This window comes from Caulobacter endophyticus (assembly GCF_029543245.1).
In the GTDB taxonomy this organism is placed as follows: Bacteria; Pseudomonadota; Alphaproteobacteria; order Caulobacterales; family Caulobacteraceae; genus Caulobacter; species Caulobacter endophyticus_A.
The window spans coordinates 1-57448 of sequence record NZ_JARQWV010000016.1; the positions used below are offsets into that span (position 1 = coordinate 1).

General features: G+C 68.7%; 43 protein-coding genes, 2 tRNA genes, 1 pseudogene and 1 other annotated feature (1 of these 47 cut by a window edge). Of the genes and pseudogenes, 21 read left to right on the forward strand and 25 right to left on the reverse strand.

Annotated features, from left to right (window positions below; translation table 11 throughout):
• The first annotated feature begins 780 nt into the window (after positions 1 to 780).
• Entirely contained in the window at positions 781 to 2736 is a 1956-nt protein-coding gene (rpoD, locus tag P7A99_RS15745) for an RNA polymerase sigma factor RpoD (protein WP_277794733.1), read from the forward strand.
• A gap of 44 nt (positions 2737 to 2780) precedes the next feature.
• Here the strand turns inward: rpoD and P7A99_RS15750 are convergent, their stop codons facing one another.
• From P7A99_RS15750 to P7A99_RS15760, 3 genes are all read right to left on the reverse strand, one after another.
• Positions 2781 to 2969: a hypothetical protein gene (locus P7A99_RS15750; protein WP_277794734.1), complete on the reverse strand. Its 189-nt coding sequence runs from the start codon at positions 2967 to 2969 to the stop codon at positions 2781 to 2783.
• 140 nt (positions 2970 to 3109) lie between these two features.
• Positions 3110 to 3949 (reverse strand): hypothetical protein, encoded by an 840-nt coding sequence (locus tag P7A99_RS15755; RefSeq protein WP_277794735.1) that lies wholly within the window; start codon positions 3947 to 3949, stop codon positions 3110 to 3112.
• Between the two features lie 101 nt (positions 3950 to 4050).
• Positions 4051 to 5319 (reverse strand): S8 family serine peptidase, encoded by a 1269-nt coding sequence (locus P7A99_RS15760; protein ID WP_277794736.1) that lies wholly within the window; start codon positions 5317 to 5319, stop codon positions 4051 to 4053.
• A 126-nt stretch (positions 5320 to 5445) separates the two neighbouring features.
• On the opposite strand from P7A99_RS15760, the gene P7A99_RS15765 reads away from it, so the two are divergent.
• Positions 5446 to 5946: a sigma-70 family RNA polymerase sigma factor gene (locus P7A99_RS15765; protein ID WP_277794737.1), complete on the forward strand. Its 501-nt coding sequence runs from the start codon at positions 5446 to 5448 to the stop codon at positions 5944 to 5946.
• Positions 5943 to 6713 (forward strand): anti-sigma factor family protein, encoded by a 771-nt coding sequence (locus tag P7A99_RS15770; protein WP_277794738.1) that lies wholly within the window; start codon positions 5943 to 5945, stop codon positions 6711 to 6713. The genes P7A99_RS15765 and P7A99_RS15770 overlap by 4 nt, the downstream gene beginning before the upstream one ends.
• Before the next feature lie 126 nt (positions 6714 to 6839).
• Here P7A99_RS15770 and P7A99_RS15775 read toward each other — a convergent pair whose 3' ends face one another.
• Complete coding sequence (locus P7A99_RS15775; RefSeq protein WP_277794739.1) at positions 6840 to 7061, reverse strand: flagellar hook protein FlgE; 222 nt, start codon at positions 7059 to 7061, stop codon at positions 6840 to 6842.
• Positions 7062 to 7302: 241 nt separating this feature from the next.
• On the opposite strand from P7A99_RS15775, the gene P7A99_RS15780 reads away from it, so the two are divergent.
• Positions 7303 to 8976: a M28 family peptidase gene (locus P7A99_RS15780; RefSeq protein ID WP_277794740.1), complete on the forward strand. Its 1674-nt coding sequence runs from the start codon at positions 7303 to 7305 to the stop codon at positions 8974 to 8976.
• 8 nt (positions 8977 to 8984) lie between these two features.
• A pseudogene (locus P7A99_RS15785) lies at positions 8985 to 9673 on the forward strand (DUF998 domain-containing protein).
• A 1077-nt stretch (positions 9674 to 10750) separates the two neighbouring features.
• On the opposite strand, the gene tuf reads toward P7A99_RS15785, so the two are convergent.
• The 3 genes from tuf to P7A99_RS15800 form a co-directional block, all read right to left on the reverse strand.
• Entirely contained in the window at positions 10751 to 11941 is a 1191-nt protein-coding gene (gene tuf, locus P7A99_RS15790) for an elongation factor Tu (protein WP_277794742.1), read from the reverse strand.
• Positions 11942 to 11995: 54 nt separating this feature from the next.
• Positions 11996 to 12069: transfer RNA gene (locus P7A99_RS15795), tRNA-Gly, on the reverse strand.
• A gap of 106 nt (positions 12070 to 12175) precedes the next feature.
• Positions 12176 to 12259 (reverse strand) — tRNA-Tyr (locus P7A99_RS15800).
• A 173-nt stretch (positions 12260 to 12432) separates the two neighbouring features.
• On the opposite strand from P7A99_RS15800, the gene rlmB reads away from it, so the two are divergent.
• The 5 genes from rlmB (at position 12433) to P7A99_RS15825 (ending at position 17392) form a co-directional block, all read left to right on the forward strand.
• The gene (gene rlmB, locus P7A99_RS15805; protein ID WP_277794743.1) at positions 12433 to 13269 is read left to right on the forward strand and encodes a 23S rRNA (guanosine(2251)-2'-O)-methyltransferase RlmB; all 837 of its coding nucleotides are present in this window, start codon (positions 12433 to 12435) and stop codon (positions 13267 to 13269) included.
• A gap of 91 nt (positions 13270 to 13360) precedes the next feature.
• Positions 13361 to 14920 (forward strand): hypothetical protein, encoded by a 1560-nt coding sequence (locus P7A99_RS15810; protein WP_277794744.1) that lies wholly within the window; start codon positions 13361 to 13363, stop codon positions 14918 to 14920.
• A 116-nt stretch (positions 14921 to 15036) separates the two neighbouring features.
• Positions 15037 to 15765, forward strand: coding sequence for a TerC family protein (locus P7A99_RS15815; protein WP_277794745.1), 729 nt, complete (start codon positions 15037 to 15039; stop codon positions 15763 to 15765).
• Positions 15766 to 15769: 4 nt separating this feature from the next.
• Positions 15770 to 16150 (forward strand): DUF423 domain-containing protein, encoded by a 381-nt coding sequence (locus P7A99_RS15820; protein WP_277794746.1) that lies wholly within the window; start codon positions 15770 to 15772, stop codon positions 16148 to 16150.
• A 78-nt stretch (positions 16151 to 16228) separates the two neighbouring features.
• Complete coding sequence (locus P7A99_RS15825; RefSeq protein ID WP_277794747.1) at positions 16229 to 17392, forward strand: hypothetical protein; 1164 nt, start codon at positions 16229 to 16231, stop codon at positions 17390 to 17392.
• Between the two features lie 193 nt (positions 17393 to 17585).
• Here the strand turns inward: P7A99_RS15825 and P7A99_RS15830 are convergent, their stop codons facing one another.
• Positions 17586 to 18806: a multidrug effflux MFS transporter gene (locus P7A99_RS15830; protein WP_277794748.1), complete on the reverse strand. Its 1221-nt coding sequence runs from the start codon at positions 18804 to 18806 to the stop codon at positions 17586 to 17588.
• Between the two features lie 105 nt (positions 18807 to 18911).
• Here P7A99_RS15830 and P7A99_RS15835 point away from each other — a divergent pair, with 105 nt between their 5' ends.
• The 3 genes from P7A99_RS15835 (at position 18912) to P7A99_RS15845 (ending at position 23996) form a co-directional block, all read left to right on the forward strand.
• Complete coding sequence (locus P7A99_RS15835) at positions 18912 to 19892, forward strand: alpha/beta fold hydrolase (protein WP_277794749.1); 981 nt, start codon at positions 18912 to 18914, stop codon at positions 19890 to 19892.
• A gap of 194 nt (positions 19893 to 20086) precedes the next feature.
• Positions 20087 to 22297 (forward strand): S9 family peptidase, encoded by a 2211-nt coding sequence (locus P7A99_RS15840; protein WP_277794750.1) that lies wholly within the window; start codon positions 20087 to 20089, stop codon positions 22295 to 22297.
• Positions 22298 to 22364: 67 nt separating this feature from the next.
• Positions 22365 to 23996: an amidase gene (locus P7A99_RS15845; protein WP_347276695.1), complete on the forward strand. Its 1632-nt coding sequence runs from the start codon at positions 22365 to 22367 to the stop codon at positions 23994 to 23996.
• A 385-nt stretch (positions 23997 to 24381) separates the two neighbouring features.
• Here P7A99_RS15845 and P7A99_RS15850 read toward each other — a convergent pair whose 3' ends face one another.
• The 4 genes from P7A99_RS15850 to P7A99_RS15865 are packed head-to-tail and all read right to left on the reverse strand — an operon-like array spanning position 24382 to position 27999.
• The gene (locus P7A99_RS15850) at positions 24382 to 24531 is read right to left on the reverse strand and encodes a hypothetical protein (RefSeq protein ID WP_277794751.1); all 150 of its coding nucleotides are present in this window, start codon (positions 24529 to 24531) and stop codon (positions 24382 to 24384) included.
• Positions 24525 to 25016 carry a hypothetical protein gene (locus tag P7A99_RS15855; RefSeq protein WP_277794752.1) on the reverse strand — a complete coding sequence of 164 codons (492 nt, stop codon included), beginning with the start codon at positions 25014 to 25016 and terminating at the stop codon, positions 24525 to 24527. Before P7A99_RS15855 ends, P7A99_RS15850 begins: the two co-directional genes overlap by 7 nt.
• The gene (locus P7A99_RS15860; RefSeq protein ID WP_277794753.1) at positions 25013 to 26422 is read right to left on the reverse strand and encodes a hypothetical protein; all 1410 of its coding nucleotides are present in this window, start codon (positions 26420 to 26422) and stop codon (positions 25013 to 25015) included. The genes P7A99_RS15855 and P7A99_RS15860 overlap by 4 nt, the downstream gene beginning before the upstream one ends.
• Complete coding sequence (locus tag P7A99_RS15865; protein ID WP_277794754.1) at positions 26419 to 27999, reverse strand: tetratricopeptide repeat protein; 1581 nt, start codon at positions 27997 to 27999, stop codon at positions 26419 to 26421. Before P7A99_RS15865 ends, P7A99_RS15860 begins: the two co-directional genes overlap by 4 nt.
• Before the next feature lie 383 nt (positions 28000 to 28382).
• On the opposite strand from P7A99_RS15865, the gene P7A99_RS15870 reads away from it, so the two are divergent.
• The gene (locus P7A99_RS15870; RefSeq protein ID WP_277794755.1) at positions 28383 to 29789 is read left to right on the forward strand and encodes a serine hydrolase domain-containing protein; all 1407 of its coding nucleotides are present in this window, start codon (positions 28383 to 28385) and stop codon (positions 29787 to 29789) included.
• Between the two features lie 38 nt (positions 29790 to 29827).
• Here the strand turns inward: P7A99_RS15870 and P7A99_RS15875 are convergent, their stop codons facing one another.
• The gene (locus P7A99_RS15875; protein WP_277794756.1) at positions 29828 to 31048 is read right to left on the reverse strand and encodes an acyl-CoA dehydrogenase family protein; all 1221 of its coding nucleotides are present in this window, start codon (positions 31046 to 31048) and stop codon (positions 29828 to 29830) included.
• 151 nt (positions 31049 to 31199) lie between these two features.
• Complete coding sequence (locus P7A99_RS15880) at positions 31200 to 32315, reverse strand: acyl-CoA dehydrogenase family protein (protein WP_277794757.1); 1116 nt, start codon at positions 32313 to 32315, stop codon at positions 31200 to 31202.
• A 142-nt stretch (positions 32316 to 32457) separates the two neighbouring features.
• Here P7A99_RS15880 and P7A99_RS15885 point away from each other — a divergent pair, with 142 nt between their 5' ends.
• Positions 32458 to 33012: a hypothetical protein gene (locus P7A99_RS15885; RefSeq protein ID WP_277794758.1), complete on the forward strand. Its 555-nt coding sequence runs from the start codon at positions 32458 to 32460 to the stop codon at positions 33010 to 33012.
• An 88-nt stretch (positions 33013 to 33100) separates the two neighbouring features.
• A complete protein-coding gene (locus tag P7A99_RS15890) occupies positions 33101 to 33790 on the forward strand; it encodes a hypothetical protein (protein WP_277794759.1) in 690 nt (229 codons plus the stop codon).
• Between the two features lie 68 nt (positions 33791 to 33858).
• Here P7A99_RS15890 and P7A99_RS15895 read toward each other — a convergent pair whose 3' ends face one another.
• Both P7A99_RS15895 and P7A99_RS15900 read right to left on the reverse strand, forming a co-directional pair.
• Positions 33859 to 34512 carry an OmpW/AlkL family protein gene (locus tag P7A99_RS15895; protein ID WP_277794760.1) on the reverse strand — a complete coding sequence of 218 codons (654 nt, stop codon included), beginning with the start codon at positions 34510 to 34512 and terminating at the stop codon, positions 33859 to 33861.
• Between the two features lie 81 nt (positions 34513 to 34593).
• Positions 34594 to 35457 carry a hypothetical protein gene (locus P7A99_RS15900; RefSeq protein WP_277794761.1) on the reverse strand — a complete coding sequence of 288 codons (864 nt, stop codon included), beginning with the start codon at positions 35455 to 35457 and terminating at the stop codon, positions 34594 to 34596.
• Positions 35458 to 35558: 101 nt separating this feature from the next.
• On the opposite strand from P7A99_RS15900, the gene pepN reads away from it, so the two are divergent.
• The 3 genes from pepN to P7A99_RS15915 all read left to right on the forward strand — a co-directional run bounded on the left by pepN (position 35559) and on the right by P7A99_RS15915 (position 42158).
• On the forward strand, positions 35559 to 38150 hold the full coding sequence (pepN, locus tag P7A99_RS15905) for an aminopeptidase N (protein ID WP_277794843.1): 2592 nt from the start codon (positions 35559 to 35561) through the stop codon (positions 38148 to 38150).
• A 448-nt stretch (positions 38151 to 38598) separates the two neighbouring features.
• A complete protein-coding gene (locus P7A99_RS15910; protein ID WP_431307680.1) occupies positions 38599 to 41067 on the forward strand; it encodes an ATP-binding protein in 2469 nt (822 codons plus the stop codon).
• 86 nt (positions 41068 to 41153) lie between these two features.
• A complete protein-coding gene (locus tag P7A99_RS15915) occupies positions 41154 to 42158 on the forward strand; it encodes a LysR family transcriptional regulator (RefSeq protein WP_277794763.1) in 1005 nt (334 codons plus the stop codon).
• Here P7A99_RS15915 and P7A99_RS15920 read toward each other — a convergent pair.
• Positions 42133 to 42588, reverse strand: a complete 456-nt coding sequence (locus P7A99_RS15920) for a Rid family hydrolase (RefSeq protein WP_277794764.1) — start codon at positions 42586 to 42588, stop codon at positions 42133 to 42135. The two genes, P7A99_RS15915 and P7A99_RS15920, sit on opposite strands and share 26 nt — an antisense overlap.
• 197 nt (positions 42589 to 42785) lie before the next feature.
• On the opposite strand from P7A99_RS15920, the gene P7A99_RS15925 reads away from it, so the two are divergent.
• Positions 42786 to 43400 (forward strand): helix-turn-helix transcriptional regulator, encoded by a 615-nt coding sequence (locus P7A99_RS15925; protein WP_277794765.1) that lies wholly within the window; start codon positions 42786 to 42788, stop codon positions 43398 to 43400.
• Positions 43401 to 43405: 5 nt separating this feature from the next.
• On the opposite strand, the gene P7A99_RS15930 is transcribed toward P7A99_RS15925, so the two are convergent.
• The gene (locus P7A99_RS15930) at positions 43406 to 44863 is read right to left on the reverse strand and encodes a SulP family inorganic anion transporter (protein ID WP_277794766.1); all 1458 of its coding nucleotides are present in this window, start codon (positions 44861 to 44863) and stop codon (positions 43406 to 43408) included.
• A 45-nt stretch (positions 44864 to 44908) separates the two neighbouring features.
• Positions 44909 to 44962, reverse strand: a sequence feature (sul1 is cis-regulatory element that is thought to sense ions involved in sulfur or methionine metabolism; They are found in Alphaproteobacteria).
• A 162-nt stretch (positions 44963 to 45124) separates the two neighbouring features.
• Between P7A99_RS15930 and P7A99_RS15935 the strand changes: the two genes are divergently transcribed.
• Positions 45125 to 47899 (forward strand): M14 family metallopeptidase, encoded by a 2775-nt coding sequence (locus tag P7A99_RS15935; RefSeq protein ID WP_431307681.1) that lies wholly within the window; start codon positions 45125 to 45127, stop codon positions 47897 to 47899.
• A gap of 182 nt (positions 47900 to 48081) precedes the next feature.
• Here P7A99_RS15935 and P7A99_RS15940 read toward each other — a convergent pair whose 3' ends face one another.
• The 7 genes from P7A99_RS15940 to P7A99_RS15970 all read right to left on the reverse strand — a co-directional run.
• Positions 48082 to 49188, reverse strand: coding sequence for a sugar kinase (locus P7A99_RS15940; protein ID WP_277794768.1), 1107 nt, complete (start codon positions 49186 to 49188; stop codon positions 48082 to 48084).
• On the reverse strand, positions 49188 to 49862 hold the full coding sequence (locus P7A99_RS15945; RefSeq protein ID WP_277794769.1) for a bifunctional 4-hydroxy-2-oxoglutarate aldolase/2-dehydro-3-deoxy-phosphogluconate aldolase: 675 nt from the start codon (positions 49860 to 49862) through the stop codon (positions 49188 to 49190). The genes P7A99_RS15940 and P7A99_RS15945 overlap by 1 nt, the downstream gene beginning before the upstream one ends.
• 532 nt (positions 49863 to 50394) lie before the next feature.
• A complete protein-coding gene (ppc, locus tag P7A99_RS15950; RefSeq protein ID WP_277794770.1) occupies positions 50395 to 53121 on the reverse strand; it encodes a phosphoenolpyruvate carboxylase in 2727 nt (908 codons plus the stop codon).
• Positions 53122 to 53404: 283 nt separating this feature from the next.
• Positions 53405 to 54160: a 2-dehydro-3-deoxy-D-gluconate 5-dehydrogenase KduD gene (gene kduD / locus P7A99_RS15955; protein WP_277794771.1), complete on the reverse strand. Its 756-nt coding sequence runs from the start codon at positions 54158 to 54160 to the stop codon at positions 53405 to 53407.
• 154 nt (positions 54161 to 54314) lie between these two features.
• Entirely contained in the window at positions 54315 to 55157 is an 843-nt protein-coding gene (kduI, locus tag P7A99_RS15960) for a 5-dehydro-4-deoxy-D-glucuronate isomerase (protein ID WP_277794772.1), read from the reverse strand.
• A 26-nt stretch (positions 55158 to 55183) separates the two neighbouring features.
• Positions 55184 to 56638: a glucuronate isomerase gene (gene uxaC / locus P7A99_RS15965; protein ID WP_277794773.1), complete on the reverse strand. Its 1455-nt coding sequence runs from the start codon at positions 56636 to 56638 to the stop codon at positions 55184 to 55186.
• A 105-nt stretch (positions 56639 to 56743) separates the two neighbouring features.
• On the reverse strand, positions 56744 to 57448 hold the 3' portion of the coding sequence (locus tag P7A99_RS15970; RefSeq protein ID WP_277794774.1) for a LacI family DNA-binding transcriptional regulator. 378 nt of this gene lie beyond the right edge of the window; only the last 705 of its 1083 coding nucleotides appear in the window; the start codon falls outside the window, past its right edge — the gene reads right to left on this strand; its stop codon occupies positions 56744 to 56746.

The following is a 57448-nucleotide window of genomic DNA, read 5'->3' on the forward strand; positions in this document are numbered from 1 at the left end:
CGAAGCCGAAACGCTAAACAAACACACGGTCTCCGGGCTCCGCCCGGCCGCTCCGCGCCTCCCCGACCTAACGCGTGCGAACGCGGGAGACTGCGAACCCGCGCCCAACCTCAAGGAACCTCCCCCTGTGGGGGAGGTTCGTCGCCTCAGATCCTCCCCCTGAAGGGGGAGGTGGCCCGAAGGGCCGGAGGGGGAAGTGTCTGATGAGGTCCGAGCATCCCCAACGCCAGCAACACCTTCCCCCTCAGTCGCTCCGCGACAGCTCCCCCTTCAGGGGGAGCGTCTGGAAGGACGCCCCCCGCACGCCCCCAAAAGCCAAAGAAACCGCCCTTCCCGGCTGTCGCCATCTTGACACAGGCGTCACCCACGGCCATTTGCCGACTCAAGGATTTGCCACGCAGCTGATTTGACATCGATCGGGCCGCCAACGCACAGCGCGCGCCCTCTTTGAAACAGGATGTCATCCTCGCCGCGCCAGGTCCCAGCGGTCGTCGATCAAAAGATCGACGTTCATGAACGCCGCGCTCGATGCCGCCACCCTCCGCCCTTTTTGTGCGGAGCGTTACCCCGTGGCCTTTCGTGCGTTAGTTCACAGAACGTCGAAAATTTTTTCGCCGATCCTGCTGGAAGCTTGGAGCGCCTGCGCAGCGGGGTCCTAACCCTTGAGGAAGCAGTCGACGGCCCGAACTCGCGAGGATCCGCGGAAGGCCGATGACATGTTGAGGCATTCTCGGCCCGTCCCCCGTCGCAAAGGGGCCGGCGCCGATTTCGGAGAGCTTGATGAGCAACAATTCCACGGCCGAGACCGAAGCGCCCGAAGCCACCGGTGGTGATGGTCCGCTGCTCGACCTGACCGATGCCGGCGTAAAGAAGTTCATCAAGCAGGCGAAGGCCCGCGGCTACGTCACGATGGACGAGCTGAACAAGGTGCTGCCCTCGGAAGAAGTCAGCCCCGACGCCATCGAAGACACGCTGGCCATGCTCAGCGAGATGGGCGTCAACGTCGTCGAGGCCGAGGAAGACGCCGAGAACGCCGAGGGCGGCGAAGTCGCCACGCGCGACGAGAACACCGCCGTCATCACCAGCGACAAGCCCGCCGCCTACGACCGCACCGACGACCCGGTGCGCATGTACCTGCGCGAGATGGGTTCGGTCGAGCTGCTGAGCCGCGAGGGCGAAATCGCCATCGCCAAGCGCATCGAAGCCGGCCGCGACACGATGATCCGGGGCCTGTGCGAAAGCGCCCTGACCTTCGAAGCCATCATGGTGTGGCGCGAGGAACTCTCCACCGGCCGCATCCTGCTGCGTGAAGTCATCGACCTGGAAGGCACCTACGCGGCCATCAACGGCGGCGCGGCCCAGCCCGCGGCCGATGACGACGAAGGCCCGGCCGAGCCCGTCGACGACGAAGCCGGCGAAGCCAAGCCCGAGGGCGAAGGCGAAGACGAAGACGACTTCGACGATGGCGCCGGCCCGACGGTCAGCGCCATGGAAGGCGAACTGCGCGAAGGCGTCATGGCCATTCTCGACGCCATCGCCAGCGAGTTCGAGACCTTCCGCAAGCTGCAGGACAAGCTCGTCGGCAGCCGCCTGAAGGGCGAGGACCTGTCGGACGCCGACCGCAAGGCCTATGAGGGCCTGTCGGCGACGATCATCCAGCACCTGAAGACCCTGAAGCTGAACAACAACCGCATCGAGGCTCTGGTCGAGCAGCTCTATGCGATCAACAAGCGCCTGATCGGCCTGGAAGGCCGCCTGCTGCGTCTGGCCGACAGCTACGGCATCAGCCGCGCCGAGTTCCTCAAGGCCTATTTCGGCTCGGAACTGAACCCCACCTGGGTCGACCAGGTGAAGGGCATGGGCGTGCGCTGGACCAAGTTCGTCGAGAACGACACCAGCTCGGTCAGCGATATCCGTCAGGAAATCGCCGCCCTGGCCACCGAGACCGGCGTGCCGATCGACGACTATCGCCGCATCGTCCAGACCGTGCAGAAGGGCGAGCGCGAGGCCCGTCAGGCCAAGAAGGAAATGGTCGAGGCCAATCTGCGCCTCGTGATCTCGATCGCCAAGAAGTACACCAACCGCGGCCTGCAGTTCCTGGACCTGATCCAGGAAGGCAACATCGGCCTGATGAAGGCGGTCGACAAGTTCGAGTACCGCCGTGGCTACAAGTTCTCGACCTACGCCACCTGGTGGATCCGTCAGGCCATCACCCGCTCGATCGCCGACCAGGCGCGGACCATCCGCATCCCGGTCCACATGATCGAGACGATCAACAAGATCGTCCGCACCAGCCGCCAGATGCTGCACGAGATCGGCCGCGAGCCGACTCCGGAAGAGCTGGCCGAAAAGCTGGCCATGCCGCTGGAAAAGGTGCGCAAGGTCCTGAAGATCGCCAAGGAGCCGATCTCGCTCGAAACGCCGATCGGCGACGAGGAAGACAGCCACCTGGGCGACTTCATCGAGGACAAGAACGCGGTCCTGCCGATCGACGCGGCCATCCAGTCGAACCTGCGGGAAACCACGACCCGCGTGCTCGCCTCGCTGACCCCGCGTGAAGAGCGCGTGCTGCGCATGCGCTTCGGCATCGGCATGAACACCGACCACACGCTGGAAGAAGTCGGCCAGCAGTTCTCGGTCACCCGCGAACGCATCCGTCAGATCGAGGCCAAGGCCCTGCGCAAGCTCAAGCACCCGAGCCGCTCGCGCAAGCTGCGCAGCTTCCTCGACAGCTGATCCAACGACAAACGCCCCGATCCATGATCGGGGCGTTTTCCTTGTTAGCTGTTCTTGGTGTCGCGGCCGTCCGGCTCTCGAGCCACGCCCTTGAACGGACCCTCGCTCGACTTGCGCTCCATGAACTGACCGGAACGCTCGTCGCGCTTCTGCCAGTCGCCGTTCGAATGTTGAAACTGGGTGCGAGCCGTCACCGCGCCGCGCCGAAATCCGTTACCCGTATTCGTGGCCATGGGCCCCTCCGATGCAGGAACATACTAGCAACATTCTCGAAGAATCGCAGGTTCGTCAAGGGGCTCGCTCGATGGCTCTTCTTGAGCACGGAAAGGGGCGGCCGAAGCCGCCCCTCCCAGTTCGAGGGGAGCAAGCCGGCTCAGTTGTTGCCGGTCTTGATGTCGGCCGAGCCGGCGCCATTGGCCGAACCCGAGACGCCGCTGCGCGAGGCCGAGCCCGAGAGGCCCAGAGAGCCCGACTGGCCGGCGCCGCCCTTGCTGGTCGAGGCGCTGGACGAGCCCGAACCACCGGCCGAGCCCGAGGCGCCGTCGCGGCTGACCGAACCGCCGCCGGTCAGGGCGCCGCCTCCGGTCGCATTGGTCGAGGCGGCCGCGTCGCGGGCCGAGCCGGCGGCGTTGCGAGCGACGCCCGTGGCGCGACCGGCCGCTTCCGCAGCCCGGTCACGCGCCGAACCGGCGGCGCCCTGGGCGCGGGTGGCGGTCCCCGAGACGGTCGAGGTCAGGCCGCTCGTATCGGGCGTCCCGACCGAACCCGCGCTGGAACCCGAACCGGCCAGAGCGCCGGTCAACTGGCCGGCGGTCGCAGAGGCCGAGCCCGAGCCGGAACCTTCGGCCGAACCGCTGGCGCTCGAGGCGGTGTTGCGGGCTGTCGAGGCCGCCCCTTCGGCGGCGCCGCGGGTGCGGCCGGCGGCGTCGCGGGCCTTACCGCGGACAGTCGAGGTCGTCTCGCCGGCTCGGTCGCGGATCCGGCTGGTGGTCCCGCGGACGCCCGAGCCCAGGCCGCTGGTGTCGGGTGCGGTCAGGCCGCCGCCCAGGCCGCCGGCGCCGCCGAGCTGGCCGCCGAGGCCGCCCATGCCGCCGGTGAGGCCGCCGGTCAGACCGCCGCCGCCCGAGCCGCCCAGCAGTTGGGCCTGGGCCACCGGCGCGGCCATCAGCACGGCGACCGAAGCGGCGGTGACGAGGAACGAGATCTTACGCATGGGACGTCTCCTTGAGGGTCATTTCGCGGGGCGTCTTTTCCGCCTCCTGCCCCGTCCAACGACGCCGCTCGGGGCTTTCTTCCATCGCCGTCGAATTTTTTTCAGCGGCCTGCGTCGACCTCGCCGACGCCGAACGTCCGGTCGGGCCCCGGCGCGCCCAGATCCTTGGCCGAGCGGCCCAGAGCCGCCACCGCCGCCCTGGCCTTGGCCGGATCGGGGCTCGCCGTCAGCCGGGCCAGCCGCCCGGCCACCACCGGCGCGGCGAACGAGGTGCCGCGCAAGGTCGCCTTGCGTCCGCCGAGCGCGGCGGCACGCACCTCGGCTCCCGGCGCGGCGAACGCCACCTGGCCGTTGGCGCTGGCCTCGGGCAGCGCCCTGCTCCGCTTGTCCACGCCCGTGACCGCCACCACCCCCGGATACGAAGCCGGATACAGCGGCGGCGCGGCCGGACCGTCGTTGCCGACCGCCGCCACCACCAGCACGCCCTGGCCGACCAGCGCCTTCACCGCCGCCCGCAGCGCGCCGTTGTCAGGCCCGACGAGGCTGACATTGACCACCGGAACCTTGGCCGCGCTCATCCAGGAGAGCGCCCCGACGATCGCCGAGGCCGAGCCGCCGGTCGGTCCTACGCCATAGACGTCGGCGGCCAGCAGCCGCGCGCCGGGTCCCGCCGATCCGTAGTCGCGCGCCGCGATCAGCGAGGCCGCCGCCGTCCCGTGCGCCCCGGCCTTGGGCGCGCCCCTGGCGAACCCGCGCTGCTCGATGGAAACGCCGCGAAAGTCCGGATGCCCGGCCTCGACTCCGCCGTCGACCAGCCCCACCCGTGGGCCGCCCCCGGCAGCGCCAGCCGAAGCAGCGGCCGCGAAGCCGGCCACATTGGCCACACCCGCGCCGGCATAGATGTGATTGAAATCGTAGTCGCCCGACGGGTCCAGCGCCCGCAGGCGGCGGACGGCCTCGCGCGCGTTCATGCCGCGCGGCGGCGTCAGGGTCACCAGTTCGATGCCGAGCTCGCCCGAACGCTCGCGCCGCGCCTCGACGAAGCCGGCGGCCAGGGCCCGCCGCTGGGCTTCTGGACTGGGCGAGACGGCCAGCACCTCGCCCCGGACGACCGGCCGGCCCTGGTCGTCGGGCTCCAGCACGCGGGGATTGGCGCGCAGCAAGGCCTTCAATCGGTCCAGCCCCGCCAGGTCCTGCACGCCCCGCGCGGTGCGCGTGGTCAGGTCCTCGGCCCCGTCGACCACGTCGGAGACCACCGGCAGGCGTCCGGGCAGCGACGGCAGGCCGCCCGGCAACAGCTGCGCATCCGCCGCCGGTGCGAGAGCCAGGGCGCAGACCGCGACGACCAGGACGTGGACTTTCTTCCGCAACGCGATCTCCGTGGCTTGCCGCGCGAGAACGATGGCCGGAACCCGCGCGGAGTGGAATAATTATCCGGTTCATGGATTAAACGCCGGAAGCGGCGCGTTTCTTCCCTTAGGCGACGTAGGCGGACCTTGGATTCTTTTCAGAAGGACATGCTGGACCTGCTGCCGCGGCTTCGCCGCATGGCGCGGGTGCTGGCTCGGGATCCCGCCGACGCCGACGACCTGACGCAGCTGACCGTGGAACGCGCCCTGGCGCGCCGCGACCAGTGGCGGGAAGGCACGCGACAAGACAGCTGGATGTTTCGGATCATGCGCAACGCCTGGATCGACGAGAGCAGAAGCAGGGCCCGCCATGGCCGTGTCCTGGCCCCGCCCGAGGCCGGCGTGCACGCCGCCGATCCGGCCGCCCCGTCGCTGGACGGACGCCTGGCCCTGACCGCCGTCGAGGCGGCGCTGGACGCCCTGCCCGAGGACCAACGCATCGCCGTGGCCCTGGTGCTGATCGAAGGCCTGTCCTACCAGGAAGCCGCCGATAGTCTCGACATCCCGATGGGGACCCTCACCAGCCGCCTCGCACGCGGCCGCACGGCCCTGCAGGCCGCGCTGATCGACCAAGGAGCCAGGCCATGACCGTGAGCGACGAAGAGGTCTTCGCCTATGTGGACGGCGAGCTCCCGCCCGAGACCATGGCCAGGATCACCGCGGCCATGACCAAGGACCCGGCCCTGGCAGCCCGGATCCAGGCCCAGCGCGACCTGCGGCGCCTGCTGTCGGGGGCCCATGCCGGGGTGCTGCGCGAACCGGTCCCGCCCGGCCTGAAGGCGACCGTCACCGCCGGGAGCAAACCGGCCGAAGTGATCGCCTTCCCGCAGCCCAAGCCCAAGGAAAAGCTCAAGGACAAGGCCAAGGCCCAGAAGCCCGCCGCGCCGATCGCCGGTCGCCCGGCCTTCCGCAAGCCTCCGGCCTGGGCGGCCATGGCCGCCTGCCTGGTGGCGGGCCTGGCGATCGGCCGCCTGGCCCTGCCCTCGCCGCCGACCGCCGACGGTCGCGCCGCCGAGCTGCCGATGGCCGTCGGACCGCTGGCCCGGGCGCTGGAGGACGGCGCGGCCGCGCAGGGCCAGGGCCCGGTGCGGATCGGCGTGACCTTCAAGAGCCAGGCCGGCCGCTGGTGCCGCACCTTCCAGGGCCAGGACCAGGCGGGCGTGGCCTGCCGCGCAGACGGCGCCTGGCGGGTGCTGGCCTCCTCGCCCGCGACGGCTCCGGCCGCCGGCGGCGAGTACCGCCAAGCCGCTTCGGAAACGCCCACGGCGGTGATGGCCGTGGTCGACGGCATGATCTCGGGCGCGCCGCTGGACGCGGCCGGCGAGGCCCAGGCCCTGAAGAGCAACTGGCGCTGAACTGAACTCAAAGGCGGATAGGGTCGCCGCCTCCTGGAAAGACTAGGGGAAAATCCAGGAGGCGGCGTATCCGCGCCCTTCGCAGGGGGGGACGCGAGGCGGGCGCGGACAATGACCGGAGGACTGCTAGGCCAGAAGGTCGAGCAGGACGCCGGTCATGGCGTCGGCGGTGCGAAGCACCGCGGCGTTGGCGGAGAAGTCGGTTCGCGCCGAGATCTGCTCGACGCGCTCGGCGGCGAGATCCGTCTTGGCGGAAAGGCCCGCATCGCTCCCCACGCGCTGGGCGCTGGCGGCCAGACGGCCGGTCGCGGCGCCCATGCCCGCGGCGGAGATCGAGAAGGCCTGCATGAACCGTTTCCCCTGTCGTATCGCGAAGCTGACGGGGTTCGGTTAAGCGGATCTTCATAAATAGGGTGAATTTCCATCGACCTTACCAAATCCTATAGATTATTTTTCTCGTTAAGGTTACCCGGACGAACAGTCTGATCGCCGGCAAAGTGTCGCGTCCAGGCAGAGCTTGCTCGACAAGCCCCGCCGGCCTCTGCAAGGTCGCCGGCCCGGTGGATCCGCCGCCTTTGGAATCTGACGCATGCCCTTTTCGCGCCGCGCCGCCTGTCTTGGCGCAACCTGCCTGAGCGCCGCCCTCCTGCTCGTCGCCTCTCCCACGCTCGCCGCCGCCAAGGACGCCTTCGTTCCGTCGTCCGAGGCGATCCGCGCGCACATGACCTTCCTGGCCGACGACCTGATGGAGGGCCGCGAGGCCGGCACGCGGGGCTATGACCTGGCCGCCAACTATGTGGCCGCGCAGTTCGCCCTTCTGGGCCTGAAGCCGGCCGGCGACAGCGGCTCGTATCTGCAGACCGTGCCGCTGGTCGCCTACCGACCCGCCGGCGACGGCGAGATCAGGATCAGCGAGAACGGCGGCGCGGCCGCGTCGCTGGTGTTCGGCGAGGACTTCCTGCCCAGCCCGCAGGCCGACAAGGCCGAGTTGACCCTGAACGCCCCGCTGGTGTTCGTCGGCTTCGGGATCAGCGCCCCCGAACGCGGCCGCGACGACTTCGCCGGGCTGGACGTGGCGGGCAAGATCATCGTGGTGCTGTCGGGGGCGCCCAAGGGCTTCCAGACCGAGGAACGGGCCCACTACGGTTCGGTGGGCGTCAAGCGGGCCGAGGCAGCCCGTCGCGGCGCGATCGGCGTTCTGACCCTGGGCACGCCCACGGGAGAAAAGCGCCGTCCGTTCGCCCGCGGCGTCGCCGGCAACCGCGACTGGCGCATGACCTGGAGCACGCCGGAGGGCGCGCCCTTCGTACGCGGCGGCTCGGCGCCCAGCCTGGCCTCGATCAGCGTCAAGGGCGGCCAAAAGCTGTTCGGCTCGGCCGCCGCGCGCCTGGAAGCCATCTATGCCGCCGCCGAGACCCCCGAGGGCAAGGTCCAGGGCTTCGCGCTGCCGACGACCGCCAACTTGGCCCTCAAGAGCGAGATCCAGCAGCGCCGCAGCAGCAACGTCGCCGGCCTGATCGAGGGCTCGGATCCTACGCTGAAGGCCCAGACCATCGTGCTGAGCGCCCACCTCGACCACGAGGGGATCAGGGAAAACCCCAAGCCCGGCGAGGACGCGGTCTATAACGGCGCCCTCGACAATGCGAGCGGCATCGCCACCCTGCTGGAGGTCGGTCGCGGCTTCATGCAGGGCAAGGCCCGGCCCAAGCGCTCGATCCTGCTGCTGGCGGTCACCGCAGAGGAAAAGGGCCTGATCGGCTCGGAATATTTCGCACACAATCCGACCGTGCCGAGGGCGGATCTGGCCGCCGACGTCAATCTGGACATGCCGGTGCTGCTGTATCCGTTCACCGACGTGGTGGCCTTCGGGGCCGACCGCTCGAGCATCGGCCCGATCGTGGCCAAGGCCGCCGGCCGCGTCGACATCGCCCTGTCGCCCGACCCGATGCCGGAAGAAGGCCTGTTCACCCGCAGCGACCACTATCGCTTCGTCGAGCAGGGCGTGCCGTCGGTGTTCCTGATGACCGGCTTCAAGAACGGCGGCGAGAAGGCCTTCAAGGACTTCCTGGCCACGCACTACCACAAGCCAAACGACGACCTGAAGCAGCCGATCGACTACCAGGCGGCCGCCAAATTCGCCCTGGTCAATTACGAGATCGCCCACGACCTGGCCGACGCCGATGAGCGTCCGGTCTGGAAGGCCGGCGACTTCTTCGGCTCGATCTTCGCGCCCAAGGGGCATCCGTCCTCGGCTTCGCGCTGAGGGAGCCATTGACCGAAAGGACGGAGGAGCCGATTTTGGAGCTTCGTCCTTATCGAGAGGGAATCTGGTGGCCAGCGTGGGCGCGCTCCTGAGGCTCGGCGTGATCACGCCGCTGGTGATGGTGGCCGACGTGTGGCTGGCCCAGAGGCTGTTCCCCGGCTTCGACCCCGGCGCCCAGTTCATCAGCGAGTTGGGCGGCCCGGCGGCCCCGACCCCCGAAATCTTCAATCTAGGCATGATGCTGGCCGGCGTGGCGGGGCTGTTCGCCGGGGCCGGCTTCGCCCATGCCCTGGAGAAGGCGGGCGGCCGCCGGCAGGTCTCGGCCTTCGCCGGGCTCTGGGTGGCGATGACGGGCCTGGGCGCCTTCTTCGCCGGGATCTTCCACTGGCCCGACCCCATGCACCGCGCCTGCGGCGTGGGCCTGGCCATCCAGTTTGCGCCGCTGTTCACCGCCTGGGCCCTGTGGGGTAAGCCGGGCTACCGGCGGCTGGCGCACTTCTCGCTGGGCTGGTTCTTCGGCCTGCTGCTGGTCCTGGCCCTGCTGACGGGCGTGTGGAACGTGCGCACGGGCAACGACGTCGGCTTCTGGCAGCGGGGACACGCGTTCCTGGGCCTCCTTTGGCTGGGCATAGCCGCCTGGAGCCTGGAACGCGGCTGGCGGGCCAGACCGGTGGAGCTGGAGCCGGCGGCGGCTTAGCCGTCTGTGACGGCCCCTCCGGCCCTCCTCCCCCAGAGGGGGAGGATCTGGCGACGAACCTCCCCCTCTGGGGGAGGCGGCCGAAGGCCGGTGGGGGGCCGGTTTCAGCTTTCGGGGCGTGGGTCGGTTTCGTGATCACTCCCCCCACCGATCGCTGCGCGATCGCCTCCCCCATAGGGGGAGGTTCCTTGTGGGTGGGCACGGCTTGGCGGCCTCTCGCGCGATTGCGCAGAGTTGATCGGAGAGGGCGCGGGGCGTCCGGGCTTCGCCCGGATGTGTGAGTTTCAAGTACCGTTTCGACGAAGCTTAGACGCCCCGCGCGATCGTTATCCCTCAGGCCGGGGCGCGCAGGCCTCTTCCGCCTTTTACCCCTTCCCCATGCAATGCGCCCCGTTTCTTGGCGGCCAGGCGTGCATGGCGGCGCGGACCCTTGGACGGGCGGGAGCCTATTGGGCAAGCTCCCGATGAATGGGTTTACGTCCCCCATCCTCATTTAAGCCTGGCCCGGCCCTGCTCACGCAGCTCCGGCGGCCCCGCTCGATCGCATCCACGTCGCCGCTTCGGGCCGGATCCTTGCGCCCTCTCCCTGCGACGGGACCCGATGATTATGCGGCGGGTTTGAGCGCGTCTGATCCAGGCGCGTGAGAAAGTTGCAAGAGGTTGATTGCGTTCGGGTCTTTTCCCCAAACGCCGGGGATCCACGCGGCTCTATCCCCGTCCGGGCCACACCAAACCACGCCTTCCTCGCCCTCGTGGCGAGGATCCATGGTTCAGCCCGCTCAGACCTTTCGAGTTCGCCCGCCGTCTGAGCAGCGGCCGACATGGGCCCTCGCCACGAGGGCGAGGGAGGCGGGGGTGTGGTGACTTGGGCGGGAGCACTGAACTCATCAGAAACTTCCCCCACCGGCCTTCGGCCGCCTCCCCCACAGGGGGAGGATTTAAAAGAAAAGGCCCCGGAGGTTTCCCCCCGGGGCCTGATCTCAGATCAGCTTATCGCTGGATCGATCGATTACTCGACGATCTTGGCGCGCCAGAAGCGCATGCGCTTCTGGCCTCTAAGCCTTGTCGTGAAAATCGTTATTCAACGATTTTCGCGACGACGCCGGCGCCGACGGTGCGGCCGCCTTCACGGATGGCGAAGCGGAGCTTCTCTTCCATGGCGATCGGGGTGATCAGCTCGACGTCCAGCTCGGCGTTGTCGCCCGGCATGATCATTTCCACGCCTTCGCGCAGCTTGATGATGCCGGTCACGTCGGTGGTGCGGAAGTAGAACTGCGGACGGTAGTTCGTGAAGAACGGCGTGTGACGGCCGCCTTCTTCCTTGGTCAGGATGTAGGCTTCGGCCACGAACTTGGTGTGCGGGGTGATCGAACCCGGCTTGCAGAGCACTTGGCCGCGCTCGACGTCTTCACGCTTGGTGCCGCGCAGCAGCACGCCCACGTTGTCGCCGGCTTGACCTTGGTCCAGCAGCTTGCGGAACATTTCGACGCCCGTGCAGGTGGTCTTTTGGACCGGACGGATGCCGACGATTTCGACTTCTTCACCGACCTTCACGATGCCGCGCTCGACGCGACCGGTGACCACGGTGCCGCGGCCCGAGATCGAGAACACGTCTTCGACCGGCATCAGGAAGGCCTGGTCGATCGGGCGTTCCGGCTGCGGGATGTAGGCGTCGACCGAAGCCATCAGCTCGAGGATCTTCTCTTCGCCGATGTTGGCGTCGCGGTTTTCCACGGCGGCCAGGGCCGAACCCTTGGTGATCGGAATGTCGTCGCCCGGGAACTGGTAGGACGACAGCAGCTCACGAACTTCCATTTCGACGAGCTCGAGCAGCTCTTCGTCGTCGACCATGTCGACCTTGTTCATGAACACGACCAGGGCCGGCACGCCGACCTGACGGGCCAGCAGGATGTGCTCGCGGGTCTGCGGCATCGGGCCGTCGGCGGCCGACACGACCAGGATCGCGCCGTCCATCTGGGCCGCGCCCGTGATCATGTTCTTCACGTAGTCGGCGTGGCCGGGGCAGTCGACGTGAGCGTAGTGACGGTTGGCCGTCTCGTACTCGACGTGAGCCGTGTTGATCGTGATGCCGCGGGCCTTTTCTTCCGGCGCAGCGTCGATGTCGGCGTAGTTCTTGGCGGTCGCGCCGCCCGACTTCGCCAGCGTGATCGTGATCGCGGCCGTCAGCGTCGTCTTGCCATGGTCAACGTGACCGATGGTGCCGATGTTGCAGTGCGGCTTAGTACGTTCGAACTTTTCCTTGGCCATCGTCTCTACCTTCGCGCCGGCGGCTGGTTGTTACGGATATCGTCTTGGGGGAGCTGGAGCGGGTAGCGGGAATCGAACCCGCATCCTCAGCTTGGAAGGCTGCTGCACTACCATTGTGCTATACCCGCCCTCGATAGCTAGAATTGGGCCTAGCTAAAACTGGCAGCGGGGTCGCGATCGGCTCCCGTCTCTTGGCTCGGGGGCCTTCAGCCCTCATTCCGGGTTCATCGCGCGTGGTGGGGGAAGAAGGACTCGAACCTTCGAAGCTTTCGCAGCGGATTTACAGTCCGCCCCCTTTGCCGCTCGGGACATTCCCCCACGGCGCGATGTGAACTCCGGAAGAGGCGGCCATATCTTCGATCTTCGCGGCCGTGTCAAACGGCTACTGTGGATCGAGGAACAAAAGCTCTTTGAGCAGGAACGGACGGTGCTAAGCAGCGCCGGACCGGCTCGCGGAACCTCGTGGCCCCCAAATCGGAGCGCGTCTTATAGTGTCCTCTCATTCTGAACGCAACGACCGTAGAAGGCCAAAAGCGCCAGAACGTGAAATTCGCGCCAAGCCTCAGAAAACCAAGACCTTTTCCAAGCCCGCGGGTGACGACAAGGAGTGGATCTGGGGGAATCACGCGGTCGAAGCGGCGCTTTCGAACCCCGCCAGGCCCCCCGCCAAGCGCCTTTTGGTGACCCCGGACCGGGCAAAGCGACTCGCGCCGAATCTTCAGCGCCACCCCGCGCTGCAGGTGTTCGAACCCGGCGACATCGCCCGGCTTCTACCGCAGGGCGCGGTGCACCAGGGAATCGCCATGAAGGTGGCCGAGCCCGAACCGCTGTCGCTGGCCGAACTGGGCACGCCGGCCAAGGGCGTCATCGTCATGCTCGACCAGATCACCGACCCGCAGAACGTCGGCGCCATCTTCCGCTCGGCCGCCGCCTTCGGGGTGAAGGGCGCGGTGCTGCAGGACCGCCACGCCCCCGCCCTCTCCGGCGTGCTGGCCAAGACCGCCGTCGGCGCGGTCGACAAGGTGCCCTACGCGCGCGTGGTCAATCTTTCTCGGGCCCTGGAGGAACTGGCCGAGCTGGGCTGGCGGGCCGTGGCCCTGGCCGGCGAGGCCGAACACAGCCTGGAAGAGGTGCTCGACGGCGGCCCGACCGTGCTGGTGCTGGGCTCGGAAGGCGAAGGCGTGCGCCGCCTGGTGGCCGAGCACTGCGACGCGATGGGAAAAATCCCCATGCCGGGCGGCTTCGAGAGCCTGAACGTGTCCGCCGCGGCGGCGATCGCGCTCTATGAAACGTCACGAGTTCGCGTCACGGGGGAAATCGGTTCGTGAATCCCGATTAACCGTTTTGATTTCGTCGCAACGACGTGTTTTCCTCGCGGACGAGTAACTCCGCGAGCCTTGCTCGCGGAGGATTTGAAGCATGGGATCGGGGGACCCGATGTTGCAGGTGAAGTTCCGGACGGCGGCCCTGGCCTCGTCCGCCGTTGTCGTGCTGGCGCTGGCGGGGTGCGGCGCCAAGCAGCCGGCCGACACGTCGTCGACTCTCAACGAGCCGCCGCCGCCGCCGCCGGCCGAGAAATCCGAACTGCTGGGCGCGCCGCCGGCCACGGCCGAGGCGCCGCCCGTCGACGGCCTGCTGGGCGGTCCGATCGCCCAGCCCAAGCCGGTCGCCGTCACCACCGACGATTCGCGCCTGAAGACCTGGCGCCGGGCCGACGGCACGCTGGTCACCGCCATGCGTCCGATCGCCAATCCGCGTGAGGGCAAGCCGGCGGCTCGCCCGCACGCGCGGCCGCATCACGCCCGTCCGGCCCAGGTCGCCGCCGCGCGTCCCGCGCCGGTCGCGGCCAAGCCGGCTCCGATCGTGGCCAAGCCCGCCCCCAAGCCCGTCGTGGTCGCCGCCAAGCCCGCTGCGGCGCCGGTGAAGACCGCGCCCGTCGCGCCGGCGCCCAAGGCCGTCGCCCAGGCCCCGGCCCTGAAGCCGGTCGCCCCGCCCGCCAAGCCGGCGGAATTGGCCAAGGCCCCGACGCCCGTGGTCGCGCCGGTCGCCGCCAAGCTGCCGCCCAAGGTCGAGAAGCTGCAGGCCGCCGTCGCCCCCGCCGCCACCAGCGGCGCGGTGCTGGCCACAGCCGAGAGCCTGAAGACCGGCAAGGAAGGCCAGGTCACCCTGTCGCTGCCCGCCACGCTGGGCGACATGATCAAGCAGCAGGCCGCCAAGCTGGGCATCGGCAAGCCGGCCAAGAAGGTCAGCGCCTATGCCGACCTGGAAGGCCAGGGCTACGAGATCACCCCGAACGGCCGCCAGACCGCGACCGTCAAGCCGGGCGAGCCGACCACCTTCGCCTGGCAGGTCAAGCCGACGGAAGAGGCCAAGGGCCAGCTGACCACCTCGTTCGGCGCCTCGCTGGACGGCGCCAAACCGGCCCAGCCCTTCTCGCTGGGCACGATCAGCAAGCAGGTCGCGGCCGTGCCGGAAAAGGCCAAGGAAGCGGCCGACGGCTTCAAGCTGCCGGCCTTCCTGGACGCGCAGTACGACGTGCCGGGAATCGGCAAGGTTCCGGGCAAGTCGCTGCTGGGCGCGGGCCTGGTGCTGCTGGCCCTGATCATCCTGGTCGCCATCTCGCGCAACGCCGCCAAGGCCAAGGAGCGGGCCGAGCGTCGCCGCAAGTTCCGCACCCTGCACGACTACGGCCGCAACGAGCCGGAGTTCGACACGCCCAAGTCGCAGGACGTGGCCTATGTGAACCCGATGGTGGCCGCCGCCGGCGGCGCGATCGCGGGGGCCGCGGCCACGGCGATGTTCAACCACCACCAGGAAGCCAAGGCCGAGGAGGCCGCCGCCCAGGCGGCCGAGCACGAGCCCTTCCCCGCCCCTGCCGACGACAGCCCCCAGGTGCAGCACGTCAGCGAGACGGCGCACGTGGAGCCGGCGCCGGAAACGGCCGCCGAAACCCATCGTGAGCCCGAGCCGGTCCACTAGGATCGGCGCTCTTCGACAGCCTTAAGCGGCGCGTCCTCCAGCAGGGCGCGCCGCTTTCGTTTCCGGCCCGCCTTCCCGCCCTTGCCAGGGCGCGCGGCCTGCCTCATTGAGACCACATGCTCGAAACGCTCTTCACGCCCGACGGCCCCGCCGCCGCCTTTCTCCAGGTCTTGATGATCGACCTCGTCCTGGCCGGCGACAACGCCGTGGCCGTGGGCCTGGCGGCCGGCGGCCTGCCCGTGAAGGACCGCAAGAAGGTCATCCTCTACGGGCTGGGCGCGGCCGTGGTGCTGCGCATCGGATTCGCGCTGATCACCACCTGGCTGCTGGGCGTGGTGGGCCTCTTGCTGGCCGGCGGCTTCCTGCTGCTGTGGGTGTGCTGGAAGATGTGGCGCGAGATGCGCGACCAGGCGCACCACGACGAGGCCGACGCGGCCGCCGTGCTCGACAGCGACCCGACCACCGAGCCGCGCGCCCGCCCGGCCAAGAGCTTCAAGAGCGCCTTCCTGCAGGTGCTGATCGCCGACGTCTCGATGTCGCTGGACAACGTGCTGGCCGTGGCCGGCGCCGCCCGCGAGCACCCGGGCATCCTGGTGTTCGGCCTCTTGCTGTCGATCGCCCTGATGGGCCTGGCCGCCAACGCCATCGCCAAGCTGCTGCACAAGCACCGCTGGATCGGCTTCGTGGGCCTGGCCATCGTGCTGTACGTCGCCCTGCACATGATCTGGGAAGGCCACCGCAGCGTGGTCATGGATCTGCACAAGACCGAGCAATACAACGCCGCCGCGCCGAACGTGATCGACATCAAGCCCGATGAAGTGACCCAGCACGAGAAGCACCGCTAAGCCCATGAGCCTCTGGACCCCGAAGCTGTACCTGCGCCTGGCCGCCCTCAGCGGCTTCGTCTCGGTGGCCGTCGGGGCCTTCGCCGCGCATGGCGTGCACGAGGCCCGTCCGGCCGAACTCCTGAAGACCGGCGCCCTCTACGAGATGACCCACGCGCTGGCGGTGTTCGCCGCCTTCGCCGTGGCCCGGGCCACGGGACGCTCCAGCGGTCTGGCGGCCGGCCTGTTCCTGCTGGGAACGCTGGTGTTCTCGGGCACGCTCTACGCCATGGCCTTCGGCGGGCCGCGTATCCTGGGCGCGATCACCCCGATCGGCGGCGTCGCCTTCCTGGCCGGCTGGCTGGCCCTGGCCTGGAGCGCCGGCAAGGTCGCCGACCAGGCCTAGCCACGCTTGCAAAGGCGCGGATAGATCATTCTAAGTTGCATGAAGTGACATGAACTCCACCCAGGGAGGACAGGCTTCATGCGACCGATCCGGACTTTCCAGGCCAGCGCCGTCGCGCTGCTGGCCGCCAGCGCGCTGACCACCCAGGCCTGCTCGCAGGCCGGGCCCGACGTCCAGCCCCCCAACTTCCAGCCCTATGACCAGGGCCGCTTCATCCCCTTCACGCCCTGGGCCGCCGGACAGGCGCCGTTCGACGCCCCGCCGACGGTTTCGCTGCGCCTGGACGGGCCGCTGGGCGCCTATGCGCCGCCGCCGGTGGTGATGGACACCGGCTCGACCGGGGTGGTGATCTCGGCCGCTGACCTGCCCGGCTGGTCGCCCGACAAGGCCAAGGCCTATCCGCGCGGCTGGGAGTTCCTGAGCAGCAGCAAGCGGCTGTGGGTCGGCCACTGGGTCCCGACCAGCGTCGCCTTCGTCGATGCCGGCGGCGCCGAACTGGCGCGGGCCCAGGTTCCGATCCTGGTGGTCGACATCGAGCACAAGTGCCCCGGCTACGACGTGAAGACCTCGCCGGGAACCTGCGCCGCGCCCAAGGCCACGATCAACATGCCCAAGGGCATCGCCTATATGGGCGTCGGCTTCGGGCGGGAGGGCAACGGCCAGACGCAGGGGACGCCGCAGAAGAACCCGCTGCTGAACCTTTCCGCCATCGACGGCCGGCCGATCGCATCGGCCAGCTATCGGCGGGGCTATGTCGTCACCCGCGACGGCGTGCATGTGGGCCTGACACCGGCCAACACCGGCGGCTTCCGGTTCGTGAAACTGGGCAAGCCCGGCCCCAACGGCGCCATGGACTGGCCGCAGGCACCGATGCAGGTGGCCGCCGGCGGCCTGCCGGCCCAGCCAGGCGCGCTGCTGATCGATACCGGCATCCCGACCATGTACCTGGGCGTGGCCGATCCGGCCGCGCTGCAGACCCAGACCCAGACCAACAACAACGACAAGGCCAAGTCGACGGTGCTGGCGGCGGGCCAGACGGTGAGCATCACCGTGCCGACCCAGCCGGCCACGACCCTGGCCTTCACGACCGGCCAGGGAGATGCGATCGCCCCCACCCAGGTGCTGGTCAATTCACCGATGCCGACGGCCTTCGTGAACACCGGCCGGCACGCGCTGCGCCGCTTCGACGTCTTGTTCGACGCCGAGGGCGGCTGGTTCGGGTTGCGGCCGACGGCGCCTTAGAGCCCCTCAGCCGTCATCCCGGCCGGAGGTTCGCGTAGCGGACCTTAGAGCCGGGACCCAGGAGCGGCCGGCAATGCTTCAGCCGTCGCCGGGTGGAGGATCCATATGCAGAGCCCAGTCCCCTGGGTCCCGGCTCTTCGCTTCGCTGCGGCCGGGATGACGACGGATTTTGAGCTTTGTCCTCTAACGGTTCTTAGGCCGAAGCCGCCGCCTTCTTCGGAACCGCCAGCAGGAAGATCGCCAGGCCCGAGCCGACGAGGCAGGCGAACATCACCGCCGCCACCGGGCGCGGGGTGCCGTCGTGCAGCAGGCCGGCGGCCCAGGCGGCCACGGCGCCCGCCCCGAACGAGACCCCGCCCATCAGGGCCGAGATCGAGCCGGCCCGGCGCGGGTCGACGCTGAGGGCGCCGGCCATGGTGTTGCCCGACATCAGGCCATAGGTCGACAGGGCCAGGAACAGCAGCGGCAGAACGGTCCATTCGCCGCCCAGCCCGGTCCAGGCGAAGAAGGTTAGGACCATCGCCAAGACGGTCGAGATCAGGCTGGCGCGGGTCAGCACCTCGTCGGGCTTGAACCGTCGCAGCAGCAGGCGGTTGACCTGGCTGGCGCCGATGATGCCCACCGCGTTCGCCGCGAAGACGATGTTGAAGACCAGCGGCGAGTGGCCGTAGGTCCCCATCACGAGGTCGGGCGAGGTCGAGATGTAGGTGAACAGCACCGAGCCGTTCAGCGCCCCGGCGATGCCGTAGCCCAGCAGGCGCTTCTTGCGCAGCAACAGGCCGAAGGCGCGTAGCGGGTTCTCGGCCCGGGCCTGGGCGGCGGTCTCCTCGGAGCGCGATTCCTTGAGGCCGAGCAGCACCCACAGGCCGATGGCCAGGCCGAACAAGGCCATCACCCCGAACACCGCCCGCCAGCCGGCCAGGGCGAAGATCAGCCCGCCCAGTTGCGGCGCCAGCACGGGCGCCAGGCCCATGATCAGGGTCATCAGCGACAGCACCCGGGCCGTCTCGGCATGGTCGAAGCGGTCGCGCACCACCGCGCGGGCCACCACCGCCCCGGCGCAGCCGCCCAGGGCCTGCACGAAGCGGGCGCCCAGCAGCACCTCGATGTTGGGCGCGATCGCGCAGGTCACCGAGGCGACGGTGTAGATGACGACGCCCAGCAGGATCGGCGCGCGGCGGCCCAGGCGATCCGACGCCGGGCCATAGAGGAACTGGCCGATGGCCATGCCGGCGAAGAAGGTCGCCAGGGTCAGCTGCACCTCTTCGGGACCCGCCTTCAGCGTCTGGCCGATGGCCGGGAAGCTGGAAAGGTACATGTCGATCGACATCGGCGCGAAGGCCGTCAGCGCCCCCAAAAGCAGGACGAGCCGCCAGGGCGTGGCGGAGGGAGAAGCTGTAGCGGCGGAAGTCATGGGCGCCTTCTACTCCCGTACGCTCCGACGGGAACCCTTTATCGCTTGCCCGGTCGATCACGGCCCCGCAATCTGACCACTGATAACATAACAAGGGAGACGCCGATGGCCGCCGCGCAGACCTGGCCGCAGCCGCAGTTCGCCGACATCAACGGCTTGCGGATGGCCTATTACGAGGCCGGACCGCGCCAGGGCGTTCCCATCGTCTTCTCCCACGGCTTTCCCGAGCTGGCCTATTCGTGGCGACATCAGGTCGCAGCCCTCGCCCAGGCCGGCTACTGGGTGATCGCCCCCGACCAGCGCGGCTATGGCCTGACCGACAAGCCCGCCGCCGTCACCGACTACGACATGGAGCACCTGACCGGCGACCTCGTCGGCCTGCTCGACCACCTGGGCGTGGAGAAGGCGATCTTCTGCGGCCACGACTGGGGCGGCATCGTCGTCTGGGCCATGCCGCTGTTGCATCCGACGCGCGTGGCCGGGATCATCGGGCTGAACACCCCGTTCGTGCCGCGCCTGCCGATCGATCCCATCGAGATGTTCAAGGCCGCCTATGGCCCGGACATGTACATCGTGCACTTCCAGACGCCCGGCGCGGCCGACGCCCTGTTCGCCCAGGACGTGGACAAGACCCTGCGCTTCTTCATGCGCCTGCCCGGCGACAGCGTGGTCGGCTTCTCGTCGCGCCCGGCCGAGCGGCGCTCGCTGGCCCTGCAACTGGCGCTGGAGAACTACGATCCCAAGACCGACGACAAGCAGTTCCTCAGCGACGAGGAGCGGGGCGTCTATGTGGAGGCGTTCGAGAAGGGCGGCTTCACCGGCCCGATCAACTGGTACCGCAACTTCACCCGCAACTGGGAAAGGTCCGAGCCCCTGCCCCGCCGCATCGACGGCATCCCCTGCCTGATGATCATGGCCGAACACGACGTGGTGCTGCCGCCCTCCCTCGCCGACCGCATGGGCGACCAGATCGACGACCTGGAGAAGGTGCTGATCGAGGGCAGCGGCCACTGGACCCAGCAGGAGAAGCCGGAGGCCGTGAACGCGGCGATCATCGACTGGCTGGGGAGGCGATTTGCCCAGTAGGAACCTCAGTCACTTCGCGACAACTCCCCCAAGGGGGGAGGTGGTCCGAAGGGCCGGAGGGGGAAGTTTCCTGCCGTCGCCGAGAAAGCCGCCCGCTCGGAAGTCACGTCCCCCTCCGTCGGCTTTGCCGACACCTCCCCCTTCGGGGGGAGGATCTAGTGACAACGGCCACGCTGCGCTCTAGCGTCCGCGCCATGATCCGTCCCTCGCTCATGGCCCTTTCGGCCTGTCTCGCCCTGGCCTCTCCCGTGATGGCCGAAAAACTCACCCCCGAGCGCCTGTTCTCCGATCCGGACATCAACGGTCCGACCGCCAAGGGCGTGGCCCTGTCGCCGGACGGCAAGCGGGTGACCTATCTGAAGGCCAAGCCCGAGGCGGCCAACGTGCAGGACCTGTGGGCGGTGGACGTGAAGGGCGGCGAGCCCTACCGGCTGATCGACGCCAACGCCCTGTCGTCGGGCGACAAGGCGCTGTCGGAAGCCGAGCTGGCCCGTCGCGAGCGCGCCCGGGTGCTGGCCCGCGGCGTCGTCGAATACAGCTGGGACAGCGAGGGCCGCTTCGTGCTCGTGCCGCTGGACGGCGACCTCTATGTGGACAGCGTCGCCGACGGCAAGGTCACCCGCCTGACGCAGACCCCGGGCGACGAGGTCGACGCCAAGGTCTCGCCCAAGGGCAGGTTCGTCTCCTATGTGCGCGACCAGAACCTCTATGTGCGTCCGCTGACCGGCGGCGAGGAGACGGCCGTGACCGCTGAGGGCAAGGGCGCCCTGTCGTTCGGCGTGGCCGAGTTCATCGCCCAGGAGGAGATGGACCGCGACACCGGCTACTGGTGGTCGCCCGACGAGCGCCTGATCGCCTACACCCGCGTCGACGAGAGCGGCGTCGACATCGTGCCGCGCGCCGACATCGGCCCGGCGGGCGCGACCGTGATCGACCAGCGCTATCCCCGCGCCGGCCGGCCGAACGCCATCGTCGACCTGTTCGTCAAGGACCTGGCCTCGGGCAAGGTGGTGCAGATCGACCTGGGCGCCGACAAGGACATCTATCTGGCCCGCGTGGCCTGGGCCAAGGACGGCAAGACCCTCTATGTCCAGCGCCAGAGCCGCGACCAGAAGACCCTCGACCTGATCGCCTTCAGCCCGGCCAGCGGCCAGGGCAAGACGATCCTGACCGAGACGGACCCGCACTGGGTGGAACTGCACGACGACTTCCGTCCGTTGGCGGACGGCTCGTTCCTGTGGTCGTCGGAGAAGTCGGGCAACAAGCACCTCTATCACTACGCCGCCGACGGCAAGCTGCTGGCGCAAGTGACCAAGGGCGACTGGCCGGTCGACAAGGTCGAGGCCGTCGACGAGAAGCGCGGCCTGGTGTTCTTCGGCGCCTCGATCGACACGCCGATCGAGCGCCGGCTCTATTCGGTTTCGTACGCCAAGCCCGCCGCGCCCAAGGCCATGACCCCGGCGGGCGGCTGGTGGACCGCCAAGGTCGCCGCCACCGGCGCCTTCGTCGGCTCTTACTCGGACCCGAAGACCCCGCCGCAGACGGCGCTCTACGACACCGCCGGCAAGCGCGTGCGCTGGATCGAGGAAAACAAGCTCGACGCCGCCCACCCCTACGCGCCCTATGCCGCCGACCACCTGGTTCCGGAGTTCGGCACGCTGAAGGCCGCCGACGGCCAGGTGCTGCACTACTCGCTGCTGAAGCCGGCGAACTTCGACGCGGCCAAGAAGTATCCGGTGATCGTCTCGGTCTATGGCGGCCCGCACGCCCAGCGCGTGACCAAGAGCTGGGGTGTCAACGACGAGGCTTTCGCCAATGCCGGCTACGTGGTGTTCAAGCTCGACAACCGCGGCTCGTCCAACCGCTCGACGGCGTTCAAGACGGCGCTGGACCGTCGCATGGGCACGGTCGAGGTCGAGGACCAGTTCGCCGGCGCGGCCTTCCTGAAGACCCTGCCCTACGTCGACGCCGAGCGCCTGGGCGTGATGGGCTGGTCGTACGGCGGGTTCATGACCCTGATGATGCTGAGCGCCGAGGGCACGCCCTTCAAGGCCGGCGTCTCGGGCGCGCCGCCGACCGAGTGGGGCCTCTACGACACCCACTACACCGAGCAGTTCATGGGCAAGCCGGACGAGAACAAGGCCGGCTACGCGGCCTCGGATTTCCTGGGCCGCATCGACAAGCTCAAGCCCGGCAGCCTGATGCTGATCCACGGCATGGCCGACGACAACGTGATCTTCGAGAACAGCACCCGCGTGCTGGCGGCCTTGCAGAAGAAGGGGATCGCCTTTGAGACCATGCTGTATCCGGGCGAGCGCCACAGCGTCATCCGCAGCCGTTCCAAGGGTCTGCACGTGATGAAGACGCATCTCGACTTCTTCGATCGCAAGCTCAAGGGCGAGTGATCGGCAAGCGGCCCCGACTTCACGGTCGGGGCCGTTTTCGTATCCGGCAGGGGGATTGATCGTGGAGATGAAGCGTCTGTTGCTGGCCGGCGGGGCGATGCTGCTGCTGGCCGGGCCGGCCCTGGCCGCGCAGGAACGACCGAAGGCGGAGACGCCGGCCGAGTTCCTCGCCTCGCTTTCGAAGGACGCCGAGGACGAGATCGGGCACGTCGCCTTCGTCGGCCCGCAGATGAGCCTCGCCGACGAGCAGGCGCGGCAGACCTCCGGCGAGCAGACCGCCGAGGACGCCGTGCAGGGCCGCCTGATGGTGCAGCACCTCTTCGGCGCCAGGACCAACGCCGTGCTGGCCTTCAATCCCGACGCCCTGAAGATCGCCCGGGCGCTCGACGCCGAGCGCAAGGCGGGCAAGGTGCGCGGTCCCCTTCACGGCCTGCCGGTCCTGATCAAGGACAACATCGAGACCCTCGACCCGATGGCCACCACCGCCGGCTCGCTGGCGCTGAAGGACAATGTCACCGGCCGCGACGCGCCGCTGGTCGCCCGGCTGCGGGCGGCGGGCATGGTGGTGCTGGGCAAGGCCAACCTGTCGGAATGGGCCAATATCCGCTCGTCGCGCTCGACCAGCGGCTGGAGCGCCGTCGGCGGCCTGACCCGCAATCCCTACGCCCTGGACCGCAGCGCCTGCGGCTCATCCAGCGGCTCGGGCGCGGCGGTGGCGGCGGGCCTGGCGACGGCCGCGATCGGCACCGAGACCGACGGTTCGATCACCTGCCCGGCGGCCATGAACGGCCTGGTGGGCCTGAAACCCACCGTGGGCCTCGTCTCGCGCACCCACGTCGTGCCGATCAGTCAAAGCCAGGACACCGCCGGCCCCATGACCACCACGGTGCGCGACGCGGCCCTGCTGCTGACCGCTATGGCCGGTTCCGACCCCGCCGATCCGGCGACGCTGGAGGCCGACGCCCGCAAGGTCGACTACGCCGCGGGCCTGTCGAAGACGTCGCTGAAGGGCGTCACCCTGGCGGTGGCGCGGTTCTACACCGGAGATTCCCCCAAGACCGACGCGGTGTTCGAGCGGGCGCTGAAGGACCTGGCCGCCCAGGGCGCGACCCTGGTGGAGGTCAAGGCCTTCGACGAGGGCCCGGTCGGCAAGGCCGAGGGGCTGGTGCTGTCCACCGAGTTCAAGGCCGACATCGCCGCCTACCTGGCCTCGACCGATCCGAAGAAGGTCAAGCCGCGCACCCTGGCAGACCTGATCGCCTTCAACGCCGCCACGCCGGAGGAGCTGCGCTGGTTCGGCCAGGAGACCTTCGAGAAGGCGCAAGCGACCAAAGGCCTCGATGACCCCGAATACCTGAAGGCCAAGGCCGACGCCAAGCGCCTGGCGGGGCCGGAAGGGATCGACCGGATCCTCAAGGAAACCGGCGCGGTCGCCATCGTCGCCCCGACCACCGGTCCGGCCTGGACCATCGACCCCGTCAACGGCGACCACTACGGCGCCTCGGCCACCACCCTGCCCGCCGTGGCCGGCTATCCGCACCTGACCGTGCCCATGGGCCTGGTCGAGGGCCTCCCGGTGGGGCTGTCGTTCATCGGCCCGGCCTGGAGCGAAGCCCGCCTGCTGAGCCTGGGCTACGCCTACGAACAGGCGACGATGCGGAGGAAGCCGCCGGAGATGAAGGCGAGCGTGGGGCCTTAGAGCGAACCCTCTCTCTTTGAGAGAGGGAGGGGCCCATGGCGCAGCCATGGGAGGGTGAGAGGTGACAAACTCACCGGATGGGGCGCGGCAGTGTCCCAGCCTCCTGAAACTCAAAAGCGCTCACGTCGTCATCCCGGAAAGCGCGTAGCGCTTATCCGGGAGCCAGGGGGACTGGGCTCAGTCGACGGCGCGGCAACTTGACGGCCGCAAGCCCGGTGCGGCGGCCCTTGGGTCCCGGCTCTACGCGCTGCGCGCTTCGGCCGGGATGACGACACGGGGGAGCGGAAAAGGCCGCGACCATCCGGCCAATGGTGAAACCTCTCACCCTCCCACCGCTTCGCGGCGGGCCCCTCCTCTCTCTCAGAGAGAGGGTTCTTAGCGCCGATCACACCTTCGGGCGGATCGCTTCGATCGGCGGTGGGGGCGGCGTGACTTCCGACGGGTGCGGCGGCGGGGGCGGACGGTGGCCGTGCGGGGTCGTGCAGGCGGCCAGGACGGCGGCGGTCAGGCCCAGCAAAGCGAGGCGGCTCAGCATCCGCGGGCGCCGGGGAAGATGCCCAGGCTGCCGCGGAAGCAGCGATGCTCGCCGCGCGGATCCCAGTATTCGGTCGTGCCGTCCGAGCGCTTGATGGCCCAGCGCTCGCCGGTCTGGCCGTCGCGGCCGACCACGGCGATGTCGCCCGGCCCGCGCGAGGTGACCGCATAGCCGTCGCCGGTCAGGGCGTCGGAGGCGCAGGTCTCCGTTACACCGGGCCTGGACAGGTCGCCACGCATGCCGGCCGACGAGCCGGTGCGCTGGTTGAAGGCCGAGACCTCGGTCCCGCCCTGGCCGCTGACGAACACCTGGGTTCCGGTGGCGCGATCGTAGGTCATGACGTCGGGCGCCTGGCCGGTCAGGGGCGCGCCGCACGGAACGCGACCGGGCGGACCGGGACGCTTGGCGGGGCCGCCCGGCTGGGCCTGGGCCGCGCCGGCGACGAGGGCCACGGCGAGAACGCTGGACGCAAGCAGGCGGATCATCGCGGGCTCCCTTGAGGACCGACAGGCGGGCCGACCGGACCACCGGCGGCGGCCGAGGCGTCGTATGGATCGGCGGGACCGCCGGCCAGGGCGCTCGACGGCGGCCCCGACAGAACGGCCACCGCGCCGGCCGGCCAGTAGCTGTCATAGTCGGCGCGGGCCCGGTCGCGGGGCGTGCGGAACAGTTCCGGCGCCTCGAACCACGGACGGCAGGTCAGGGCGCCGTCGAAATAGCCGGTGACCAGGGCCTCGCAGCCGCCGGGGCGGGCGAAGACGCGGTTGTCGCGGGCGCGGATCTGGGCCCCGCTGTCGGCGAACAGGCCCGCGCGCATCACCCCGGCGATGGCGTTATCGGAGGCGTAGACCACGCCCGAGGCGGCGTAGATGCCGACGTCGGCGGCTTCCAGTTGACCGTCCAGCACCCGCAGGTCGGCGCCCTCCAGCACCACCGCCCAGTCGCTGTCGCGGACCACGGGCCGTTGCAGGGTGGTCTCGCCGCCGCTGACATAGATGCCGCGCGAGAAGCCGTCGGTCGCCAGGCCGTCGATCTGCACCAGCTGGTCGCGGTTGACGCCGGTCAGCACGAAGCCGGCCGAGTTGCGGGTGCGCGAGGAGCCGCTCCAGTCGCCGAGCCGGACGACGCGGATGTCGCGCAGGCGGCTGTCGCGGCCGGCCTCGACAGCCATGCCGATGGCGGTGGCGGCCACGTCGATGTCCTGGGCTTGCAAACTGCCCGACAGCTTGACCACTGGGGCCCGCGTGCGTCCGACGAAGGCCGCCTGGATCATCTCCACCCGGCTGTCGGCGACGTCGATGGCCGAGGCCTCGCCGTCGTAGCGCACGACCACGCCCTTCAGGGCCAGCTCGGTGGCGCGGCCGACGATGCACGAGGCGGTTCCGCCGCGCGAGGCTTCCAGGCCCAGGTTCTGCAACACCACGAAGGCGACGCCCGGCGCGATGCGGATGCAGGGCTGGTCGGCCGGCGCCACCAGGATCGGCCGGGTGCGCGAGGGGCTGTAGTCGCGGGCGGTGATCAACACCGAGCGGGTGACGCTGAGCGACTCCACGCAGGCGCCGCCGTTGCGCGAGACCAAGGTCAGGGTGTCGCCTTCATAGAGCCGGGCCAGCACGTCGTTCACCTCGCCCGGATAGGCGATGTCGCAGTCGACGACGGTGCGGTACGGCCCGTAGCCGCCGCCGGGATAGTAGGGCCGGCGCGGCGGCTTGCGCTTTATGGGGCGCCGCACGCCGCAGCCCTTGGACAGGTTGGGCTCGAGCAAAAGGCCGAAACACGGGCGGATCTGCTGGTCGACCTTGGCGTCGGGCGAGGCCAGGGCGACCTGCGGCGCGGCGCCCACGAGGCCCAGGACGACGAGAGCCGCCGCGAAGGAGGCGAGGCGCTTCATCGATAGTCCCTTTCAGCGTCAGGACGAGCGGCGTTGACCGGCACGGCGTCGACGGGGCCGGCGCTGGCCGGCGCCACGTAAGCCCGCGCCGCATAGGGCTGAGGCCGCTCGCCCGGGCCGCGCGGCGGGCGCGAGACCTGGGCCAGCAGCTGTTGCAGCCGCCAGGCCGACGGCTTGAAGCCGGCCAGGGCCGCGTCCAGCTGGTAGACCACCGCCTTGGCGCGGTCCTGGTCGGCCACGCCCTGCAGGCCCAGCGAGAAGAAGGTCGACATGGCGTACTTGGCCTCGGGCGAGCCCTGGCGCTCGGCCTCCTCGTACCAGTGGTAGGCGCGGGCGTAGTCGCGCGGCACGCCGACGCCTTCGGAGTACATCACCGCCAGCACCAGCTGGGCCTTGGACGAGCCGTTGACGGCCGCGTACTGCACCGCCCTCACCTTCTCGATCGGCGACAGGCGGCCGGTGGTCGGGCGGCCGATCGAGGCCTGAAAGGTCTGGGCGTCGTTGAGGGAAAGCAGCCGCTCGTCGAGCAGCGGCGCGGGGATGATCCGCAGATAGGACAGCGCCTCGCCGATGTGCACGAACGGCAGCTCGTGCAGGCGGGCCAGCGCCGCCTCCTTGGCCTCGCCGGCCGGATCGCTCTCGTCCGAGTGGGGCACGCCGGAATCCGGCGAGTCCGGCGGATAGAACTCGTATGGCGGGATCCAGCGCTTGGCCTTGGTCTCGACGAAGGTTCCGTACGAGGCCCGCTGTGGCGAGGAGCGCTCGAAGTCCTTGAGCATGACATAGGCCGACACGTCGCCGGTCTGCACCGCCAGGTAGTTGTAGAGATAGGCGTCGATGTCGTTGCGGCGGAAGAGATCCAGCGCCGCCGGCGCGCCCACGTGGCGGCGGTCGCCATAGGCCTCGACGGCCTGGAGGTTGTCGGACGGCTCGCCATAGGGTCCGAAATAGCCGTCGTGCATCCGCGCCAGGGTGCGATAGCCGTCGGCGCCTTGCGTCGACAGGATGTAGATCACCCGGTTCCTGACCTGCTCCCGCTCCTCTGTCGACATCCGCGACAGCTGGCGGTCGAGAGCGCCATAAGCGGCGTGGCGCTCATAGGCGCGGCAGTCGTCGAAGCGCGAGACGGCCTTGCCCGGCTTGCCGCGCGGCTCGTAGGCGGCGATCGGCGCGTAGCCGGACGGATTGGCCAGGGCCATGGCGTACCAGGCGGCCGCCTCGACCGGATCGTCGAGGTTCTTGTCGCTGCTGCGCTGGCCCTCGTAGCGGCGCGCCAGCTCCAGCTGGGCGAAGAAGTCGCCCCGGAAGCCGCCCTGGCGCAGGTTGCGGATCTCGATCTGCTGCTGGTTGAACTGGCCCGAGCCGCCTTGCGCCACCTGCGGGCGCGGGCAGGCCGTGGCCCGCTTGGCGAACAGCTGCGGGGCGGAGAAGTCGCAGCCGAACAGCGGCAGCACGGCCAGCGCCGCCACCACGCCCAGCGGCGTGCGACGCGCGATCCTATGGCGATTGTCGAGGAGATGGACGCCCGCGCGCCTCAGCCTGCGGAGGAGCGCAACAGCATCGCCGGCCTCGTGCATCGCTCCCCCTCCAGCACGCCGTTAACCATGATCGGAAACCCGTTCATGAGCCGCCGGAAGCGAGACTGTCAAGCTCGTCGACCGACGTTCATCAACTCTTGTTTGACGTGCCTGAAATGGGACGGGTTTTGGGGAGGTGCGGGCGAGGAAGTATGTGTATTTTCACGGTTTTCCCAACCCAGCATTCAGTCGCCGCATCGTAGTTCAGCCCGCTGAAGCCGTATCGATTCTATTCACCCTCCATGCCGGAAATCACCCTTCGTCGAAGCCGACGAGCATTGGCGCACCAAGGAAAAAACCCTCATAGATTGCATGTTGACTTGTCGTTTTACACTTGTGACACTCGCAAACTACATATGTGATACCGGGATGAGGGGGAAGCGATGAAGATCGTTCTCGGGCTGTGCTTAGCAATGATCACGGCCTCCGCCATGGCCTCACCGCTTACTCCGGACCAGAAGATCCGCATTCGGGCCATCGTCACGGAGGCGCGCTCCAAATCCCCTGCTCCATCGACCTCGGTGGCAGTCGTCGTCGATGGCCAGTTGGCCTATGCTGAAGCGTTTGGCCTAGCCAACCTCGCTCTTATGCAACCGGCGACGCCGGAGACCCGCTACGACATCGGCTCGGTCAGCAAGCAGTTCACGGCAGCGGCGGTGCTGCTGATGGTCCAGGACGGCAAGCTGTCCCTCGATGACAAGATTGGACGCTTCTTCCCGAATGTTTCCGGCGCGGAGAAGGTTACTGTCCGGCACCTGCTGTCTCACGAAGCGGGCTATCGTGACTCATGGCAGGATACGGCTGAGGAACGCCGCCGCCCCATTGCGCCACAGGCCATCGTCGACCGCTGGGGGGCAATGCCACTAGCCTTCGAGCCGGGCTCAAGTTGGGACTACAGCAACACCAACTACGCGATCGCCGGACGCATCGTCGAAACTGTATCGGGCCGCCCGCTCGCCCAAGTATTGACCGAGCGGATCTTCATACCGCTCGGCATGACCAGCGCCATCGACAACGAGACCTCGCCACCGACCAGACAAGACGCCAACCGCTATGGCCGTAACCTACTGGGGCCCGCACGGCTGACCGAGCCGGCTGCCCGAGGCTGGGCCTATGGTGCTGGAGGCCTTTCCATGAGCGCAACCGACCTTGCGCGCTGGGACGCCAGCGTCCTCAGCCGCACTCTCCTGTCACCTACCTCCTATGACGCAATGATGCGGGAGACGATGCTCACAACCGGCAAAGGCTCAGGATATGGCCTGGGGCTCTATGTAGATGGTGTGGTTGGCCATCGTCGCGTTCATCACAATGGTTTCGCACCTGGCGTCATCACCGAAAGCCGGATTTACCCAGATGACGGCGTCGCCATCGTCGTGACCAGTAACGCCGAGTTCGGCATGGTCGTGCCGGAGATTGTCGACGGTATCGAGAGGCTGCTGCTGCCTGCCGCCTTCCCCCGCCCAGGCGCCTATGACGAAGGCAAGAAAATCGCCAAACCGCCCTCACCGCTGATCCGGCGCTCTTTATCCCAACTACGCGCAGGCGACGTCGATCGACGTCGCCTCACGCCCGAAGCTAGCGCTTATCTCACGCCCGAGGTCCTGGCCGACTATCGGGAGAGTCTCGCGCGCCTCGGCCCCCCAAGGACCTTCGTCGTCACACGTGAGGAGCGCGTGGGCGAAGTAAATAGCGCCATGTTCGAGCTGAGCTGGCCGAGCCAGAGGGTGATAGGCGGTCTTCAGGTTCGCGACGACGGCAAGATTTCAGATCTCTGGCTAATGGCGTTCTAGCGTCGCCACCTCGCCCCCTACACCCCTGCCTCTCCCCCTCACCTTCCCGTCGGCATATCCTTGAACGCCACGTCCTTGTCGACCCGCACGTCGCCCGGCAGGCCCAGGACCCGTTCGGCGATGATGTTCTTGAGGATCTCGTCGGTGCCGCCGGCGATGCGCAGGCCAGGCGCCCACATCAGGCTTTGCTGGAAGGCCGCACCGGCGGCGGCTTCGGGGCCAATGAGGACGCCGTACTCGCCCTGCATCTCGACGGCCGTGTTGGCAAGGTCCTGAAGTTGGTTGGCCGAGATGATCTTGCCGATCGAGCTTTCCGGGCCCGGGGTCTGGCCGCGCGACAAGGCGGTCATGGTGCGGAAGCGGGTGAACTTCAGCCCTTGCGAGGCCACGAACCAGTCGGCCAGCTTCTCGCGGAAGGCGTCGTTGGAAAGGGCCGGACCGTCCTCGCCCGGCAGGGCGCGGGCCAGTTCCATCACCTCGCGGTAGTTGGGCCCGGCCGAGCCGCCGACGGCCAGGCGCTCGTTCATCAGGGTGACCAGAGCCACCTGCCAGCCCTGCCCGACCTCGCCCAGGCGCTGGCTGTCCTTGACCCGCAGGTCGCTGAAATAGACCTCGTTGAACTCGCGCCCGCCCGACATCTGGTGGATGGGGCGGCATTCGACGGCCGGATCGCGCATGTCGATCCAGAACATGGTCAGGCCCTTGTGCTTGGGCACGTCGGGATCCGTCCGGGTCAGCAGGATGCCGAAGTCGCTGTAGTGGGCGCCGGTGGTCCAGACCTTCTGGCCGTTGATCACCCACTCGTCGCCGTCCTTGACCGCGCGGGTGCGCAGGGCCGCCACGTCGGAGCCGCCGGCCGGTTCGGAGAACAGCTGGCACCAGATCTCCTCGCCCTTCACGGCGGGGGATACGAAGCGCTTCTTGGTGTCGGTGTCGGAGAAGGCCATGACCGTGGGCACGCACATGCCCAGGCCGATGGTGAAGTAGCCGTAGGCGACGCCGGCCTTGCCCTCTTCCTGGCCGAAAATCACTGACTCTATAGGCGTGCCGCCGCCACCGCCCACGGCGGCGGGCCAGGTGATGCAGGCGTAGCCGGCGGCCGCCTTGCGGGCCTGCCATGCCTTGGCGGCGGCCATGTGCTCGGGGGTGTTGGCCTTGGGCTCGCCATGCTCGGCGCGGTGGGCGGCGGCGGCCTCGACCAGCCAGGCGCGGGCCTTCTCGCGGTAGGCGGCTTCTGTGGGGGAGTCGTTGAAGTCCATCTTGGATCTCCTTCCTTCTCCCCTTGCGGGAGAAGGTGTCGGCGAAAGCCGACGGATGAGGGGTTGAAAGGCCGATCCGGAAAGGTCTGAGAGACCCCTCACCCGACCCTTCGGGCCACCCTCTCCCGCAAGGGGAGAGGGATCGCGGGGCTCAAGCCGCGTTCTTCTTTTCGAGCTCGCTGACCAGCCGCTCCTTCCAGAGCCTCGGCGAACCGGCGACCAGGGAGAGCTGCCGCGAGCGGCGGTAGTAGAGGTGGCAGTCCACCTCCCAGGTGAAGCCCATGCCACCGTGCACCTGGACGCTTTCCTTGCTGGCGAACCAGAAGGCTTCGGAAGCGGCGATGCGGGCGGCGGCGGCGGCCGTGGGCAGTTCGGGCGCGTCGTCATTGAGGGCCCAGGCGCCGTAATAGGCGTTGGAGCGGGCGACCTCGTTCTTGACGTACATGTCGGCCAGCTTGTGCTTGATGGCCTGGTAGCCGCCGATCACCCGGCCAAAGGCGTAGCGGCCAAGCGCGTATTCCTTGGCCATCTCCAGGCAGCGGTCGGCGCCGCCCAGCTGTTCGAAGGCCAGCAGCACGGCGGCGCGGTCGAGGATGGCCTGCACGAGGTCGAAGCCCTCGCCCGCCCCGCCCAGCCGCTCGGCGGCCGCGCCGTCGAAGGTGAGGCGCGCGACGCTGCGGGTGGGGTCCAGGCTTTCGAGCGTCTCGCGCTTCACGCCAGCGCCGGTCAGATCGACTAGGAAGAGGCCAGGCTTGCCGCCCTCATTGGCCAGCACGATGGCGACGTGGGCGATGTCGCCGTCGGTGACGGGGATCTTCACGCCGGAAAGCTTGCCGCCCTCCACCCGGGCCGACAGGGCCGAGGGGGTGAGCACGCCGGGGCCCTCGCTGACGGCCAGGGCGCCGATCAGCGCGCCGGCGGCGACGCGAGGCAGGATGGCGGCCTGCTGGGCGGCCGTGCCGTGGGCCATGACGGCCTCGGCCAGGATGTAGACGGTGGAGGCGAAGGGGATCGGGGCGACGGCGCGGCCCAGCTCCTCGGCGATGGCGCACAGCTCGACACGGCCAAGGCCCAGGCCGCCGTGCTCCTCGGGGATGGCCGCGCCCAGCCAGCCCTGCTCGGCCACGGCGGCCCACAGGGGCGCGTCATAGCTCTTGGCCGGATCGTCGAGCACGCCGCGCACCACCGCGGGCGGACAGCGGCCGCCGAGGAACTTGCGGGCCTCGTCCTTGAGGAACTTCTGGTCGTCGGAATAGTCGAAATCCACGGCCGTTTTCTCCCTTGGCCGCTCTTGTCGACGGCCGTTGGAAACGACGATGAACCACGTTTACGTGCGTGGAAAGATTGACCCGGCGTCAAGAATTTCAGGTTCTTATGGCCGCCGATTATTTGGAGCCGTTCGAGATCCCATGGCCAAGACCGTCTTCCAGCGGAACCAGAAGGTTTGGGTCGAGAGCGTCGGCGCCTGGGCGACGATCGAGAGGATCGTGCCCATCTGGGCCAAGGGCTTCGACGAGCCGGTGCGGGTGACCTACGACGTGGGCCTGGGCCGCGAGTTCCTGGCCCATGAGCTGAAGCCCGAGGACAAGATGGATCCGCAGGAAGGCGGCGTCCTGTCCAACTGGCGGGTCCTGCGGGCGCGCAACAAGTGGCAGCAGGAAAGCGACTGCCTGCACCACCCCTTCCCCGGCACCTATCCGGTGGTGGTCACCGATCCCAACGACTGGGGCGGCTGGCGCACGCCGGGGGCCGAATACGACCGCGACCCGCGCAAGATCGAGTTCCAGGCCAGGCTGATCGCCGCCGCCCCGCGCCTGCACGCCCTGTCGCGCGAGATCATGACCCTGGTCGGCGACCATCCCGAGGACGCGCCCCCCGCCTTGCTGGCCCTGGCCCAGAAGGCCGCGGCCATCGAGCGCGAGTTGCACGAGACCCCGGCGGCGAGCGGGTCGGTGGAGGGCTGAGCCGCCCCAACCCTTCCGTTGATCCGGGATGGAAATGCGACCTTAGCGAGATAAAGTGGCCGGATCACGCGACCCGCCAGAGGCCTGCATGCTGGAAAAAATCATAGCGCTTCGACACCAGTGGCTGGCCGATGCGCGAGAGATCATCCAGACCCCGAAGGTCAGGGATAACCTCGAGCTTTTCCTGCAGAACGCCGGGGACATCTTCCGGTACAATGTGGAACTGGGGCTGATCGCCTGGCGCGGAGGCGAAAACCCAAAACCGTACTTCGTCGAGGCCGTCGACGACCTCAGCGACTTCTGCCAGGCGCTGGTCGACAGGGGCGACAGCATCGCGCGCCTGCCGCTGGGCGCTGCTTGCCTCGTCGCGTCGCTGATCGGGCGAGGCTTCGCCTTCGCCCTCGATGGCGAGCCCGGGGAGGCCGAGGATCTCCATCTTGATCGTCTACTGGCCGCCGAGATCCGCGGCGAGGCCGCAAACGGCGCCCAGGAGGGGATCGCCAGGCTCGGCGCCGTGAAGCGGCAGGCGTTGGCGGCGCGCTCCTACAAGGGCTACTTCGAGATCCTGAAAGCCGGACCGAACGCCGCCGGGCTCGCCGCCCTGGTGTCTTCGGCGGACGGGGCCTATGCCGCCCGCGCCAAGGACAGCTTCTTTTCCGGCGGGAACGCCATCGATGGCGGCGGCCGCTACAACGATCTGGTCGTGGACTATCGGTTGGGGGCGATACTCAAGCACCTGGGCCACGAAAGCCCGAGCATGCACGCCTGGAAATGGTGATCGCCCACCGCCCCTGGGACTTCCCGCCACAAGGTCGGGAATGACGGGAGTTCCGGGATCTCCAGCGGCTAGAACCGCCGGCCGACGCCCACCGACACCACCATCGGGTCGAGGTTGACCTTCGACTTCAGGGCGCCGCCATTGATCTTGGCGTCGGTCTCGAACCACACCTTCTTGACGTCGAGATTGACGACGTAGGGGCCCTTCACGGCGATGTCGGCGCCCGCCTGCAGCGCGTAGCCGAAGCCGTCGTCGAGATCGACGGTGAAGCCGTTCCTGTCCTTGCCGCTGTAGAACAGCATGTAGTTCAGCCCTGCGCCGACATACGGGTTGAAGCGGGCCTTGGGCGCGAAGTGGTACTGGGCCGAGACCACCGGCGGCAGCACCCAGGTCTTGTGCACGACGACGTCGGTCCCCGGCCCCACGGCCTTGACGGTGTGCTGGGTCGTGCCGGCGATCACCTCGATGGCGAGCTTGTCGGTGAGGAAGTAAGAGACGCCCAGCGTCGGCATCACGTCGTCCTTGACGTCGGCCTTGAGGCCGCTGACCGCGCCGGCCGCGGTGACGATCGGATCGCCCGCGTCGGGCGAGACGCTGGTGGCGCGCAGGTTGACCTGCCAGGTCCCCTTGCCGGCGGGCGTGAAGGCTTCCTGGGCCTGTGCGCCCGTGGCGACGGCGGCCAGCGTCAGACCGGCGATGAGGGCGAGGCGGCGGGCGGTCATGTCTTATCCCCTTGGAACGCGACGCATCGAGGCGTCGCCAGGGGTGATGCGCCCGCCCGCGCACCCGAACATTGATCAGGCTCAAGCCCTCGAGAAGCAGCCCTCTTTCCAGGCCCGCCAGGTCAGGAAGGCGACAGCGAGGACGCAGCCCGCCAGCAGCATGATCGAAGCTTCCGGACCCTCCGTCCCTTTCAGCCAGGCTATCAGCACGCCTCGCCCCGGTTCATAGATCGACGCCTCTGTGGAATCATCCAGCGCATAGCTGCCGATGACGGCGCCCGACAACGCGCCCCATCCCATCGACAGGCCAAGTCCCAGCCACAGCGTCCGACGACGCAGCCAAAGAAGGCCGAGCACGGCTCCGCCCAGCGCCGCGTTCACGCGCTGGATCGGCGGAAGCACCCACTCGGGCGCCACCAGCCAGGCGGCCGTCAGGGCCGCGAGCACGACGCCCGCGACCGGCAGGAGCGCCAGGGAGCCCAGCCGCGCGATAGCCCCCTGCGCCACCAGCCCTAGCAGCAGGCCACCGAACGCGCCCTGGGTCAGACCGTTCGTCAGCGCCCAACGCCAATCGGCGGACGCCAGGGGGCGCCAGACAATGGCGCCGCTCAGCGTCAGCAAGCCCATCAACAGACCAAAGGCGAGTATGGCCAGCGCCAGCCCTTGCCCCAATTCGCGACCTGCGCCTTTTAGCGTCAACTCGGACGGCCAGCGCCCTTCGGCCAGCCGAACCAGCAAGGCGTAGGTCACGAACACGGCCACGGTCGCAACCAGGGAGGCCAGGGGCCAAAAGCCCAGAATGAAAACACCGAAGGTCCCGCGAACCGTAATCACGGCCGCACCCGCGAGGCAGGTCGCCAGCGCCAGGAGCATCGCCCAGCCCAGGATGACGATCCGACGGCCCAGCGTCGTCCGGCGAGGATTGTCGGCAAGGGCATCGGACACGACTGTAACCTCCGGCTGAGCTTCGTAACTTAACCGATAAATCGACAAGTCGCGCAACCGCCGGCCTCGCCGTCGCGCGGGCGGGCGACTACATTGCCGTGATGCGCACCGAAACGCCCCAGCCGATCCGGCTCTCCGACTATCGCCCGTTCCCGTTCGAGATCGAGACGACGCATCTGTCTTTCCAGCTGGAGCCGTCCGCCACGCGGGTGACGGCGACCCTGAAGGTGCGCCGCACGGGCGACGCCGGCGAGGCCCTGGCGCTGAACGGCGAGCGGCTGGCGCTGAAGTCGATCGCCATCGACGGCCAGGCTCTGAGCCCCAACCAGTACGTGCTGGACGACGAGCGGCTGGTGATCGCCGAGGTCCCCGACGCCTTCGAGCTGGTCACGCAGGTCGAGATCGATCCGTCGGCAAACAAGGCCTTGATGGGCCTCTACATGTCGGGCGGCCGGTTCTGCACCCAGTGCGAGGCCGAGGGCTTCCGCACCATCACCTTCTTCCCCGACCGGCCGGACGTGCTGTCGCGCTACACCGTGCGGATCGAGGCTGACCAGGCGTTCGAGCACCTGCTGAGCAACGGCAACCTGATGGAGGCCGGGCAGCTCGGCAACGGCCGCCACTACGCCGTCTGGAACGACCCCTTCCCCAAGCCCGCCTACCTGTTCGCCCTGGTGGCCGGACGACTGGACGTGCTGGAGGACAGCTTCGTCACCATGAGCGGCCGCACCGTGGCTCTGAAGGTGTTCGTCGATCCGGGCCAGGCCTCGCGCGCGGCCTATGCGCTGGACGCCCTGAAGCGTTCGATGAAGTGGGACGAGGAGGCCTTCGGCCGCGAGTACGATCTGGACCTCTTCATGATCGTGGCCGTGCGCGACTTCAACTTCGGGGCCATGGAGAACAAGGGGCTGAACATCTTCAACAGCTCGCTCCTGCTGGCCGAGCCGGAGACGGCGACCGACTTCGACTACGAGCGCATCGAGAGCGTCGTGGCCCACGAGTACTTCCACAACTGGACTGGCAACCGCATCACCTGCCGCGACTGGTTCCAGCTGTGCCTGAAGGAGGGCCTGACGGTCTTCCGCGACCAGTCGTTCAGCGCCGACATGCGCGGCGCGGCCGTGCAGCGGATCAAGGACGTCAAGGCCCTGCGCGCCCGGCAGTTCGCCGAGGACGCCGGCCCGCTGGCCCACGCCGTGCGGCCGTCGAGCTATCTGAAGATCGACAACTTCTACACCGCGACCATCTACGAGAAGGGCGCGGAAATCATCCGCATGCTGAAGACCATCCTGGGCGCGGACGCGTTCCGGGCCGGCCTTGATCTCTATTTTACGCGCCACGACGGCGAGGCCACTACGGTCGAGGCCTTCATCGCCTGCTTCGCCGAGGCCTCGGGGCGTGACCTGACCAGTTTCTTCGCCTGGTACGAACAGGCCGGCACGCCTTCGGTGTCGCTGACCCACGCCTATGACGCAGCCGCCAAGGTCCTGTCGATCACCCTGACCCAGAAGACCGCCCCCACCAGCGGCCAGCCGGTGAAGAAGGCCCTGCCGATCCCGGTCACCATCGGCCTGCTGGCCCAGGACGGCCGCGCCATCCGCGACAGCGAGGTGGTGGTGCTGGAGGGCGAGAGCCTGACGGTCCGCTGGGAGGGCGTTGCGGAAGCGCCGGTGATCTCGGCCCTGCGCGGCTTCTCGGCCCCGGTGACCCTGACCACGGACGCGCGCCCCGCCGACGCCTATGTGCTGTTCGCCGCCGATCCGGACCTCTTCAACCGCTGGGAAGCCGGTCAGGGCCTGGCTCGGGGACTTATCCTGGGTCGCGCCGCCGGAACGCCCGACGAGGTCGGCGAGGAGCGCTACGCGCAGGCCCTGGGCCGGGCGCTGGACGATCCGGACGCCGATCCGGCCTTCAAGGCCTTGCTGCTGGCCCTGCCCAGCGAAGGCGACCTGGCCCTGGCCGTCGATCCGGCGGACCCGGTGGCGATCCACGAGGCGCGCGGGCTCTTGCGCGCCCGCATCGCCGTACACCTGGGCGAGCAACTGGCGCGCATCCACGGCGCCATGCAGGGCGACGGCGAGTTTTCGCCGGACGCCGCCTCGGCCGGCCGCCGGGCGTTGCGCAACGCCTGCGTCGACCTGCTGGCCGCCGATCCGCACGCCGACAACGTGCAGCGTATCGTCGGCCACTTCGAAGCCGCCTCGGCCCTGACCGACGCCATGGGCGGCCTCTCGGCCCTGCTGGCCGTCGGCGGCGAGCCTTGCGAGACGGCGCTGGCCGCCTTCCACGCCAAGTGGCGGCACGAGCCGCTGGTGCTGGACAAGTGGTTTTCGGTCCAGGCCCGCGATCCGTCGCCGAACGCGCTCGGGCGGGTGCTGGCCCTGACCGCGCACCCCGACTTCGACGCCGGCAACCCCAATCGTTTCCGGGCCCTGGTGCAGGGCTTCGCCAGCGCCAACCCGGCCCGCTTCCACGACCCCAGCGGCGCGGGCTACCGCTTCCTGGCCGACCAGATCCTGGCCGTCGACGGCTTCAACCCGATGACGGCGGCGCGCCTGGTCGAGCCCCTGGGCGGCTGGCGGCGCTATGTCCCGGCCCTGGGCGAGCTGATGCGCCGCGAACTGGAGCGGGTGAAGGCCGCGCCGGGCCTGTCGAAGAACGTGCTGGAACTGGCGACGCGGGCGCTGGAGTAGGTGTGCACGCCCTCTCCCCTTGCGGGAGAGGGTGGCCCCGCGCATGCGGGGTCGGGTGAGGGGTCGAAAGGCATCTCCACCGCCACAGCCGACCGACTTGGCGCGGAAGCTGGACGTTCTGAGAGACCCCTCATCCGACGGCCTTCGCCGCCACCTTCTCCCGCAAGGGGAGAAGGACGCGCTCCTGGCGAGAGCCTGGGGTGATTCCTCCGCGCAACGGTTGCGACCAAAGCGCTCATCCCCCGCTTATTCGCCTCTCCCCCGGGTGACGGCGCACGAACGGGTACGGTAGATTCACCATAGTCGGCGAACTGACTCGCCGTCTGAATCGGGCCTGCCCATGTCGGGTCGGCCCTGGGGTGCTGCGGAGCAATCGGCGTTGCGAATTGGCGGGGCGAAACCCGGAAGGCCGGCGAAGGCCGGACTTTCGGCTGCGGGCGCGGCCCGCATGCGCGCCGCCGGGTCGTCGCAGGCCTATGTCCGCATCGTCATTCTGGCCGCGCTTCTGCTGCTGGCCGTCTACACCGCTCTGGGGGCCCACAAGCTGCAGAAGGAGGCGTCCTCGCCTCCCGGCGGCGCGGCCCTGGCCGCCGAAGCCCAGATCCTGGCAGGCAAGGTCGAGACCAATCTGGCGGCCCAGCGCGCGGGCCTATCGGCCGCCGCCGACCTTCTGGAACGCGATCCGACCTCCGGCATGGACGCGGCCGAGACCGCCCTGCGCGCCGCCGGCGGCGAAGCCATGGCCGTGGCCGTGACCACCAACACCGAGGTTCTGGCCGTCGCGGGCCGCGATCCTTCCACCGACTGGCGCATGGCCGCCAAGGCCGCCGCCGCTTCGGGCCGCAGCGTCTGGGTGGGCGGCGTCGGCCGCAGCGGCCGCCTCTATGTCGCCATGGCCGCCCAGACCAGCGCCGGCCGCGGCTACGTGGTCGCCGCCGGCGATCCCTCGCGCCTGCTGGGCGAGCCGGGCAAGGAGCGCTCGGTGGCCCTGTTCCTGGCCGATGGCGGCCTGCTGGTCGGGGCCGGCCGCGCGGTGCAGGGCGCCGCCAGCCTGAGCCAGGCCTACACTCTTTCCGTCGAGGACCTGCAGGGCGGCGCGGCCGCCCTCACCGGCCGGGGCGTCGACGGCTCCAGCCTCGACGTCGCTTTCGAGCCCCTGGCGCAAGGCGCCCTGATCTCGGCCGTCAGCACGCCCAGCCACACCGTCGCCAATGTGGATCGCCGGCTGATGGAGGGGGCGCTGGCCCTGCTGATCCCGCTGGCCGCCGGCATCGCCCTGGCCCTGATCCTGATGCTGCAAAGCCGCCGCGCCGAGGCCGCCCAGCGCGAGTTCATCGACAGCGAGCAGCGCTTCCGCCTGGCCGTCGAGGCCGCCCGCTGCGGGATCTGGGAATGGGACCTGCGTTCGGACGAGGTCTACATGTCCGACGTCACCGGCGCGATGTTCGGCTGGGGCGGCGGCGGCGTCGCGCCCGGCCAGGACCTGGTCGAGCGGATCTCGGCCGACCACCGCGACCGGGTGCGCCAGGCCCTGGCCAACGCCGCCCAGTTCGGCGCTTTCGACGTGTCGTTCCGCATTCCCGCCCGCGAGCACGGCGGCCGCTCGATCTGGGTGGACGCCCGCGGCCAGGGCTTCGGCAAGCCCGGCGAGGACGGCTATTCGCGGATCATCGGCGTGGCCCTGGACGTCACCGAGGAACGTCTGGCCCAGGCCCGCGCCCAGGCCGCCGAGAACCGTCTGCGCGACGCCATCGAAAGCGTGTCGGAGGCCTTCGTGCTCTGGGATCGCCAGGGCCGCCTGCTGATGTGCAACAGGAACTACCGCAGCGTCTTCTCGCTGGAGCCCAAGATCCTCAAGCCCGGCGCGGCCCGCGCCGAGGTCAATCGCTTCGCGGCCCTGGCCATCCGCCAGGAGATCCCCGACCCGACCGGCGCCAAGGGCGTGCGCGAGGCCGAGCTGAACGACGGCCGCTGGATCCAGATCAGCGAGCGCCGCACGGCCGAGGGCGGCCTGGTCATGACCGCGGCCGACATCACCGCCATCAAGACCCAGGAAGAAGCCCGCCGCCGCAACGAGGAGCAGCTTCAGAACGCCGTCACCGGCCTGGAGCGCAGCCAGGAACAGCTGGCCGAGCTGGCCCGCAAGTACGAGATGGAGAAGGTCAAGGCCGAGGGCGCCAACAAGGCCAAGAGCGAGTTCCTGGCCAACATGTCCCACGAGCTGCGCACGCCGCTGAACGCCATCAACGGCTTCTCCGAGATCATGATGAACGAGATGTTCGGCCCGCTGGGCGACCAGCGCTACAAGGGCTACAGCCTCGACATCCACAACAGCGGCCAGCACCTGCTGGCCCTGATCAACGACATCCTCGACATGTCGAAGATCGAGGCCGGCAAGATGGCGCTGAAGTTCGAGCCGCTGCACCTGGAAGACGTCACCGAGGACGCCGTGCGCCTGGTGCGTAACCGCGCCGAGGCGGCGGGCCTGAAGCTGGAGGTCGACTTCCCGCCCCTGCCCGAGATCGAGGCCGACTATCGCGCGGTCAAGCAGGTGCTGTTGAACCTCCTGAGCAACGCCATCAAGTTCACCCCCCGCCAGGGCCGCGTCACCGTGCGCGCCGAGATTCGCCGCGACCCGCTGGGCGAGCGCGTGAAGGTCTCGGTCACCGACACCGGCATCGGCATCGCCGCCGAGGACCTGGCCCGCCTCGCCCGCCCGTTCGAGCAGGTGGAAAGCCAGCACTCCAAGACCACGCAGGGCACCGGCCTTGGCCTGGCGCTGACCAAGTCGCTGGTCGAGATGCACGACGGCGCCCTGGAGATGGTCTCGACCCCCGGCGACGGCACCACGGTCAGCTTCACCCTGCCGATCAGCCAGAGCAGCCCGATGCAGGTGCGCGACTACGCGGTGGCGTAAGAGCGCGCGTATAGCCCAAACGGATCATGAAGTTTCGGGAAAGCCCGACCATACATGCAGGTGACGAAGTCGCTTGATGCGGAGAGTTGACGACGACCGAGCTTGAGCAAACGCGCCCTATGGGAGACCCGATCAGCAGGCTGTCATGGGACGACCTGCGCATTGTCCGGGCGATCGCCGAGACGGGCGCGCTGGCGGCCGCAGCCCACAGGCTTGGGATCAACGGCTCGACCATCGCGCGTCGCCTGTCGAAGGTGGAAGAGGTGCTGAGCGTGGCCCTCTTCGATCGGCGCCGGACGGGCTATGTCGCCACCGCTCAGGGCGAAGAGATCGTCGCCCTCGCCGAGCGCATGGAGCTTGATGTCGTCAGTGTCGCGCGGCGGGTTTCCGGCCACGCACAGGGCCATGCGGGCGAGCTCAGGATCACCACGAGCGATTCGATTCTGCTCTACTTCCTCACGCCCATGATCGCCTCGTTCCAGGCCCTGAACCCGGCGGTCCGGGTTGAGGTGAGCGTCGGCAACGGCGCCATGAACCTGGCGCGCGGCGAGGCTGATATCGCGATCCGGGCCACGGAGGCTCCGCCTGAGAACCTGTTCGGGCGGAAGGTCGCCACGATCGCCTGGGCCCCGTACTCGGCGTGTCCAGGCTCGATCGGCGGCGCCTGCCCCATCGCCGAACGCCAATGGGTGTCCTACGGGGGAAGGCTTTCGGGCCTGAAGGCCGCCGACCTGGTCGCCAAGCGCGCGCCAGCAGACAACGTGGCCTATCGCACCGACTCGGTGGCCGGCGCGGCGGCGGCGATCGCCGCAGGCCTGGGCGTGGGATATCTGCCTTGCATGATGGGCGACCTGTCGCCGGACATCGAGAGGGTCGGCCCCATCGAACCGGTGCTCAACGACGACCTATGGCTGCTGACCCACCCGGATATCCGCCGGTCGGGCCGGATCTACGCCTTCATGAGCCACTGTGTCGAAGCGATCAGCCAGCAGCGCGACCTCGTCGAGGGCCGCCTGGGCGCCGCCCACGACCCGCGAGCGACACCCGGCGGCCCCTGGCGTCCGCTCAGATTTCCGGCAGCACCGCGGTAAAGGTGATCTCGATGAGCTGCTCGGGGAACGCCAGCCGCGTCACGCCGATCAGGTTGCTGGCCACTTGGGGCCGCGCGACGTCGTAGGTCTCGCCCCGAACCTTGGCCGCTACGGCGAATGCGGCGTCCACGTCGAGCACGAAGAGCGTCTCCTCGACCACATTGTCCAGGCTGGCCCCGAACTGCGCCAAGAGCTTGGCCACATTGGCGTAGGTGGTCCTCATCTGCGCTTCCATGGCTGAAAACTCGGCCGGCTTGCCCTGGTCGTTCAGCGGCGCAGGCGCGACCAGCTTGCCGGCGCTGTCGTGGCTGAACTGGCCGGAGACCCGGATGACGTTTCCAACCTTGATCGCCTGAGCGTAGCCGTAGGCGTCTTCCCACGGCACGCCCAGATAGGCGGTTTCCTTCTTGATGGCTGCGGTGTTCGTCATGCCCGTCTCCTTGCAGTCCTGGCGTCCCGTTGCGGGGCTGGTCGGCAAGTGATGGCAAGAGTTCGGGGCGGCGCTCAAACTGCATTTATGCCGAATTGGTCGCGCTGAATTGCCGTTGGCCAGACGTGCGGGCGCTCCCTAACCATCCTGTCGACACGAGGCGGTTGGCCTCGCCTTGACTGGAAGCGTGGGTCGCCATGATCGCTGAATCTCTACCTCTTCGCACGTCGGCCCCGACTGAATTCGGCGCCGCGCAGCGACCCTTTTCCGGTTCGCTCATCGACGAACGCTGGCTGGAGGTGGAGCGCCGGGGAGCCGTTCCGGGACAAGCCCCGGATCTGGCGACGATCGACCTTCTGGTGCGCGAAAGCCTGGAACGTCTCGAAGACGACATGTCGGCGGCTCGCCGCTACCTGGCGGCCGCGCGGCGCCTGCTTTCGCCTGACGACGACAGCCGACCTGGCGGTCTTCTGCCTTGGCAGGTCAAGCGTGTCGGCCGCTACATCGACGAGCGGATCGAACGCCGGATCACCCTGGCCGAGGCGGCCGAACAGGTGCGGCTGAGCACGAGCCATTTCTCCCGCTGCTTCCGCGTCAGCTTCGGCTTGCCCTTCACCAAGCATGTGACGCGCAAGCGCATCGAGCGTGCGCGCTGGCTGATGATCACAGGCGACCACAGCCTGGGCCAGATCGCGCTCGCCTGCGGCTTCGCCGATCAGGCCCATTTCACGCGCGCCTTCAACAATCTGACTGGAGAGGCTCCGGGCAGGTGGCGCCGACAGGTGACGGAAGGCGAGCATCTGCGGCAGTGAGGGTCTCAGCGCGCCGCCGCCTCGCCCAGCCTAGCCACCAGCGCTGAACCCGCCTCGTCCAGGCCCAGCACCTCCACCGCCGCGCCCTGGCGCCGATAGCGCAGCACCACCTTGTCGAGCGCGCCGACGGCGGTGAGGTCCCATAGGCGCACACCGGTCATGTCGATCTCGACGCGCTCGGGATGACCATGGAACTCGAAGCCGGCGGCGAACAGCTCGGCCGAGACAAAGAACAGCTGGCCTTCCACGACGTAGCGGCGGGCGGTCTGCGTGCTGTCGGCGCGCTCGGTGACGCTGATCATCTTCCCCACCTTGCGGGCGAAAAACAGCACGCTGAGCAGCACGCCCAGCACGACGCCCTTGGCCAGGTCGTGGGTGATCAGCACCGTCACGGTGGTGGCCAGCATGACGATGGTCGATTGTAGGGGCGTCGAGCGCAGCTTGCGCACCGAGTTCCAGTCGAAGGTGGTGAAGGCGACCATGATCATCACCGCCACCAGGGCGGCCATGGGGATTTTCGCCACCCAGTCGCGCAGGACGAGGATCAGGATCAGCAGGAAGAGGCCCGCCCAGAAGGTCGACAGGCGCGAGCGGCCGCCGGATTTGACGTTGATGATCGACTGGCCGATCAGGGCGCAGCCGGCCATACCGCCCAGCAGGGGCGAGACGATGTTGGCGATGCCCTGCCCCCGGGTCTCGCGGTCCTTGTCGGACGGGCTATCGGTCAGGTCGTCGAGCAGGTTGGCGGTCAGCAGGCTTTCCAGCAGGCCGACGAAGGCCAGGGTCAGCGAGACCGGGGCGATGATCTTCAGGGTCTCCAGCGTCAGCGGTACGGCCGGCAGGTGGAAGTGCGGCAGGGCCGTGGGCAGCTGGCCCATGTCGCCGACGGTGCGCACCGGCAGGTTCAGGGCGATGGCCACGGCGCTGAGCGCCAGGATCGCCACCAGCGACGACGGCACGGCCTTGGTCAGGCGCGGGAACAGATAGATGATCGCCAGGCCCGCCCCCACCAGGGCGAAAGTCTGCCAGTTGCCGCCGATCAGCTGGGGCATCTGGGCCATGAAGATCAGGATGGCCAGCGAGTTGACGAAACCGCTCATCACCGACCGCGACACGAACTTCACGTAGCGGCCCAGGCGCAGCAGGCCGATGACGATCTGGATGACGCCGGTCAGCAGGCTGGCGGCGAACAGGTACTCGACGCCGTGCTCGCGCACGAGGCCGCCCATCAACAGCGACATGGCCCCGGTGGCGGCCGAGATCATCGCCGGCCGGCCGCCGACGAAGGCGATGGTCATGGCGATGACGAACGAGGCGTAGAGGGTCACGGCCGGATCGACGCCGGCGATGAACGCGAAGGCCAGGGCCTCGGGGATCAGGGCCAGGGCGACGACCGTGCCGGCCAGCAGGTCGCGGCCAGGATTGGCGAGCCATTGCTGGCGCGTCTTGGCGAGGAAGCTCATGGGATCGGTCTTGCGTGGTGCGGCGGCGCGCGATCGCGCCGCGAAGGTTTCCCGAGGGATCGGCGCCCGGGGTAGCCATCCGGCGAGGCCGGATCCGTTGTGCGGCTTGGTGATGCCGCATCCGGCGGCGCAGGGCAAGCACCCCGCCGGCGAACTATTTTTGCGCCTGCGCTGGTCCAACTTGCGGTTTCGTGCTCCGCCTGCGTCAAGCTTAGGGGGCCGGCGAAAAAGCGCGCCCCGCTTTGGTGGATGGGGAGTGCGATGACGCGACACGTAGCGATGGCCGGGGCCGCCCTGGCGCTGGTGATGAGTTTCGGCGGAACGGCCGCCTATGCCGCCGGCGAGATCACCCCGCCCGCCAAGGCCTTCGCCCAAGATCCGGGCAGCGACTACTTCCTGGCCGACTACACCGCCTACGAGGCCTATCTGAAGACCCTGGCCGGCCAGTCCGACCGCATGAAGCTGGTCGATATCGGCAAGTCCGAGGAAGGCCGCACCCAGTGGGTGGCCATCGTCTCCTCGCCCGCCAACCTCGCCAAGCTGGACGAGTACAAGGCCATCGCCCGCAAGCTGGCCAAGGGCGAAGTCAGCAAGGAAGAGGCCGAGAAGCTGGCCGCGACCGGCAAGGCCGTGGTGTGGATCGACGCCGGCATGCACGCCACCGAGACGGTGACCTCGCAGGGCCAGATCCAGGTGCTGTACCGGATGCTGACCAAGACCGATCCCGAGACGATGCGCATCCTCGACGACGTCATCGTGCTGTTCGGCCACGACAATCCCGACGGCATGGAGCTGGTCTCGGACTGGTACATGCGCAACGCCGACCCGCAGAAGCGCGAGTACAACTCGATCCCGCGCCTCTATCAGAAGTACGTCGGCCACGACAACAACCGCGACAGCTTCATGTCGCAGATGTCGGAAACCACCAACGTCAACAAGGTGCTGTTCCGCGAGTGGTATCCGCAGATCATCTACAACCAGCACCAGCCGGCCCCGAACGGCATGGTGGTGTTCGTCCCGCCGTTCCGCGACCCGTTCAACTACAACTACGACCCGCTGGTCATGACCTCGCTGCAGGAAGTCGGCATGGCCATGCACAGCCGCCTGGTGGCCGAGGACAAGCCGGGCTCGGGCGCCCGCAGCGCCGCCCCCTACTCGACCTGGCACAACGGCATGGAACGCTCCATCGCCTACTTCCACAACGCCGTGGGCCTGCTGACCGAGATCACCGGCGGTCCGACGCCGATGCCGCTGAACCTGGTGCCGGACGTGCAGCTGCCCAACGGCGATCGCCCGATGCCCGCCCCGCCGCAGACCTGGCGCCTGGCCCAGACGGTCGAGTACCAGTGGAGCCTGGACCGCGCGGTGATGGACTACGCCTCGCGCAACCGCGAGCGCATGCTGTTCAACATCTGGAAGATGGCCAGCAACTCGATCGCCAAGGGCAGCAAGGACAGCTGGACTATCACCCCGACCGAGATCGACGACCTGAAGGCCGCCGGCGCCAAGGTGAAGTTCGAGGGCAAGGTCACCAGCTCGCCGACCTCGGCCTCGGTTGATCCGTCGCTCTACAAGACCATCCTTCAGGCCCCGGAGAAGCGTGATCCGCGCGGCTACATCCTGACCGCCGACCAGGCCGACAAGCCGACGGTGGTGGCGTTCCTGAACGCCCTGATCAAGGCCGGCGTCGACGTCGACGAGGCCACCAAGCCCTTCACCGTGGCCGGCAAGACCTATCCGGCCGGCTCCTATGTGGTGAAGACCGCCCAGGCCTATCGCCCGCACATCCTCGACATGTTCGAGCCGCAGGACCACCCGCACGACGCCGAGTATCCGGGCGGCCCGCCCAAGGCGCCCTACGACGTCACCGGCTACACCCTGGCCTACCAGACGGGCGCGAAGTTCGACCGCGTGCTCGACGGCTTCGACGGGCCGTTCCAGCGCGTGCCCGACCTGATCGCCGTCAAGCCGGGCGCCGTGAAGGGCTCGGGGAAGGCCGGCTGGCTGATCGACCACGCCCCCAACAACGCCTTCACCCTGACCAACCGCCTGCTGAAGGCCGGCGCCCAGGTCTCCTGGCTGAAGGACGGCGCCAAGGCCGGCAAGCAGAGCTTCGCCGCCGGCGCCATCTGGGTCCCCTACTCGCCCGCCGCCGCCAGCGTGATCAACGCCGGCGTCAAGGAACTGGGCATCGACGCCTGGGCCACGGGCGCGAAGCCGGGCGGCTCGGCCCTGCCGCTGAAGCCGATCCGCGTCGGCCTGGTGGACGTCTATGGCGGCTCGATGCCGTCGGGCTGGAACCGCTGGATGTTCGAGAAGTTCGAAGCGCCCTTCCAGGTCGTCTACCCGCAGCGCCTGGACGCTGGCGACCTGGCCAAGGACTTCGACGTGCTGGTGTTCGCCGACGGCGTGGTTCCGGCCACGCCCGGCGGTCCGTTCCGCGCCGGCCGCGGCTATCCGCAGCCCAAGGCCGAGGACATCCCGGCCGAGTACCATTCGTGGCTGGGCACGGTGACCGACGAGACCACCATTCCGCAGCTCAAGGCCTTCGCCGAGAACGGCGGCACGGTGATCGCCATCGGCGCCTCCACGCGCCTGGCCACCGCCTTCGGCGCGCCGGTCGAGGTGGCCACGGCCAAGACCGAGAACGGTAAGCTGGTGGGCCTGTCGACCAAGGAGCTCTACATCCCCGGTTCGGTGCTGCGGGCCAAGGTCGACGTCACCCAGCCGCTGGCCTACGGCATCCCCGCGGACGTGGACATCTTCTACGACCGCTCGCCGACCTTCACCCTGAAGTCGGACGCCAAGGGCGTTTCGAAGGTTTCGTGGTTCGATACCGACAAGCCGCTGCGCAGCGGCTGGGCCGTCGGCCAGGAGCGCCTGAAGGACACCACCGCGATCCTCGACGTCGACGTGGGCAAGGGCAAGCTGTTCGTCATGGGCCCGGAAATCACCCAGCGGGCGCAGTCGTACGGGACCTTCAAGTTCCTGTTCAACGGCATGCTGTACGGGCCGGCGGTCAGCGCGGGGAAGTAGGCCTTCGGCCCTTCTCCCCTTGCGGGAGAAGGTGTCGCCGCAAGGCGACGGATGAGGGGTAGCACCCACGAAAAACGCCGCGACAGCCGATCGGCCGTCGCGGCGTTTGACGTTTGAGAGACCCCTCACCCGACCTCCCTCCGGGAGGCCACCCTCTCCCGCAAGGGGGAGAGGGATCGGGATCAGCGAATAACCCGAGCCCCCGCGCCCTTCACCAGGGCCTCGACCTCCTTCAGGCGCACCATCGAGGTGTCGCCCGGGGTGGTCATGGCCAGGGCCGCGTGGGCCGCGCCGTAGTCGACGGCGGCTTGCGGGCCGAGGTTCTCCATCAGGGCGTAGGCCAGGCCCGAGGCGAAGCCGTCACCGCCGCCGATGCGGTCGTAGATGGCCAGGCCGTCGCGCATCGGGGCCTCGTAGAAGGCTCCGTCGGCCCACAGGATGGCGCCGAAGTCGTTGACGCTGGCCGAGCGCACCGCCCGCAGGGTGGTGGCCAGCACCTTCAGGTTCGGGAACGCCTTCACCGCCTGCGGAGCCAGGGTCTTGAAGTTCTTGGGGTCGGTGGGCTCGAGACCCTTCACCAGACCGTCGATCTCCATCCCCAGGCACACGACGAAGTCATGATCGTTGCCGATCATCACGTCGGTCATGGCGGCGATCTTGCGGTTCAGGGCCTGGGCGGCATCGAGGCCGCCGCGGTCCTTCCACAGCGAGGCGCGGTAGTTCTGGTCGAAGCTGACGATAACGCCGTACTTCTTGGCGACTTCCAGGGCCTCCAGCACCACCTCGGCGGTATTGCTGGCCAGGGCCGTGAACACGCCGCCGGTGTGGAACCAGCGCACGCCCTCCTCGCCGAACAGCCGCTCCCAGTCGATCTCGCCGGGGCGCAGTTGCGAAGCCGCCGAGTTGGCGCGGTCGGAAACGCCCAGCGCCGGGCGCACGCCGAAGCCGCGCTCGGTGAAGTTCAGGCCCACTCGGGTGTTGCGGCCCAGGCCGTCGAACTCGCGCCAGACCACGTGGGACATGTCCACGCCGCCCTGGCCGATCAGGTCCTGGACCAGCCAGCCCAGGTCGCTGTCGGGCAGGGCCGTGGCGACGGTGGCGCGCTTGCCCCAGCACTTGCTCATGCCGCGGGCGAAGTTGTACTCGCCGCCGCCTTCCCAGACCTGGAACTGGCGGGCGTTGCGCACTCGCCCGTCGCCGGGATCGAGCCTCAGCATCACCTCGCCGAGGGCCGCGCAGTCCCAGCGGGTCTCGGACGCCGGGCGAAGCTTAAGGATCGGATCGCTCATCAGGCCTTGCCGCGCACCTTGGCGATCAGGTCGACCGTCTCGCGCACCTTCTTGGCGATGCCGGCGTAGTCCTTGGCGTCGAGGGCTTCCTGGGTGATCAGCTTGGAGCCCATGCCGGCGGCGACGATGCCCGCGCCGAACCACTTCTTGATCGAGGCCTCGTCCGGATCGACGCCGCCCGTCGGCATGATCTTGGTCCAGGGCATCGGGCCCATCACGGCCTTGATGAAGTCCGGGCCGCCGACCGACGAGCCGGGGAACACCTTGACGATCTCGCAGCCCAGTTCCTGGGCGTAGGAGATCTCGGTCGCCGAGCCGCAGCCGGGGCTGTAGGGGATCATGCGGCGGTTGCAGAGCTTGGCCACGTCGGCGTTGACGATCGGGCTGACCATGAACTTGGCGCCGTTGGCGATGTAGAGGCCGGCGGTCGGCGCATCGACGATCGAGCCGACGCCCATGATCACGCGCGGATCGGCCGAGGCGAAGTGCTTGGTGACTTCGTAGAAGACGTTGGCCGCGAAGTCGCCGCGGTTGGTGAACTCGATGCAGGGCGCGCCGCCGTCGGCGCAGGCCTGGATGACGTTCTTACAGATCTCGACGTCCGGGTGGTAGAACACCGGCACCACGCCTTGGGTCTCAAGGGCCTGCAGCACCGCCATACGGTTCTTCAGCATTCTCGTACTCCTCCCGGAAAGGGCCGTTCTTGCGCGAGGCGCCGCCGTGGCGCGCCGCGCGTGGAAGATCTGTTCGGGCGATCCCTTAGCCCGCGCGCGCGACTTGCGCCACAGGGCGTGGCTGCCGCCGCGTCACTTTCCGCCCGCCCCCTGCCCCCGACGAAATAAAGGGCGCCGAGCCAAGGCCCGGCGCGCACCCCGAGGTAAAATGAAGGGCGTCGAGCTAAAGCTCGACGCCCTTGGAAAGTTTGCGCAGGAGCGAACTCAAAGAGCCGCAGGACGCCGGGTCGGGGGAGCCGACCCAAAACGTCGTGACACCGGTATCAATCAGAGCCCGGCTCGTTTTGTCACCGGTGTCATAGACAGATAAGCGCAGTTTCGACATTTGAGCAAGCCCGTAGAAAACGCAGGTTCGCGAGCGGGGCGTTTTTGACGAGTGCGCGGAATTTCGCCGGAGCGTGGCAGCCGAAAGTGGCGACGGTTTCGGCGCCCGCCACGCTCCAGTCTATTGATCCGCGCCCGCGCTCCTCGATCAACCTGTGTTGCGCAGGCCCGCCGCGATGCCGGCCACGGTCAGCTGGATGGCCAGACGCACGTCCTCCGCCTGCTCGCCGCCGCGACGGCGGGCCAGCAGCTCCAGTTGCAGGTGGTTCAGCGGGTCGACCGAGTGGCCGGCCAGGGCCACCGACTCCGCCAGCTCCGGCTGGTTGTCGAGCAGGCTCGCGCCGCCGCGGATGGCCAGGGCGATCTCGGCGGCCTTGTCGTGCTCGCGCTTGATCGTCTCGAAGATCCGCTGGGCGTTGGCCTGGTCGGGCGACAGGGCCACGTAGCGGGCGGCGATGCCCATGTGGCTCTGGGCCAGGGCCAGCTCCATGTTCGACAGCAGCGAGGCGAAGAAGTCGAAGTCGCCGGCCAGGTCCTGCAACTGGCCCGTCGACAGGCCCGCACGCTCGACGCCCGAGGCGAAGCCGTACCAGCCCGGCAGCATGAAGCGGGCCTGCGACCAGCTGAACACCCACGGGATGGCCCGCAGGTCCTCGATCTTGCGGCTGGCGGTGCGCGAGGCCGGGCGGCTGCCGATGTTCAGGCCCACGATCTCGCCGATCGGGGTGGCTGACCAGAAGAAGTCCTCGAAGGCCGGATCGTCATAGACGAGGGCGCGGTAGCCCTCGAACGAGGCCTGGGCCAGGGCGGTCATGGCGCTCTCGACCTTGGGGTCGGGGCGATTGACGTCGCGCTGGCTGGACTGGACCACGGCGGCGGCCAGGCCGTCGAGGTTGCGGCGCGCGGTGGGCTGGTCGCCGAAGCGGCGGGCGATCATCTCGCCCTGCTCGGTCATGCGGATGCGGCCCTGCACGGTGCCGGCCGGCTGGGCCAGCACGGCCTCGGCGGCCGGTCCGCCGCCCCGCCCGACGCTGCCGCCGCGGCCGTGGAACAGCTGGATGCCCACGCCCATGCGGTCAGCCTCGAACGCCAGGGCCGAAGCGCCGCGCGCCACGCCCCGACGCGAGGCGACATAGCCGCCGTCCTTGTTGCTGTCGGAGTAGCCGAGCATGATCTCCTGCACCGGCCGGTCGCCCAGGATGGTGCGGCTGATCGGCAGCTCCAGCCACTGGCGCAGCACGCGCGGACCGTTCTCGAGGTCTTCGATGGTCTCGAACAGCGGGGCGATCTTCAGCGACGAGCGCGGCGCGGCCCCGCCCCAGACGAGGCCCACCTGCTTGAGCAGGACGAGCGGCTCGAGGATATCCGACAGGGTGGCGGACTTGGAGATGATGTAGGCGCCGATGCAGGCGTGGCCGTAGTCGCGCACGGCCTGGGCGGCGGCTTCCATCGTGGCCAGTTCCTTGGCCGTCTCCTCGCCATAGGCGGTGAACGGCGAGACCAGGGGCCGCTGGTGCGACAGCTCCTCGATCAGCAGCTTGGAGCGGGCTTCCTCGTCGAGGTCGAGGTAGCGCACGCCCGAGCCCGAGCGCTGATAGAGCTCGTGGATGGTGCGCTCGTGGACGTCGGCGTTCTGGCGCAGGTCCAGGCTCATCAGGTGGAAGCCGCAGGCCTTGGCCACGGCGACCAGGGTGCGCAGCGAGGCGCCGACCAGGCGCTCGCCGCCGTTGGCTTCCAGCGACTCGATGATGATCTGCAGGTCGGCGACGAAGGCGTCGGGGTGGGCGTAGGGCTCGACGTCCGTGCGGCTGGTGGCGTAGGCCACCCACTGGCCGGTCAGCTTCTGCGACACGGCGGTGAGGCGGTCGAAGATCAGCTCCAGAGCCAGGCGGTAGGGCTCGTCCAGGCGGTGCACCGACGGATCCTTGGCCTGGGACGCCAGGGCCAGCAACTCGTCGGAGACGGGGGTGTAGGCGGTCGAGACGGCGAGGTTCGACCACAGCTTGCGCACCTCGCCGGCGTACCAGTCGAGGATCACCCGCGACTGCGACGACAGGGCCAGCTTCAGGGTGTCGCCATTGACGCCGGGGTGACCGTCGCGGTCGCCGCCCAGCCACGAACCCATCTTCAGGAGCGGGGCGATATGGCCGTGGCTGCCGATCTTGCCCGACCATTCCTCGTAGAGATCGACCATGGCCGGCAGGATCGAGGTGCGGACGATCGACAGGGCGTTGCGGATCTCGTCCTTCACGGTGATCCGCTCGGGGCGATAGAGGCGCGTGCGCCACATCAGGGCGATCTCGCGGAACAGGCGCTCGCGGATGTCGGCTTCCAGGTCGGCCGGCAGGTGATGGCGGCGCAGGGTCATCAGGCGCGAGATCTCGGTCTCGCGGTCGACCATGCTGCGACGGCGCACTTCGGTCGGGTGGGCGGTCAGCACCGGCACCACGTTCATGGCGGCGAAGATCTTGGCGAGTTCGGCGTCGGTCTTGCCCGAGGCCTTCAGGGCCGCGACGGCGTCGACCAGGGTGCGGGCGCGCTCGTCGCCGGGACGGGCGTCGGCCTCGGCGTGGCGGCGGCGGCCGGCGACGTCCTCGCCGATATTGGCCAGCAGCGAGTGGCTGGCGAAAGCCCGCGCCAGGAACACCGCCTGGTCATTGGAGAGGCCTTCGAACAGATGGTCGAGACCCGGGGCCTCGCCCTCGTCGGTCTCGTGCGCGGCGGCTTTGCGGGCTTTGCTGACAAGGCCGGCGGCCTCCTCCCCTTCCAGATAGCCGATGGCTTCAATCAGCAGGTCGCCAAGCAGATTGGCGTTCTGCCGGACATCACGGCTGGTGGGACGGCTGGCGCCGAGGGAGAGGGCCGAGTCGCGCATGCGCATGCTCCATCACCACCGCCAGGGAGAGCGGTGGATCGTCGGGACTGTAAGAACTGATCTAACGGTTCTCGCGTTCAGCCCGGCCCGGTCGAACGCTGTGCGGGCTCTACAGGCCTTCTTCGCCTTGGGGAAGCGGCGCGATGAAATGGTTGCGCTACCATCGTTCGACGGCGCGCTTTTTATGCGTGAGGCGTATTGATCCCGCCTCGAAACGAAAATCCCCGCGAAGTCGCCTTCGCGGGGATCGTTCGGTCTGGTGACGGCCCGAACGCCGCCAGCCTTAGCGGGCCAGCCAGCCGCCGTCGACCGGCAGGGTCACGCCCTGGACGTAGTCGGCGGCCGACGAGGCCAGGAACACGGCAGCCCCGCCCAGGTCTTCCGGACGACCCCAGCGGCCGGCCGGGATGCGGGCCAGGATCGAGGCGTTGCGGTCGGCGTCGGCGCGCAGGGCCTCGGTGTTGTTGGTGTCGAAATAGCCGGGCGCGATGGCGTTGACGTTGATGCCCTTGGTCGCCCACTCGTTGGCCAGGATCTTGGTCAGGCCGGCCAGGCCCGACTTGGCGGCCGTGTACGACGGCACGCGAATGCCGCCCTGGAAGGACAGCAGGCTGGCGATGTTGATCACCTTGCCGCCGCCCTGGGTCAGGGCCTGCTTGGCGAAGGCTTGCGTGAGGAAGAAGACGACCTTGAGGTTGGTGTCCATCACCGCGTCCCAGTCGGCTTCCGAGAACTCGATCGAGTCGGCGCGACGGATGATGCCGGCGTTGTTGACCAGAATGTCGACCTTGCCGAAGGCGGCGACGGTTTCGTCGACCACGCGCTGCACGGGTTCGGTAGTCGAGAAGTCGGCCTTGATCGACACGAACTTGCGGCCCAGCGCCTCGACGGCGGCCTTGGTGTCGGTCGGTTCGCTGCGGCCCGCGGCGGCGATGTCGGCGCCGGCTTGAGCGAGCGCGATGGCGATCCCCTGCCCGATGCCGGTGTTGGCGCCGGTGACGAGCGCGACCTTGCCTTCGAGGCTGAACGGATTGGCCATTTTATCTGCTTCCTGATCCCAATTGCTTCATCCCGGACGGCTCGAAAGCCGATCGGGACCAAGGGTGGCGCATGGCTGCGCCCCCAGGGTCCCGGCTCTACGCTTTGCTCCGGCCGGGATGACGGCCGGAGCAGCGCGGGTGGCGTGCTTACGCCTACTTCAGCTGGCAGATGTCCAGCACGTTCATGTCGGTGTAGTCGAGGTTCTCGCCGCCCATCGCCCAGATGAAGGTGTAGTTGGCGGTGCCCGAACCCATGTGGATCGACCACGGCGGGCTCATGACGGCTTCTTCGTTGGCCATCACGATGTGACGCATTTCGTCCGGCTCGCCCATGTAGTGGAACACGCGGTCGTTCTCGCCCAGACCGAAGTAGAAGTAGGCTTCCGAGCGGCGGTCGTGCAGGTGGGGCGGCATGGTGTTCCAGACGCTGCCCGGCTTCAGGACGGTCATGCCCAGCAGCAGCTGAGCCGACTTGCAGGTGGTCGGGACGATGTACTGGTAGATGGTGCGCTCGTTGCTGGTCTCGAGAGCGCCGCGCTCCAGCGGGATGGCGTCGGCGAAGGCCAGCTTCTTGGTTTCGAACGAGGCGTGCGCCGGCAGGCTGACCAGGTAGAAGCGGGCGGCTTCGCCATTCACGCCTTCGAAGGTCACGTCCTTGGCGCCCATGGTGACGTACAGGCCGTCACGCGGAACGATGTCGTAGACGACGCCGTCGACGGTGATCTTGCCGGTGGTCTCGCCGACGTTGATCACGCCCAGTTCGCGGCGCTCCAGGAACGGGTGGCCGGCGGCCGAGGCGGGCTCGGTCTGGTCGGGCAGCTTCACGGCGGTCGAGGCGACGACGCCGCCGATCACGAAGCGTTCGGCGTGGTTGTAGTTCAGGACGATCTCGCCTTCGACGAAGAGGTCCTGCATCAGGTAGCGGTCGCGCAGGTCGTCGTTGCTGACGGCGAACATCATGTCCGGATGAGTGGCGTGGTAGGTCTTGGCGAACATCGTTGTTTACTCCGGAAGTGGTGTTCTTATTCGGCAGCGAGGGCCGGGGCCGGGAGAGGCCGCGGCTGATCGAGCTTGTAGGCCTTCTTAGGCAGATTGTACGTCAGGTCTACGATGAGCTCCTGAGCTTCCACCAAATCCATGCGGTGCTCGCTCACCATGCGCGCCAGGAAGGCGCTGTCGACGCGACGGGCGACATCGTGGCGGGCGGGGATCGACAGGAAGGCGCGGGTGTCGTCGTTGAAGCCGACGGTATTGTAGAAGCCCGCGGTCTCGGTGACCTGCTCGCGGAAGCGCATCATGCCTTCCGGGCTGTCGTGGAACCACCAGGAGGGGCCCAGCTTCAGCACCGGATAGTGGCCGGCCAGCGGGGCCAGCTCGCGGCTGTAGGTCGTCTCGTCCAGCGTGAACAGGATCACCGACAGGCGCTTGTCGTTGCCCAAGCGGGTCAGCAGCGGCTTCAGCGCATCGACATATTCCGTGCGCATCGGAATGTCGGCGCCCTTGTCGCGGCCGTGCGATTCCAACAGGCCCACGTTGTGGTTGCGGTGCGAGCCGGGGTGGATCTGCATCACCAGGCCGTCCTCGAGGCTCATCTTGGCCATCTCGGTCAGCATCTGGGCGCGGAACAGCTCGGCCTTCTGCGGCGTGACGTTCCCCTTCACCAGGTCGGCGAACAGGGCTTCCGTCTCGGCGTCCGACAGGTCGGCGGTGGCGGCGGTCGGGTGGCCGTGGTCGGACGAGGTGGCGCCGGCCTCGATGAAGGCCTTGCGGCGCAGGCGGTGGGCTTCGAGATAGCCCTTCCAGCTGTAGACGTCCTGGCCCGAGATCTCGGCGAAGCGTTCGAAGGCGCGCGGGCTGCGCTCGTCCTCGAAGTCGATGACCGCGTCGGGGCGATAGGCGGTGATGACGTGACCGCCCCACCCGCTCTCGCGGATAGCCTTGTGGTGCTTCAGCGGATCATGGGGCCCCTCGGTGGTGGCCAGGGTCTCGATGTTGAAGCGGTCGAACAGGGCGCGCGGACGGAAGGCGTCGGTGGCCAGGGCCTCGTTGATGCCGTCGAAATAAGCGTCGGCGTTGTCCTCGCCGAGGAACTCGGTGAAGCCGAACACCTTGCTGAACACGTGGTTCAGCCAGATCCACGACGGCGTGCCGCGGAAGAGATGGAAGTTCTGGGCGAACAGCTTCCAGGCCGCGCGCGGATCGGTGGCCGGCACGCCCGACTTGCGCGGCACCTTCAGGTCGTCCAGCGCCACGCCCTGGCTGTAGAGCATGCGGAAGACGTAGTGGTCGGGCGCCAGCAGAAGGTCGGTGGCGTCGCGGAACGGCTCGTTGGTGGCGAACCAGGCCGGATCGGTGTGGCCGTGCGGGCTGATGATCGGCAGGGCCGCGACCGTCGAGTAGAGCTCGCGGGCGATGCCGCGGACGGTCGGATCGGCCGGGAACAGGCGATCGTCGTGCAAAATCAGGGGCCGGGCCATGGCGTGTCTCCTCGTCCCTTCGCCGGCGGCTGCTAGACGGCCGCTTCGTGGCGCTTGGTAACCGGTGTCAAAGTTCGGTGCAAGGTGCAGGGCGCGCGGCGCACCCTACACTTTCTTCGGTGGGGCGGAAGACTCGCGCGTCACCAGATAGGGGATGGTCTTGGCCGGATCGCCCGGCTCGTAGCCCTCGCGGGCGATCAGCTTCTCGGCGGCCATGCGGCCCACTTCGCGCGTCGGAATGTGGATCGTGGTCAGCGGCGGCCAGACGGCCTGGGCGATCTGGAAGTCGTCGAAGCCGACGACGGTCAGGTCTTCCGGCACCGTCAGGCCGGCGCGTCGGGCGGCCTGCAGCACGCCGGCGGCCATTTCGTCGTTGCCCGCGAAGATGGCGGTCGGGCGCGGGGTCTTGGCCAGCAGCGCCTCGCCGCAGGCCAGGCCCGATTCGAAGGTATAGGCCCCCTGCACCACATAGTCGGGGTCGAGCTTCACGCCGGCCTTGGCCAGGGCGTCTTCGAAGCCCCCTCGCCGCTCGTGCGACGAACGGAAGCTGGGCAGGCCGGTGATGAAGCCGATGCGCTCGTGGCCAAGCGACACCAGGTGCTCGCCCATGGCCTGGGCGCCCAGCCGGTCATGACCGACAATCATGTGTTCTTCTTCGTCGAGCGGGACCGAGGCGATGCGGATGTACTCGCAGCCGATGTCGCGCAGCAGGTCGGCGACGCGCTCGTCTTCCGACACCGACGGGGGCAGGACCACGCCGAACAGCTTCTGCCGCTCGATGAACATCCGCACGTCCTGCAGGAAGGTGGG

What these genes read in the sequence shown, in the direction of transcription:
- rpoD (WP_277794733.1), top strand. Translation starts at nt 781, where the DNA reads ATGAGCAACAATTCCACGGCCGAGACCGAAGCGCCCGAAGCCACCGGT.
- P7A99_RS15750 (WP_277794734.1), bottom strand. Translation starts at nt 2,969, where the DNA reads ATGGCCACGAATACGGGTAACGGATTTCGGCGCGGCGCGGTGACGGCT.
- P7A99_RS15755 (WP_277794735.1), bottom strand. Translation starts at nt 3,949, where the DNA reads ATGCGTAAGATCTCGTTCCTCGTCACCGCCGCTTCGGTCGCCGTGCTG.
- P7A99_RS15770 (WP_277794738.1), top strand. Translation starts at nt 5,943, where the DNA reads ATGACCGTGAGCGACGAAGAGGTCTTCGCCTATGTGGACGGCGAGCTC.
- P7A99_RS15775 (WP_277794739.1), bottom strand. Translation starts at nt 7,061, where the DNA reads ATGCAGGCCTTCTCGATCTCCGCCGCGGGCATGGGCGCCGCGACCGGC.
- P7A99_RS15780 (WP_277794740.1), top strand. Translation starts at nt 7,303, where the DNA reads ATGCCCTTTTCGCGCCGCGCCGCCTGTCTTGGCGCAACCTGCCTGAGC.
- tuf (WP_277794742.1), bottom strand. Translation starts at nt 11,941, where the DNA reads ATGGCCAAGGAAAAGTTCGAACGTACTAAGCCGCACTGCAACATCGGC.
- P7A99_RS15810 (WP_277794744.1), top strand. Translation starts at nt 13,361, where the DNA reads ATGGGATCGGGGGACCCGATGTTGCAGGTGAAGTTCCGGACGGCGGCC.
- P7A99_RS15815 (WP_277794745.1), top strand. Translation starts at nt 15,037, where the DNA reads ATGCTCGAAACGCTCTTCACGCCCGACGGCCCCGCCGCCGCCTTTCTC.
- P7A99_RS15820 (WP_277794746.1), top strand. Translation starts at nt 15,770, where the DNA reads ATGAGCCTCTGGACCCCGAAGCTGTACCTGCGCCTGGCCGCCCTCAGC.
- P7A99_RS15825 (WP_277794747.1), top strand. Translation starts at nt 16,229, where the DNA reads ATGCGACCGATCCGGACTTTCCAGGCCAGCGCCGTCGCGCTGCTGGCC.
- P7A99_RS15830 (WP_277794748.1), bottom strand. Translation starts at nt 18,806, where the DNA reads ATGACTTCCGCCGCTACAGCTTCTCCCTCCGCCACGCCCTGGCGGCTC.
- P7A99_RS15835 (WP_277794749.1), top strand. Translation starts at nt 18,912, where the DNA reads ATGGCCGCCGCGCAGACCTGGCCGCAGCCGCAGTTCGCCGACATCAAC.
- P7A99_RS15840 (WP_277794750.1), top strand. Translation starts at nt 20,087, where the DNA reads ATGATCCGTCCCTCGCTCATGGCCCTTTCGGCCTGTCTCGCCCTGGCC.
- P7A99_RS15845 (WP_347276695.1), top strand. Translation starts at nt 22,365, where the DNA reads ATGAAGCGTCTGTTGCTGGCCGGCGGGGCGATGCTGCTGCTGGCCGGG.
- P7A99_RS15850 (WP_277794751.1), bottom strand. Translation starts at nt 24,531, where the DNA reads ATGCTGAGCCGCCTCGCTTTGCTGGGCCTGACCGCCGCCGTCCTGGCC.
- P7A99_RS15855 (WP_277794752.1), bottom strand. Translation starts at nt 25,016, where the DNA reads ATGATCCGCCTGCTTGCGTCCAGCGTTCTCGCCGTGGCCCTCGTCGCC.
- P7A99_RS15860 (WP_277794753.1), bottom strand. Translation starts at nt 26,422, where the DNA reads ATGAAGCGCCTCGCCTCCTTCGCGGCGGCTCTCGTCGTCCTGGGCCTC.
- P7A99_RS15865 (WP_277794754.1), bottom strand. Translation starts at nt 27,999, where the DNA reads ATGCACGAGGCCGGCGATGCTGTTGCGCTCCTCCGCAGGCTGAGGCGC.
- P7A99_RS15870 (WP_277794755.1), top strand. Translation starts at nt 28,383, where the DNA reads ATGAAGATCGTTCTCGGGCTGTGCTTAGCAATGATCACGGCCTCCGCC.
- P7A99_RS15875 (WP_277794756.1), bottom strand. Translation starts at nt 31,048, where the DNA reads ATGGACTTCAACGACTCCCCCACAGAAGCCGCCTACCGCGAGAAGGCC.
- P7A99_RS15885 (WP_277794758.1), top strand. Translation starts at nt 32,458, where the DNA reads ATGGCCAAGACCGTCTTCCAGCGGAACCAGAAGGTTTGGGTCGAGAGC.
- P7A99_RS15890 (WP_277794759.1), top strand. Translation starts at nt 33,101, where the DNA reads ATGCTGGAAAAAATCATAGCGCTTCGACACCAGTGGCTGGCCGATGCG.
- P7A99_RS15895 (WP_277794760.1), bottom strand. Translation starts at nt 34,512, where the DNA reads ATGACCGCCCGCCGCCTCGCCCTCATCGCCGGTCTGACGCTGGCCGCC.
- pepN (WP_277794843.1), top strand. Translation starts at nt 35,559, where the DNA reads ATGCGCACCGAAACGCCCCAGCCGATCCGGCTCTCCGACTATCGCCCG.
- P7A99_RS15910 (WP_431307680.1), top strand. Translation starts at nt 38,599, where the DNA reads ATGCGCGCCGCCGGGTCGTCGCAGGCCTATGTCCGCATCGTCATTCTG.
- P7A99_RS15920 (WP_277794764.1), bottom strand. Translation starts at nt 42,588, where the DNA reads ATGACGAACACCGCAGCCATCAAGAAGGAAACCGCCTATCTGGGCGTG.
- P7A99_RS15925 (WP_277794765.1), top strand. Translation starts at nt 42,786, where the DNA reads ATGATCGCTGAATCTCTACCTCTTCGCACGTCGGCCCCGACTGAATTC.
- P7A99_RS15930 (WP_277794766.1), bottom strand. Translation starts at nt 44,863, where the DNA reads ATGAGCTTCCTCGCCAAGACGCGCCAGCAATGGCTCGCCAATCCTGGC.
- P7A99_RS15935 (WP_431307681.1), top strand. Translation starts at nt 45,125, where the DNA reads ATGACGCGACACGTAGCGATGGCCGGGGCCGCCCTGGCGCTGGTGATG.
- P7A99_RS15940 (WP_277794768.1), bottom strand. Translation starts at nt 49,188, where the DNA reads ATGAGCGATCCGATCCTTAAGCTTCGCCCGGCGTCCGAGACCCGCTGG.
- P7A99_RS15945 (WP_277794769.1), bottom strand. Translation starts at nt 49,862, where the DNA reads ATGCTGAAGAACCGTATGGCGGTGCTGCAGGCCCTTGAGACCCAAGGC.
- ppc (WP_277794770.1), bottom strand. Translation starts at nt 53,121, where the DNA reads ATGCGCGACTCGGCCCTCTCCCTCGGCGCCAGCCGTCCCACCAGCCGT.
- kduD (WP_277794771.1), bottom strand. Translation starts at nt 54,160, where the DNA reads ATGGCCAATCCGTTCAGCCTCGAAGGCAAGGTCGCGCTCGTCACCGGC.
- kduI (WP_277794772.1), bottom strand. Translation starts at nt 55,157, where the DNA reads ATGTTCGCCAAGACCTACCACGCCACTCATCCGGACATGATGTTCGCC.
- uxaC (WP_277794773.1), bottom strand. Translation starts at nt 56,638, where the DNA reads ATGGCCCGGCCCCTGATTTTGCACGACGATCGCCTGTTCCCGGCCGAT.